Annotated in this window: 56 protein-coding genes, 1 pseudogene and 1 riboswitch; of the genes and pseudogenes, 7 read left to right on the top strand and 50 right to left on the bottom strand. The window is 43.7% G+C overall.

Translation table 11 applies throughout. The annotated features are described in order from the left end of the window. Positions 1 to 7 precede the first annotated feature (7 nt). From D4N35_RS08475 to D4N35_RS08445, 8 genes are all read right to left on the bottom strand, one after another. Positions 8 to 193, bottom strand: coding sequence for an H-type small acid-soluble spore protein (locus tag D4N35_RS08475; protein ID WP_120072454.1), 186 nt, complete (start codon positions 191 to 193; stop codon positions 8 to 10). Beyond that, entirely contained in the window at positions 184 to 327 is a 144-nt protein-coding gene (locus D4N35_RS18080; RefSeq protein WP_164876319.1) for a hypothetical protein, read from the bottom strand. The genes D4N35_RS08475 and D4N35_RS18080 overlap by 10 nt, the downstream gene beginning before the upstream one ends. 17 nt (positions 328 to 344) lie before the next feature. Further along, positions 345 to 1,301: a siderophore ABC transporter substrate-binding protein gene (locus D4N35_RS08470; protein WP_120072451.1), complete on the bottom strand. Its 957-nt coding sequence runs from the start codon at positions 1,299 to 1,301 to the stop codon at positions 345 to 347. A 29-nt stretch (positions 1,302 to 1,330) separates the two neighbouring features. Next, complete coding sequence (locus D4N35_RS08465; protein WP_120072449.1) at positions 1,331 to 2,092, bottom strand: iron ABC transporter ATP-binding protein; 762 nt, start codon at positions 2,090 to 2,092, stop codon at positions 1,331 to 1,333. Continuing rightward, positions 2,089 to 3,039: an iron chelate uptake ABC transporter family permease subunit gene (locus tag D4N35_RS08460; protein WP_120072447.1), complete on the bottom strand. Its 951-nt coding sequence runs from the start codon at positions 3,037 to 3,039 to the stop codon at positions 2,089 to 2,091. The genes D4N35_RS08465 and D4N35_RS08460 overlap by 4 nt, the downstream gene beginning before the upstream one ends. Then, the gene (locus tag D4N35_RS08455) at positions 3,032 to 3,982 is read right to left on the bottom strand and encodes an ABC transporter permease (RefSeq protein WP_120072445.1); all 951 of its coding nucleotides are present in this window, start codon (positions 3,980 to 3,982) and stop codon (positions 3,032 to 3,034) included. Before D4N35_RS08455 ends, D4N35_RS08460 begins: the two co-directional genes overlap by 8 nt. Before the next feature lie 179 nt (positions 3,983 to 4,161). Next, a complete protein-coding gene (locus D4N35_RS08450) occupies positions 4,162 to 4,881 on the bottom strand; it encodes an EcsC family protein (protein WP_120072443.1) in 720 nt (239 codons plus the stop codon). Between the two features lie 117 nt (positions 4,882 to 4,998). Beyond that, on the bottom strand, positions 4,999 to 6,918 hold the full coding sequence (locus tag D4N35_RS08445; RefSeq protein WP_120072441.1) for a heavy metal translocating P-type ATPase: 1,920 nt from the start codon (positions 6,916 to 6,918) through the stop codon (positions 4,999 to 5,001). Positions 6,919 to 7,310: 392 nt separating this feature from the next. Between D4N35_RS08445 and D4N35_RS08440 the strand changes: the two genes are divergently transcribed. Then, positions 7,311 to 9,128: a heavy metal translocating P-type ATPase gene (locus D4N35_RS08440; protein WP_235870338.1), complete on the top strand. Its 1,818-nt coding sequence runs from the start codon at positions 7,311 to 7,313 to the stop codon at positions 9,126 to 9,128. Positions 9,129 to 9,446: 318 nt separating this feature from the next. On the opposite strand, the gene D4N35_RS08435 is transcribed toward D4N35_RS08440, so the two are convergent. The 8 genes from D4N35_RS08435 to D4N35_RS08400 form a co-directional block, all read right to left on the bottom strand. Next, positions 9,447 to 10,169, bottom strand: coding sequence for a type II toxin-antitoxin system prevent-host-death family antitoxin (locus D4N35_RS08435; protein ID WP_120072437.1), 723 nt, complete (start codon positions 10,167 to 10,169; stop codon positions 9,447 to 9,449). Positions 10,170 to 10,361: 192 nt separating this feature from the next. Beyond that, positions 10,362 to 10,949 (bottom strand): undecaprenyl-diphosphatase, encoded by a 588-nt coding sequence (locus tag D4N35_RS08430; protein ID WP_120072435.1) that lies wholly within the window; start codon positions 10,947 to 10,949, stop codon positions 10,362 to 10,364. A gap of 303 nt (positions 10,950 to 11,252) precedes the next feature. After that, positions 11,253 to 11,438 carry a hypothetical protein gene (locus D4N35_RS08425; protein WP_120072433.1) on the bottom strand — a complete coding sequence of 62 codons (186 nt, stop codon included), beginning with the start codon at positions 11,436 to 11,438 and terminating at the stop codon, positions 11,253 to 11,255. 18 nt (positions 11,439 to 11,456) lie between these two features. Then, entirely contained in the window at positions 11,457 to 14,591 is a 3,135-nt protein-coding gene (locus tag D4N35_RS08420; protein WP_120072431.1) for an SbcC/MukB-like Walker B domain-containing protein, read from the bottom strand. Next, complete coding sequence (locus tag D4N35_RS08415; protein WP_164876320.1) at positions 14,588 to 15,733, bottom strand: exonuclease SbcCD subunit D; 1,146 nt, start codon at positions 15,731 to 15,733, stop codon at positions 14,588 to 14,590. Before D4N35_RS08415 ends, D4N35_RS08420 begins: the two co-directional genes overlap by 4 nt. Positions 15,734 to 15,863: 130 nt before the next feature. After that, positions 15,864 to 16,001, bottom strand: a complete 138-nt coding sequence (locus D4N35_RS08410; RefSeq protein WP_120072427.1) for a YvrJ family protein — start codon at positions 15,999 to 16,001, stop codon at positions 15,864 to 15,866. A 60-nt stretch (positions 16,002 to 16,061) separates the two neighbouring features. Beyond that, complete coding sequence (locus tag D4N35_RS08405) at positions 16,062 to 16,280, bottom strand: DUF2922 domain-containing protein (protein ID WP_120072425.1); 219 nt, start codon at positions 16,278 to 16,280, stop codon at positions 16,062 to 16,064. A gap of 30 nt (positions 16,281 to 16,310) precedes the next feature. Next, the gene (locus D4N35_RS08400; RefSeq protein ID WP_235870337.1) at positions 16,311 to 16,538 is read right to left on the bottom strand and encodes a DUF1659 domain-containing protein; all 228 of its coding nucleotides are present in this window, start codon (positions 16,536 to 16,538) and stop codon (positions 16,311 to 16,313) included. A gap of 159 nt (positions 16,539 to 16,697) precedes the next feature. Here D4N35_RS08400 and D4N35_RS08395 point away from each other — a divergent pair, with 159 nt between their 5' ends. Genes D4N35_RS08395 through D4N35_RS08385 form a run of 3 tightly spaced genes read left to right on the top strand, consistent with a single transcriptional unit; the run spans position 16,698 to position 17,895 of the window. After that, positions 16,698 to 17,123, top strand: a complete 426-nt coding sequence (locus D4N35_RS08395) for a DUF2621 domain-containing protein (RefSeq protein WP_120072421.1) — start codon at positions 16,698 to 16,700, stop codon at positions 17,121 to 17,123. Positions 17,124 to 17,167: 44 nt separating this feature from the next. Continuing rightward, the gene (gene crcB / locus D4N35_RS08390; RefSeq protein WP_120072419.1) at positions 17,168 to 17,563 is read left to right on the top strand and encodes a fluoride efflux transporter CrcB; all 396 of its coding nucleotides are present in this window, start codon (positions 17,168 to 17,170) and stop codon (positions 17,561 to 17,563) included. Further along, positions 17,560 to 17,895: a fluoride efflux transporter FluC gene (locus D4N35_RS08385; RefSeq protein ID WP_120072417.1), complete on the top strand. Its 336-nt coding sequence runs from the start codon at positions 17,560 to 17,562 to the stop codon at positions 17,893 to 17,895. Before crcB ends, D4N35_RS08385 begins: the two co-directional genes overlap by 4 nt. Here D4N35_RS08385 and D4N35_RS08380 read toward each other — a convergent pair. Together D4N35_RS08380 and D4N35_RS08375 are read right to left on the bottom strand one after the other, a co-directional pair. Then, positions 17,878 to 18,390: a GNAT family N-acetyltransferase gene (locus D4N35_RS08380; protein ID WP_120072415.1), complete on the bottom strand. Its 513-nt coding sequence runs from the start codon at positions 18,388 to 18,390 to the stop codon at positions 17,878 to 17,880. The two genes, D4N35_RS08385 and D4N35_RS08380, sit on opposite strands and share 18 nt — an antisense overlap. Before the next feature lie 59 nt (positions 18,391 to 18,449). Beyond that, positions 18,450 to 18,932 (bottom strand): CcdC family protein, encoded by a 483-nt coding sequence (locus D4N35_RS08375; RefSeq protein ID WP_120072413.1) that lies wholly within the window; start codon positions 18,930 to 18,932, stop codon positions 18,450 to 18,452. Between the two features lie 238 nt (positions 18,933 to 19,170). On the opposite strand from D4N35_RS08375, the gene D4N35_RS08370 reads away from it, so the two are divergent. Continuing rightward, positions 19,171 to 19,350, top strand: coding sequence for an aspartyl-phosphate phosphatase Spo0E family protein (locus D4N35_RS08370; protein WP_120072411.1), 180 nt, complete (start codon positions 19,171 to 19,173; stop codon positions 19,348 to 19,350). Between the two features lie 38 nt (positions 19,351 to 19,388). On the opposite strand, the gene D4N35_RS08365 is transcribed toward D4N35_RS08370, so the two are convergent. From D4N35_RS08365 to D4N35_RS08340, 6 genes are all read right to left on the bottom strand, one after another. Beyond that, positions 19,389 to 19,610: a YneF family protein gene (locus D4N35_RS08365; protein WP_120072409.1), complete on the bottom strand. Its 222-nt coding sequence runs from the start codon at positions 19,608 to 19,610 to the stop codon at positions 19,389 to 19,391. A gap of 77 nt (positions 19,611 to 19,687) precedes the next feature. After that, complete coding sequence (sirA, locus tag D4N35_RS08360; protein ID WP_120072407.1) at positions 19,688 to 20,125, bottom strand: sporulation inhibitor of replication protein SirA; 438 nt, start codon at positions 20,123 to 20,125, stop codon at positions 19,688 to 19,690. Between the two features lie 527 nt (positions 20,126 to 20,652). After that, the gene (tkt, locus tag D4N35_RS08355) at positions 20,653 to 22,671 is read right to left on the bottom strand and encodes a transketolase (RefSeq protein WP_120072405.1); all 2,019 of its coding nucleotides are present in this window, start codon (positions 22,669 to 22,671) and stop codon (positions 20,653 to 20,655) included. A gap of 319 nt (positions 22,672 to 22,990) precedes the next feature. Further along, entirely contained in the window at positions 22,991 to 23,224 is a 234-nt protein-coding gene (locus D4N35_RS08350; protein WP_120072403.1) for a DUF896 domain-containing protein, read from the bottom strand. A gap of 88 nt (positions 23,225 to 23,312) precedes the next feature. Beyond that, a complete protein-coding gene (locus D4N35_RS08345) occupies positions 23,313 to 23,966 on the bottom strand; it encodes a YneB family resolvase-like protein (RefSeq protein WP_120072400.1) in 654 nt (217 codons plus the stop codon). A 21-nt stretch (positions 23,967 to 23,987) separates the two neighbouring features. Beyond that, positions 23,988 to 24,182 (bottom strand): hypothetical protein, encoded by a 195-nt coding sequence (locus D4N35_RS08340; protein ID WP_120072398.1) that lies wholly within the window; start codon positions 24,180 to 24,182, stop codon positions 23,988 to 23,990. 159 nt (positions 24,183 to 24,341) lie between these two features. Here D4N35_RS08340 and lexA point away from each other — a divergent pair, with 159 nt between their 5' ends. Then, a complete protein-coding gene (lexA, locus tag D4N35_RS08335; RefSeq protein WP_120072396.1) occupies positions 24,342 to 24,965 on the top strand; it encodes a transcriptional repressor LexA in 624 nt (207 codons plus the stop codon). A 188-nt stretch (positions 24,966 to 25,153) separates the two neighbouring features. On the opposite strand, the gene spoIIP is transcribed toward lexA, so the two are convergent. The 3 genes from spoIIP to D4N35_RS08320 all read right to left on the bottom strand — a co-directional run bounded on the left by spoIIP (position 25,154) and on the right by D4N35_RS08320 (position 29,031). Next, positions 25,154 to 26,242, bottom strand: coding sequence for a stage II sporulation protein P (gene spoIIP, locus D4N35_RS08330; RefSeq protein WP_164876318.1), 1,089 nt, complete (start codon positions 26,240 to 26,242; stop codon positions 25,154 to 25,156). A gap of 119 nt (positions 26,243 to 26,361) precedes the next feature. Further along, on the bottom strand, positions 26,362 to 26,724 hold the full coding sequence (locus D4N35_RS08325) for a DUF488 domain-containing protein (protein WP_120072392.1): 363 nt from the start codon (positions 26,722 to 26,724) through the stop codon (positions 26,362 to 26,364). 258 nt (positions 26,725 to 26,982) lie between these two features. Then, on the bottom strand, positions 26,983 to 29,031 hold the full coding sequence (locus D4N35_RS08320; RefSeq protein ID WP_120072390.1) for a catalase: 2,049 nt from the start codon (positions 29,029 to 29,031) through the stop codon (positions 26,983 to 26,985). Between the two features lie 177 nt (positions 29,032 to 29,208). On the opposite strand from D4N35_RS08320, the gene D4N35_RS08315 reads away from it, so the two are divergent. Next, positions 29,209 to 29,421: a KGG domain-containing protein gene (locus D4N35_RS08315; protein ID WP_120072388.1), complete on the top strand. Its 213-nt coding sequence runs from the start codon at positions 29,209 to 29,211 to the stop codon at positions 29,419 to 29,421. A gap of 127 nt (positions 29,422 to 29,548) precedes the next feature. Here D4N35_RS08315 and D4N35_RS08310 read toward each other — a convergent pair whose 3' ends face one another. From D4N35_RS08310 to miaB, 23 genes and pseudogenes are all read right to left on the bottom strand, one after another. Next, positions 29,549 to 29,869 carry an XdhC family protein gene (locus D4N35_RS08310; RefSeq protein WP_120072386.1) on the bottom strand — a complete coding sequence of 107 codons (321 nt, stop codon included), beginning with the start codon at positions 29,867 to 29,869 and terminating at the stop codon, positions 29,549 to 29,551. Beyond that, the gene (locus D4N35_RS08305) at positions 29,866 to 30,699 is read right to left on the bottom strand and encodes an XdhC family protein (protein WP_120072384.1); all 834 of its coding nucleotides are present in this window, start codon (positions 30,697 to 30,699) and stop codon (positions 29,866 to 29,868) included. Before D4N35_RS08305 ends, D4N35_RS08310 begins: the two co-directional genes overlap by 4 nt. A gap of 9 nt (positions 30,700 to 30,708) precedes the next feature. Next, positions 30,709 to 33,045 (bottom strand): xanthine dehydrogenase family protein molybdopterin-binding subunit, encoded by a 2,337-nt coding sequence (locus D4N35_RS08300; RefSeq protein ID WP_120072382.1) that lies wholly within the window; start codon positions 33,043 to 33,045, stop codon positions 30,709 to 30,711. Then, positions 33,042 to 34,517, bottom strand: coding sequence for an FAD binding domain-containing protein (locus D4N35_RS08295; RefSeq protein ID WP_120072380.1), 1,476 nt, complete (start codon positions 34,515 to 34,517; stop codon positions 33,042 to 33,044). Before D4N35_RS08295 ends, D4N35_RS08300 begins: the two co-directional genes overlap by 4 nt. Then, the gene (locus D4N35_RS08290; RefSeq protein WP_120072378.1) at positions 34,514 to 34,999 is read right to left on the bottom strand and encodes a (2Fe-2S)-binding protein; all 486 of its coding nucleotides are present in this window, start codon (positions 34,997 to 34,999) and stop codon (positions 34,514 to 34,516) included. Before D4N35_RS08290 ends, D4N35_RS08295 begins: the two co-directional genes overlap by 4 nt. 140 nt (positions 35,000 to 35,139) lie before the next feature. Then, positions 35,140 to 35,237: riboswitch (purine riboswitch) on the bottom strand. 156 nt (positions 35,238 to 35,393) lie between these two features. Then, a pseudogene (locus D4N35_RS08285) lies at positions 35,394 to 35,839 on the bottom strand (universal stress protein). 354 nt (positions 35,840 to 36,193) lie between these two features. Further along, positions 36,194 to 37,321 carry a Ger(x)C family spore germination protein gene (locus D4N35_RS08280; protein ID WP_120072376.1) on the bottom strand — a complete coding sequence of 376 codons (1,128 nt, stop codon included), beginning with the start codon at positions 37,319 to 37,321 and terminating at the stop codon, positions 36,194 to 36,196. Further along, on the bottom strand, positions 37,318 to 38,415 hold the full coding sequence (locus D4N35_RS08275; RefSeq protein ID WP_164876317.1) for a GerAB/ArcD/ProY family transporter: 1,098 nt from the start codon (positions 38,413 to 38,415) through the stop codon (positions 37,318 to 37,320). The genes D4N35_RS08280 and D4N35_RS08275 overlap by 4 nt, the downstream gene beginning before the upstream one ends. Further along, positions 38,405 to 39,934, bottom strand: a complete 1,530-nt coding sequence (locus tag D4N35_RS08270; RefSeq protein ID WP_120072372.1) for a spore germination protein — start codon at positions 39,932 to 39,934, stop codon at positions 38,405 to 38,407. Before D4N35_RS08270 ends, D4N35_RS08275 begins: the two co-directional genes overlap by 11 nt. A gap of 324 nt (positions 39,935 to 40,258) precedes the next feature. Then, a complete protein-coding gene (locus tag D4N35_RS08265; protein WP_120072370.1) occupies positions 40,259 to 40,486 on the bottom strand; it encodes a hypothetical protein in 228 nt (75 codons plus the stop codon). 421 nt (positions 40,487 to 40,907) lie between these two features. Further along, complete coding sequence (gene glnA / locus D4N35_RS08260) at positions 40,908 to 42,242, bottom strand: type I glutamate--ammonia ligase (protein ID WP_120072368.1); 1,335 nt, start codon at positions 42,240 to 42,242, stop codon at positions 40,908 to 40,910. Between the two features lie 156 nt (positions 42,243 to 42,398). Further along, entirely contained in the window at positions 42,399 to 43,670 is a 1,272-nt protein-coding gene (locus D4N35_RS08255; RefSeq protein WP_120072365.1) for a methionine gamma-lyase family protein, read from the bottom strand. A gap of 18 nt (positions 43,671 to 43,688) precedes the next feature. Further along, on the bottom strand, positions 43,689 to 44,939 hold the full coding sequence (hflX, locus tag D4N35_RS08250; RefSeq protein WP_120072363.1) for a GTPase HflX: 1,251 nt from the start codon (positions 44,937 to 44,939) through the stop codon (positions 43,689 to 43,691). 88 nt (positions 44,940 to 45,027) lie between these two features. Then, entirely contained in the window at positions 45,028 to 45,972 is a 945-nt protein-coding gene (gene spoVK / locus D4N35_RS08245) for a stage V sporulation protein K (protein WP_120072361.1), read from the bottom strand. Between the two features lie 149 nt (positions 45,973 to 46,121). Then, on the bottom strand, positions 46,122 to 46,352 hold the full coding sequence (gene hfq / locus D4N35_RS08240; RefSeq protein ID WP_018705022.1) for an RNA chaperone Hfq: 231 nt from the start codon (positions 46,350 to 46,352) through the stop codon (positions 46,122 to 46,124). 29 nt (positions 46,353 to 46,381) lie between these two features. Next, a complete protein-coding gene (miaA, locus tag D4N35_RS08235; RefSeq protein ID WP_120072359.1) occupies positions 46,382 to 47,335 on the bottom strand; it encodes a tRNA (adenosine(37)-N6)-dimethylallyltransferase MiaA in 954 nt (317 codons plus the stop codon). 176 nt (positions 47,336 to 47,511) lie between these two features. Next, positions 47,512 to 49,008: a glycerol kinase GlpK gene (gene glpK / locus D4N35_RS08230; RefSeq protein ID WP_120072357.1), complete on the bottom strand. Its 1,497-nt coding sequence runs from the start codon at positions 49,006 to 49,008 to the stop codon at positions 47,512 to 47,514. 90 nt (positions 49,009 to 49,098) lie between these two features. Next, a complete protein-coding gene (locus D4N35_RS08225; protein ID WP_120072355.1) occupies positions 49,099 to 49,359 on the bottom strand; it encodes a hypothetical protein in 261 nt (86 codons plus the stop codon). A gap of 106 nt (positions 49,360 to 49,465) precedes the next feature. Continuing rightward, entirely contained in the window at positions 49,466 to 51,340 is a 1,875-nt protein-coding gene (gene mutL / locus D4N35_RS08220; protein WP_120072353.1) for a DNA mismatch repair endonuclease MutL, read from the bottom strand. 19 nt (positions 51,341 to 51,359) lie between these two features. Then, positions 51,360 to 53,939, bottom strand: a complete 2,580-nt coding sequence (gene mutS / locus D4N35_RS08215; protein ID WP_438944413.1) for a DNA mismatch repair protein MutS — start codon at positions 53,937 to 53,939, stop codon at positions 51,360 to 51,362. Between the two features lie 601 nt (positions 53,940 to 54,540). Continuing rightward, positions 54,541 to 55,095: an outer spore coat protein CotE gene (cotE, locus tag D4N35_RS08210; protein ID WP_120072349.1), complete on the bottom strand. Its 555-nt coding sequence runs from the start codon at positions 55,093 to 55,095 to the stop codon at positions 54,541 to 54,543. Positions 55,096 to 55,367: 272 nt separating this feature from the next. Further along, the gene (locus tag D4N35_RS08205) at positions 55,368 to 55,796 is read right to left on the bottom strand and encodes a YlbF/YmcA family competence regulator (RefSeq protein ID WP_120072347.1); all 429 of its coding nucleotides are present in this window, start codon (positions 55,794 to 55,796) and stop codon (positions 55,368 to 55,370) included. 1 nt (position 55,797) lies between these two features. Continuing rightward, positions 55,798 to 57,339 (bottom strand): tRNA (N6-isopentenyl adenosine(37)-C2)-methylthiotransferase MiaB, encoded by a 1,542-nt coding sequence (gene miaB / locus D4N35_RS08200; RefSeq protein WP_120072344.1) that lies wholly within the window; start codon positions 57,337 to 57,339, stop codon positions 55,798 to 55,800. Positions 57,340 to 57,671: the final 332 nt, after the last annotated feature.

Below are 57,671 nucleotides of genomic sequence, written 5' to 3'. Positions count from 1 at the left end.
TAAGAGGCTACTCCTCCAGCAATTGGGATATTTCAGCATGGGACCTTTCTTCAAATTTGTTCGGCCCCCGTAAATGGACGGTTGCTGTTTTTCCATCTTCATTAATTTTATCAATCCATACAGATACACCATTGTATTTCACTTCAATATCGGCTGATGACGATAAAATTTGCTTAATGCGGTTCAAGTCCACTTTAAATCACTCCCTGACATTTTTCTTATATCATGTAACAGAAAGTGAAAATTATTCTTTATGGAGAGAGCGGTTCTCGGCATAACCTGCCGTACTTTTCCTTCTTCAATACGTGTAAAAGCCGCTGCATCCATTGCAGCGGCCCCCTTTATCAGTAAGCTTGTTCTACACTCTTGATCATTGCCTTCATAGACTGCAGACCTCCGCCGGAAAGGTACCAGTAATCTGCATCAAGGTAAATGATTTTTCCATCTTTATAAGCGGTTGTCTTCTTCACCAAGTCATTTTCAATTGAATCTTTTGCAGGGGCAGCATTTTCTTCAATCGCTGCATTCCTGTCAATCACAAATAAAATATCCGGGTTTGTTTCTAAAATATATTCAAAAGAAATACCTTGGCCATGTGTTGAAACCTCGATGTTTTCATCGGCTGCTTTAAAACCGAATACATCATGGATTATGCCGAATCTTGATTTGGGGCCATAGGCACTTACTTTTCCTTCATTTGCCAATACGACCAACGCTTTTTTATCAAGAGATTCTGTTTTTTCTTTCACAGCAGCAATTTGGCTGTCGATATCTTCAAGCTCTGTTTTGACTTGTTCTTCCTTATCAAAAATTTTGCCGAGCGTATTCATATTGTCTTTAAAAGACTCTGTATAATTGTTAAAGTCAATCCCCATATATACGGTAGGGGCAATTTCGGCAAATTGATCATATAATTCAGCCTGGCGGGAGGAAATAAAGATGACATCCGGATTCAACTTATGGATGGCTTCAAAATCAGGTTCCTTCAAGCTTCCTACATTCGTATAGTCATTGCCGGCATATTTTTCAAGATAAGCAGGGATTCCCATCTGCGGTACACCCGTTACTTCAACGCCTAATTCATCAAGAGTATCAAGTACACCAAAATCAAAGACAACGACTTTTTTCGGGTTTTTCTTGATGGCTGCTTCCCCGTATTCATGTTTGATTGTCATTTTTTCAGCTTGTTTTTCCTTATCTGAGTCATTTCCGCTGCTGGATTGGCCTTCTTCTTTCGATCCGCAAGCCGCAAAAACAACTACAGCTATCAATAGCATGATCAATGATGTCCACTTTTTCATTTTTAATGAATCTCCTTTGATCTACTGATCTACGAATTAAAATACACACAAATCCTGCAATTGTTTAAGTTTTTAATCGGTATATCCATGTCATATATTTCTTTCAACGCTTCAGATTGAATAATTTCTTCCGTCGGGCCGTCTTTAACCACTCTCCCGTTTTTCATCGCAACGATCCTATCCGAATAAACAGAGGCAAAGTTGATATCATGCAGTACAATGACGACGGTTTTGCCCAGGTCATCTACAAGCCTGCGCAAAATTTTCATGATTTGGACTGAATGTTTCATATCAAGGTTGTTAAGCGGCTCATCAAGCAGAATATAATCTGTATCCTGGGCAATGACCATGGCAATGAAAGCCCGCTGGCGCTGGCCGCCTGACAATTCATCAAGATAGGAGTCCTGAATATCCGTGAGTTCCATATATTCAATCGCCTGATCAACCATCAGTTGATCATCTTTAGTCAGCCGGCCTTTTGAATATGGATACCTCCCGAAAGAAACGAGCTCCCTGATCGTCAGTTTAACATTCACAAAGTTGGACTGCTTTAAAATCGAAACCCTTTTTGAAAGATCATTGGATCTCATTTTTTTCATATTGGTCTGGTCCAGCAGGACATCGCCTGTATCTGCATCAAGCAGTCTGCTGACCATTGAAAGCAAGGTTGATTTTCCCGCGCCATTTGGACCAATAAAAGACGTAATTTGACCGCTGTGAATGTTAACAGATACATCTTCGACCACTTTATTTTTTCCGTAAAATTTGGATAACCTCAAGACTTCAATCATGATGATCGACTCTCCTTCAGCAATAAGTAAAGAAAATAAGCGCCACCGACGAAATTAATGATCACGCTCAACGTCGTGGAAAAAGTGAAGATCCGCTCCACGGCCCATTGTCCTCCTACAAGGGCGATAATGCTCAAAAGGATGGCTCCGCTAATGAGAATGCGGTGCTTATAGGTATGGAAAAATTGATAAGCCAGATTGGCAACAATCAATCCAAAAAAAGTAATCGGGCCGACGAGCGCCGTTGAAACTGAAATGAGAATTGCAGTCAGCACAAGCATCTGTCTTGCTGTTTTATCATAGGAAATTCCCAAATTTATGGCGGTGTCACGGCCGAGTGACATAACATCCAAGCTGCTGACAGACCGCCAGCCAACAGCAAATACGCATATGATGGAAAGAAGCGCCAGCCATACAAGATCACCGTTTACATTGTTGAAACTGGCAAACATCCGGTCCTGAACAATTAAAAATTCATTCGGATCGATCAACACCTGTAAAAAAGTGCTGATGCTTTGAAAAAAAGTACCGACGATAATTCCTATTAAAAGAAGGAAATAGATGGATTGCTGCCCTTTTTTAAATAAAAACCGATATAGCAGCAATGCAAAAATGATCATCGCACCAACTGATAAGAGAAAATTCACCTGTTTATTCACAACGGTTATATGCTCAGAACCTAAAAAGAATATAAAAAAAGTTTGAATGAGCAAATATAAAGAATCCAATCCCATAATGCTTGGGGTCAATATACGATTATGTGTAATTGTTTGAAAAATAACCGTCGCATAGGCAATGGCGGCGCCTGTAATAACCATCGCAAGCACTTTAATCGCCCGCCGGGGCAGTGCATAATCAAAGCTTCCGTTTAAATCATGGAATAAATAAAGCAGGCAAAGACCCGAGGCGACAAGGAAGAGTAGGGCCATCTTAACAGAATTACGCATAGGCCTTCCTCCTGAAAAGCAAATATAAGAATATGCCGCTGCCGATAATTCCCACCATCAAACTGATGGATATCTCGTAAGGATAAATGAGAACGCGTCCCAAAATGTCACAAATGAGGAGAAAAATCGCTCCGAGCAAAGCTGTATGCGGCAATGTTTTTTGCAGATGGTCGCCTTTGAAAATTGACACGATATTCGGAATGATCAAACCAAGAAACGGGATCATTCCAACTGTCAAAACAACTGTTGTTGTAATCAAGGCCACTAAAATCAGTCCGATATTGACAATTCGCTTATAGGACAGCCCCAGATTTTTCGAAAAATCCTCTCCCATTCCGGCCAGAGTAAACCGATTGGCATATAAGTATGCCAGTAAAAGGACAGGTATACTGATATACAGCAGCTCGTAGCGTCCTTTCATGATCATGGAGAAATCCCCTTGCAGCCAGGCAGAGATATTTTGTATGGCATTAGCCCGATATGCGAAAAACGTTGTGACCGATGATAAAATATTGCCGAACATGAGCCCGACCAGCGGAATAAAGATTGCATCCTTGAATTTGATTCGGTCAAGAATCTGCATGAACAACAGGGATCCCGCAAGGGCAAAGGCGAACGAAACCGCCATTTTTTCCAGCATCGTCGCATTGGCAAACAATAGCATGGAAACGAGGATTCCCAGTCTTGTTGCATCGAGCGTACCTGCTGTGGTCGGTGAAACAAATTTATTACGGCTCAACTGCTGCATGATGAGGCCTGCAATGCTCATGCCCGCTCCCGCTAATATAATCGAAAGCAATCTCGGCAGGCGGCTGATAAGGAATACCTGCGTCTCCTCTGATTGAAGATCCAGCAGGTCGAGAGGAGATATGTTGCTTACCCCCAGAAATAAAGATAGAATGCATAATACCAATAGGATTGGCAATAAATATTTAAGTTTCACAGATCACCCACCAACATTTTCTATGTAGTATTGAGGCGAATGATAATCATTATCACTTAAGCTCATGTTAATTATATCACCTGTTTTAAAAGAGTCAATGAATTAATTGAGAATTTCTCTCAATTCATTTTTTAAAAGAAAAAAAGGCGCCCCCTGGAACGCCTTCGATTGTAATTGATTCATATGAAATTTTCTTTTAAAATCCGCAGCCGATAAGCATTCATGGCAGTTTCGCCTAAATGATCGAGCAAGTTATAATTGGCATATGCACCAACAATGGCACCAAAACCCGGGATCAGCTGTAACATTTTCACTAAGTCAATGTAGTCTCTGTACTCTTGTTGAAATTCGCGCCAGTCCATATAAGCAAGCCGGTCCTTTTCCTCTTCCCAATTTTCTATGATGTGGAACGTTTTTTTACGGGTATCATCACTTGAAAAAGCAAGCAGGAAAACATGAAGAATAAACAGTCTCTCTCTGTAATCCTTTGTATCAAATCCATAAATGGCAGCCGCCTCAAATAAAAACTTCATTTCGATCGATAAGAGCAATGGGAAATCCGCCAATCCGAGCAATATCCCGCCCGCTCCAGTCCCGGCCCCTTCTATGACTGCGGTTTTCCGGTAAGTATCCAATTTTCTTTTAACCAGTTCATCCCGCTCAAATAAACTCATTTCTGATGCCTGATTTTTTTTAGTAAGAAAGTCAGATCCGACAAGTGTTGCTTTTACCATATTTTTTATACTTTCTGTCATGATTTCATGGAACTTTTCCGGAATCAGCCCATTCACTTTTGTTTGTGCTTTTTTTGAGATCCTGTTCAAAAGACTTGAACGCTTGTTGACTTTTCTCATCCATTTTTGAACTTCTTCCGCTACAGCTTTCTCATATTCGTTCATATAACTCATCCTTAATTATGATTAATCATGTATACGAATACTTCCCGGGATGGTTTCATATTTGTGATTTGTTCATATGAATGCTTTCCAGGCAGGCCTTCCTTTAGCTGAGGCGGCTTACTTCAAAAGTCTCAAGCTGTTTAAAATAACAAGGATCGTGCTTCCTTCATGTCCGATAACCCCCAAAGGCAAATCAATGACTTGGGAAAAGTTTGATAAGATTAACAAGGCGATCACAATGATCGAAAAGAAAATGTTTTGCTTTATAATCCGGTCCATTCTTTTTGATAATTTTATCGCTTCCGGTATACGCAGCAAGTCATTTTTCATCAGGATCATATCAGCCGTTTCAAGGGCAACATCTGTACCGTCTCCTACTGAAATACCTACATTTGACGCGGCCAGTGCCGGTGCATCGTTGATTCCGTCTCCCACCATCGCGACAGTCCCGTATTTTTCCTGCAATTTTTTAAGCTGCGCAACTTTATTTTCCGGCAGACAATTCGCTATAAAATCCTGTACATGGCTTTCAGAGGCGATCACCTTCGCGGTTTTTTCATTATCCCCAGTAAGCATCACTGTGAACAGACCTTGTTTTTTCAACTGATCGATGGCCTTCAGCGATTCTTGTCTGGCCATATCTTTTAATGCAATGACCGCGGCCAACTTATCGTCTTTTTGGACATAGACAATGGTTTTCCCTTCATTTGCTAACTCTTTTGCACTTTCTGCCAAAAATTGGTCATACTCGCTTATTTCAACAAAATCTTCTTTTCCAATTTTCCAACTTTCATCGTTAATGACTGCCTTTATCCCCCGACCTGCAACATCTTCTACCGTTTCCAGATCTATCAATGGTTCAGTTATTTTATTTTGAGTATAATTTACGATCGCATTTGCCAGGGGATGGTTGGAGTGCTTTTCAATTGAAGCTACCATAAGCAGCACTTGATCGCTGTCTTGCCCTTCACGGATAATAAAATTTGCAACCTCAGGCTGTCCTTTTGTCAGTGTTCCGGTTTTATCAAATGCGATGGCTTTGATATGGCCCAATTGCTCCAAATGGTTTCCACCCTTAAAAAGTATCCCTTTTTTTGCTCCGTTTGATATGGCGGACAGCGTCGCAGGCATGATAGACGCAACCAACGCACAGGGAGATGCGACTACCAGCAGGATCATCGCCCTGTAAAACGTTTCGTTCCAGCTCCATCCAAAAGTATAGTGCGGCATGAACATCATGAGAGAAACGACAATTAAAACTGCCTTGACATACTTTCCTTCAAAGCGTTCTATAAAGAGCTGCGAAGGGGATTTCTCACTTTGAGCCGACTGGACAAGCTGGATGATTTTTTGAAATAAAGTTTCATCATTATGTTTTGTAACCCGGACGGTAATGGAACCATTTATATTTAACGTTCCGGCATATATTTCATCTTGAATCCCCTTTGATACTGGCAAAGATTCACCTGTAATAGCTGCTTCATCCAGTGTGGTGTTTCCCCTGACAATTTTGCCGTCGGAGGGAACTCTTTCACCCGGTTTGATCAAAATCAAGTCCCCTACATCCAGTTCTGAAACATGGACCCGTTTTATTTCTCCATCCATCCAAAGCCACGCTTCTTCCGGCTGAATATCCATCAAAGAAGAAATCTCCTTACGGCTTTTATTCATCGTATATGTTTCCAAAGCCCCGCTCAGTGCAAAAATAAAAATCAAGATGGCTCCCTCTGTCCAATAGCCGATAATGGCTGAACCGACAGCTGCAAGGATCATCAAAAGCTCCACGTTCAGCTTTTTATGTTTTATGGTCTCTTCCAAGCCCTCTTTGGCTTTAGCGAAGCCGCCAATAACAAAGGCAAGCAGGAAAAGAACGACCGATGCACTTTCCATGCCGTTTTTTTCGAGCAGCCATCCAAATAATATAAATACTCCGCTGACTATTGCGGCAATAAGCTCTCCATTGACTTTTAGTTTTTCTAAGGGATTTACCTTTCGAAAATCATGTTGACTTTCAATTGTTTGAGCATCAAGATTCATATATTTGCACCTTCCTGATTATTGGTCATTCACATTTCATACTTTATAATTATTATTATATAGATATCATATTAAAAAAGTTACACTAAGTCAACTTTTAAATGAGAATATTTTATTCTAATTGATAATGATTATTGGTATTAACCTTGGAACGGTACAATTACCCTTTATTTGCTAATGATAATTATTATCAATTAATGTTTACTGAGTTTTTATTAAACCAACCAAATAATTTTCGGTGAAAGGCGCTCATGGTCTTTTCGTGTTGTTTCTCTTTAGATAAGTTATAATCAATATAAATAAGCAGGAGCTTTTTTTGGAAAGGAGCTGAATGAAAGCTGGATCATACAAAAGCAGAAAACATCACAGCTTTTTTTGAAAAGCATGGCGAATTGACTGCGGCTGTAATTAGCGGCATCCTTATCGGAGCCGGTTTTTTACTGCCATCTTTATCGGCCTTCTTTTTTATCCCGGCTTTTTTGATAGGCGGATTTTATAAAGCCAAAGAAGGGTTGACGGATCTTGTTCAAAACAAAAAACTGAATGTGGAAATTTTAATGATTATGGCAGCAATCGGATCTGCCATCATCGGATTTTGGGCTGAAGGTGCCATTTTAATTTTCATATTCGCATTGAGCGGTGCATTGGAGACATATTCCATGAACAAGAGCCAGAAGGAATTGTCCTCACTTGTTAAAATGCAGCCGGATGTGGCCGTATTAGTTACAGATGACGGTGAGAAAACTGTACCTGTGGCAGATTTGAAGATTAACGATTTAATATCGGTGAAGCCAGGTGAGAGAATTCCTGTTGATGGAGTTATCGAAGAAGGGCATTCATCCATTGATGAAGCGGCCATTTCAGGCGAGTCGGTTCCCATCGGAAAACAAAGGGGAGATACGGTTTTTGCGGGAACGGTAAACATGAACGGAGCTTTGACCGTTGCAGTGGTAAAGGAACAAAAAGATACGCTCTTCCAAAGGATCATCGAACTGGTTGAAGCGGCGAAAAGCGAAAAGTCACCTACCCAGCAATTTATTGAAAAATTTGAGGGAACTTACGTAAGAATCGTTTTGATTGTTTTTGTCCTTATGCTGTTTCTTCCTCATTATCTATTTGGCTGGGATTGGAAAGAGACCCTATATCGCGCCATGGTCCTGCTCGTCGTAGCTTCCCCTTGTGCATTGGTTGCTTCCATTATGCCGGCCACCCTGTCTTCCATTGCCTCCTCGGCGAGAAAAGGCATATTGGTCAAGGGCGGAAGTCACCTTGAGTCGCTTGCAGCATTAAAAGCCATTGCTTTTGATAAAACCGGAACGCTGACAAAGGGACAGCATGAAGTCACTGATGTCGTGGTTCGCGAAAGTATGGACAAGACAAGCTTTTTACAGGCAGCTGCCTCCATCGAACGGCTGTCTACCCATCCGCTTGCGTCCGCCATCGTCCATTACGCCGAAAATAAAAAAATAACAATGCTTCCCGTTGATAACCTTGATGATTTTCCCGGAAAAGGAGTATCTGCTTGGATTGGTGGAGTGAAATGGAAAATTGGCAAAGCTTCATTCGTTTCGGAAAACCGTGATTCTTTTTTTGAAGAAAAGGCTGCTGAGTTTGAAAAGGAAGGAAAATCAATTATTTTTGCAGGATACGACGATCAGATTGCCGGAATCATCACTTTCAAAGATGTCATTAGGGATGAAGCAAAAGAAGCTGTCCAAAAAATAAAGGAGCTTGGCCTTCATACCATCATGATCACAGGGGACGGCGAAGGCGCCGCGGGTACTATCGCCAAAGAGGCCGGTCTGGATCATTTCCTGGCTAATACACTGCCTGAAGAAAAGCTGGTTGAAATCAAAAAACTAAGAGATACCTATGGTCCTGTCGCAATGACCGGCGATGGCATCAATGACGCTCCGGCTCTTGCAACGGCAGATATCGGCATAGCTATGGGCGGCGGAACAGACATAGCACTGGAGACAGCTGATGTTGTATTGATGAAAAATGATTTGAAACGGATTCCAGAGGCGATTGCGCGCTCAAAAAAGATGAGCCGCATCATTAAGCAGAATATCGCATTTTCGGTTTCTGTGATATTGGTGCTGATCGCTTCAAACTTCCTGCAAATTGTCAATCTGCCGCTCGGTGTAATAGGACATGAGGGAAGTACATTGCTTGTCATTTTGAACGGGCTGCGTATGCTTAAAAACTGAAGTCCTGTCAATATCACAAATTATCGAGAAGTAAATGTTCTTTTGTATAGTAGCGGAGTGGATAATTGCCACTGAAGAACAAAATCATTGTCCTATTATTGTCCAAATCAACATCCACCTTCATCACCTCCCATAAAACGGAAAAGGGGGCTGTCCAGAAAGTCATTTTTTGACTTTTGGACACCCCTTTTCTTGTTCTAAAAAACCTTGATATATCAGTATTTTTAATTATTGAGTATCAGGGGATTTCCACTTTTCAGACAGCCCCTTTTAAACACACACAAATAGAACATGCAACCGGTTTGACGGAGTCTTTTCTCATCCAAATACATCCTGCAGCCGTGCGCTGAGCCCACCGAAGGTAAACGACTGGGCGAACTCGTCGGCACCGCTGGCGAAGGTCCTGTTTTCCACAATGTCCTGCCCGTCCAGCGTGTACACCGTCACGGTCCGGTTTCTCGGATCGACAATCCAGTACTCCTTCACGCCGCATACCAGGTACAGTTCCAGCTTGGTGATCAAGTCCTTTCGCTTTGTGGACGGGGATAACACTTCAACGACCAATGTCGGGACGCCCTGGTATTTGCCATTTTCGTCGATCTTTTCCTTATCGCAGATCACCACGATGTCGGGTTGAACGACGCAAATGTTGTCTTCCGATTTCACAAGTTTGATGTCGAAGGGAGAAGTAAGGGGCGTGCAGTTCTTGCCTTTGAACCAAGTGTAGAAAATACCGTGCAATTCATGAACCGCATGCTGGTGGGCGTAAGTTGGCGATGCCAGGTTGAACAGCGATCCATCGATCAGCTCATACCGCTGTTCCGACTCTTCCACCAGATCCAGGTATTCTTCATAGGTCACCCATTCCCTGCCCGTACGGTATTCCGGCGCGTCTTCTCCTACCAGGGAGGATTCCGTTTCAATCCGGATAATTTTTGCAGCGTCCCGTCCGTTCTTCGTCACGATGATTTCCTCACCGGCTTCCGCAAACTTCAAGTATTTTCCAAAGTTGTTCTGGACTTCAGTCGAAGGCACTTTCATGACAGTCACCTCAAAATAGCTAATCTGATTCGATTATATCCAATGTTTAGCTATTAAACAACCGAAAAATATGAATATTAGCTAAAATAGCGTGTCCATTCCGCCGAAACAACGAATTCATTTTGCAGTACGTTAACAAAAATAGAGACATGCAGCATGCACGTCCCTTTTCGTTAAGTTTTTTTAATAGCATCATAAATTTCTTTTGATTGTTGTATCGTTCGATTTTCCGAATGCCAGAATAATATTTTGATAAATGGGGTCCAGAAAACGTCTTTGTGACATGATCACAATTGTTACAATCAATGCGATGAGCGCGCCGGCGGTAACATCCGAAGGATAATGGACACCGATATAGATTCTTGACAACGCCATAAAAAACGCCATGATCAACAAGGCACTTCCAATCCGCCTTCGGTACCAAAACAGTGCGCAGGTAATTGCAAAGGCCCCGGCAGAATGGTTGCTCGGAAAAGAAGGGTCTGAATTCGCTTTGTCACTTAGTAGATTGACCGCATATGTAACAAATGGCCGTGGGCGGAAATACATCAATTCAATCGCCTTGTTGATCCCAAGGGCTATGACAGTTATTGTTAATGCATACAAGACAATTTTTCTGTTGTCAACAGGATTCCCGGACTTTGAAAACCACAACCATACAAAAACAAGTCCAAATAAAATGGGCCCAAACTTTGAAAATAGCATGACTGTCTGGTCAAGCGTATGGCTTTGGCCTGCAAATTGATTGATCAATTCAAATAACCGATAATCCAAGTTCATCTTAAATCTTCCTTTATTAAAAATTGGTATTTCATTATAACACATTGCAGGATGGGAATTCTTCAAATTTTAATGAAAAAGCCATCCACCGGAATTAAGCTTGGTGGATGGCTTTTGTTATGATTATTCTTCAACGTATCTTCTTGCGCCGGCATATTCTTCTCCGTAGCCTGATGTGTCAATGTATTTTTATATAAATACAAACGATTTCATTTTGTAATTATTTATTTTCCATCTTTTTTAAGAAGGATTCCCGTCCGTTCTGACGGCCTTCGCCCGCCAGAACGGGGATCTATTTTTCAATCATAACGTTTCCTTCCACTTTCTCCTGAATAAAAAATTGACCACACATGAAGCAAGAAATATAAGGATCAAAAGGGTTCCAATGAAAGGATATTTCAGCTTAAATGCAAATATGGCAAAGACTGCCAAGCTGATGGATATGAACCAGCCAAACGCCTGTGTCGCGATATAAAAAGTCTTCTCCAAGAGGACTGCACCTCCTATTCATGATAGAAACACAAATTCAGTACTGCTTCCGCTCTGGCCAGCCAGCACTTCCAAACGGGCATCAATCCGCTCTTTCAATTCCGGAACGTGAGAAATGATGCCGACAAGCCTTCCGCTGCTCTGGATTTCCATTAATGCCTCAATGGCCTGGTCCAGGGATTCCGGGTCCAATGTGCCGAACCCTTCATCGATGAACATCGTCTCCAGCGAGACTCCTCCTGCATGCTCCTGCACAACATCAGCCAGCCCAAGTGCAAGGGTAAGCGCTGCTTTAAAACTTTCACCGCCTGATAATGTTTTAACATGGCGCTCCTGCCCGGTATATTGGTCAAATACAAGCAGTTCCAACCCGCTTTGAACATTCCCTTTTGAACGTTCTTTCTTTCTCAAAAGCTGGTATCGCCCGCTCGTCATTTTCAACAGCCTTCCATTGGCAGCTGCCAGAATATCATCCAAAAACGAGGCCAACACGAACCGCTCAAAAGTGAGCCTGTATGTATTCTGCCCTCTCGTTATATCGGATAAATGCCCGACGATTTCATATTGTTTCTCCAATTCTTTGATCTGTTCATTCAACCGCTGAACATCCAACCGGATACCCTCGTTTTTCTGTATGTTCATCAACAAAGTTGAAAGCTGGTTGTTCATGGACAGCAGCATTTTTTCCTGTTCTCTGAATTCCACATTCAATTTTTCGATATCCGGCCGATCGATTCCTTTTAAGCGCTCGTCAAAGTCCTTAAGCCGATCTGTAACAGAGCGATATTCTTCGCCATAAGACTTGATTTCCTCTTCAGCATTTTGAATCCAGGCTGAATCTTTTTTGGATTCGGCATATTCGGCGTAATTAGTAAATCCCTCTTGATGGAGCTGGTTTAAAAACTTTTCCCGCTCATTGTTCAATGTGCTTTGCTGCTTTGCAATATCTTCCTCTATATTTGTAAGCGCCATTTTTTGCGCTGCCAGCTGTTCATTCAGTTTGGAACAGTCTTCCTGCGCTTGTTTTAATGCATCATCCAATTTTTTTATCTCTTTTTGCAACACCGACAGCCTGTTTTCGTATTGCTCCTTTGTTTCCAGCCCTTCCGGAAGATTAAAAGCGAGGCTCTGAAGGGCCACTTTTGTTTCCATAAATTGATTGGCGGCTTCCCGTTCTTTTTCCGCCATTTTATCCAAAGTGCTGTTCAAATCCTTCAATTCTCCGGCAAGCTGCGTAATTCTGGCTTCCTTTTCGGGAATTTTATCTGTCTTCACTGTATTGCTCTCCAGCTGATTGGATAATTCTTGTTTTTTACCCTCCAGCTTTTGCAAATGGAGCGGAGTTTCCTCAAGCTTTAAATCAGGCAAGAAAATTTTTGCCTCATCCACTCTTTCTAAAACAGTTTTCGCACATAAATCCGCATCCGCTTTTGCCTTCATCCACTCTTGCCGAATTTCAGCCAGCTGCTCTTCTATTACGTGTGCATCTTTTTTTGCCGCTTCAAAATCTTCTTCACTGACATAATCGCCTGATGTGTTAGCAGGCGCCGGGTGTTCCGAAGATCCGCAGACAGGGCATGGACACCCGCTTTCAAGCGTGCCGGCCAGGATTGCCGCATGTCCCGAATACCATTTCTCTTCAATATGTTTCAATGTTTCCGATGCGTCTTCAGCTTTTGACTTTGCCAGCTTAAGCTCTTTTTCACGCTGAACGAGCAATGTATTTGCGGCTTGTTCCTTTTCCATTGAAACCGCCAGTTTATGAAGATGGCCAATAATTTGTTCAATGCGAAGCTTTTCCTCTTTTAATACAATATTTTTATCCTGGAGCTGTCTTAGCTTGTTCAGTTCGTCCTGCTGTTTCTCAACCGCCTGTCCCCATTCAGCTGCTTTCCTCTTGGTCTCATCAAGCGTTTTGCGACACTGCTTTGCCTTTTGTTCCAGACGCTTGAGATCCGCTTTTCGCTTGGAAAATGAAAGAACATCCTCCCGCAGGCTTTCCAACCGGGTCAATTCCGCATGAAGCTTCTCCCTTTTGTCCCTGTTTTTCTCTTCCCGTTTTAATTTTTCATCTGCAGCGTTTTTGGCTTTTATTGTAAAAGCCAATTCCTCTTTCATCTTGCCTTTTTTTGCTGTCCTGTCATCGATCTCTTTTTTCAACCGTTGGCATATATTCTCTTGATGCGCCAAATTGCCCGCGCGCCGGGCAAGATCCACCGCTATTTTCTTTTCATCGATGAGTGTTTTTCTTTCAACGAGCAAAGCTTTCTGCTTCTTCAAAGCATCACGGCTGTTCATTTCATTCAATATATTTTCCGCTTCATCTACTTTTCTTTTTGCCTCATCGCGATGTTTTTGCCTAATTTCTATTTTCTTTTCAAGTTCGGCCGATGCTTGTTTCATTTCCCCTGTGATTGTTTCCAGCAGAGGGAGGATGACCGTATCACTTGGAGCGGGTTCGGCAAGGGCCGCTTCCAATTCATCATTTCCATTCGTAAAAATCTCCCTCAGCTTTTGGCTCCTTTGGCCGATGCCGCCTTCCACCTCATTTTTAAGTAAACTTGCCTTCTCTTTGAGCTTCTCTTCTATTTTCTTAAATTGCCCAGTATGGAAAAGACGCTGTAAGATAATTTCTTTCTCTTTGCTGTCCGATGTCAGAAGCTTCCTGAAATCGCCTTGGGGAATCATTAAAATCTGCCGGAACTGGTTCGCGTCGAGCTGAATGATTTCTTTGATTTTTTCATCCGTATCCCTTACATTTGCCGCCAGCAGTTTTTTTGAGCCCGACTCATCAACGAGGTACAGCTCCGCTTTTGCATTAACTGTTGTATAACCGTCTCCTCGCGCCTTTTTTCTTTCCTGCTGTGGAGAGCGGCAAATATAATAAATCTTGTCTCTCAATTGAAATTCCAGTGACACTTCCGTAGGAAGCTCGTCCTTGGCAAAATGGGAGCGCAAATCCGCCCCATTCCTGTCTTCCCCGCTTGCCTTGCCATATATGGCAAAACTGATCCCGTCGAAAATAGACGTTTTGCCGGCACCGGTTTTCCCCGATATGACGAACATCGTCCTGTTCTCCAATTGGGTAAAGTCGATGATCTCTAACCCTGCATATGGGCCGAAAGCCTGCATTTTCAATTTAAGCGGCCTCATACAAGGAGCACCTCCTTACGGACGCTGTCGATTACTTCTTTCATCAACTCCTGTTTTTGCTCGGTAAATTCACTCGTTGTCATTTCATGATAAAACTCTGAAAAAAGATCCAGCTCCGTTTTTCTTTCGCTTTGGACAGAACGGAGCGCCTGCCTTTTCTTCAAATCAACTGATTCTATCTTTCTTTCCAAGTGCAGAATGTTCGGGTAAACCGCCCGCAGCTTATTGATCGGATCGAGCAATGCCCCTTCATCCAAAAGGGTCACTTTCAAAAAGTCATCCAGTTTTTGACTTTCGTAAAATGCCGGGTCCAGCAACTCATCTATGTATCCTGAAATCTCTCTCATATCCTTTTGAGGTATGAGGGATTTCTCATTTATTGTCAAATGTCCACTTGCATCAATTTCAATGATTGAAATGCTTTTTCTCTGTCTGGCTTCTGAAAAAGAATATTTTAAAAGCGAACCGGAATAGCGGATCGTCTCATGCCTGATTGCATCCGGGCTGTGCAGGTGGCCAAGAGCAGTATATGTAAAAGGGCTGAAGCAATCTATATCAACACTACCGGAGCCTCCGACGGATAATATCCGCTCCGAATCGGTCGTTTTTCCTCCTGTCACAAAGGCATGTCCTACAAGAATATTAACAGCTTCACGATCCATCGTTTTTTCTATTTCCCACGTCACCCTGCCCATCGCATCATGGTGTGAATGAATGCTGGAATCCTGAAACACTTCCCGGACGACACCAGGTTCTGCATAAGGGACAAGATAAAAATGAACATCATTGATCCGAATGGGGTCAAAACAATCGGACAGCTTTCCATTCAGGTAAAAGCCGCTGTGGCGGTACCAGGAAGATCCGAACGCCAGGCGTTCTGCGCTGTCATGATTGCCGGAAATAGCAAGAACCGGGGTTTTCAGCTCCACATTGATTCTAAACAGTACTTTTTCAAGAAGTTGGACAGCTTCAACCGGAGGCACAGAACGGTCATACAGGTCGCCTGAAATGATGACAGCATCCGGTCGTTCCTCAGCGACGAGTTCAATAAATTGCTCCAGAACCGCCTCTTGCTGTTCTGTCATATAGACGCCGTGTACCAGCTTCCCCAAATGCCAATCGGCAGTATGAATGATTTTCACCATCATCACCCTTTTTCCTCTAAATATCTACTATTATAGCAAAATGGACCCGTTAATCTCTTGAAAACAGGAAAAAAGCCGATCAGAAGATATCCGACCGGCTTTACATCTGCCCTCTTGAAAAAACTGTTCATCTTTCCATCCTTTCCGGAAGGCTCTGGATCGATTGAACTACGTCTTCCAGTTTCGTTTCAATCCGGTACAATAAATAAAAAGTGACAAGTGCCGGAAATCCAACTTCGCTGAGGAAGGGCAAAATTTGCTCCACAATATTGCCTCCTTTCATTTAAAAATATTAAAGGCTTGGACTGAGCCAAGCCTGATCAACCTAATTCAGCGAATATTCGGTGACCGTACGTTCAACAAGCCGCGCCGCCTTTATTTCTTCATACGTGTTTCCTTCGCTGTCAATGAATACCCCTGCGTCGATAATCGACTGCATGGCTTCTTTCACCTCTTCGGGGTTTACCGGCTCCTGCGGTTGCTCCACCGTGAGCCTGGCGGTCTTGCCGGCGCTCGTAACAAAATGTAATTCCAATGTTTTCAAATTTTCACCTCCTTTCTCCGCTGCCCGTCATTATGCGTCGATGTCAAAACTGTCGTTTCGTTCAATTGCCCAGATCGGGTGTTCCGAGAGAGCACCGATTGCCTGAGCAGCCTGGTATAATTGGTCGGCATTCGCGTCACGATGGATGTTGCTGAAAATTTTGTTTTTATAAACAGGCTTGTCCATCCCCTCAGTGAAGACTTCGAATACCAGCTTTAGCCGTGTTGACTTCAAAAAAGCGCTTGCCAAGTGCTTCACCTCCTTTCACATTCCTTATACAGGAATACCTGCAGAAAGGACACCCCGAAAAATAATTTGTTTAAAATGCTGGTTTAAAGGGCAACAGCTTGTCACCCGCTTTTTCAATTGGCTATAATGGTTATATGGCGAAAGCCCGTATTATCAGGGGGGAAAGAAATGCTCGATGGTTGGTTTTTAATTTTTATTCTTTGTTGGGTGGTCGTGTTAATTACCTTGTTCGGAATCGGCGGCTTTTTCATGTTCCGAAAGTTTTTGAAACGCCTTCCAAAAGAAGATGGAAAATCAGATATGGATTGGGAAGAGTATTATGTCCAGAAAACAAAGGATCTTTGGACTGATGAACAGAAAAAACTGCTCGATGAACTGGTGAGCCCGGTGCCTGAGCTGTTCAGGGATGTGGCAAGGCATAAAATTGCCGGTAAAATCGGGGAAGTGGCACTGGAGAAGAAAGTAAAACGCCTCGATCTTGATACGATAATAAAAGGATATATACTGGCCACACCGAAGCGTGACCATAAATTCCTTCGCAAAAAAATGGATGAATTGAATATCGATATTTCTCCTTACGAACACTTATTTTGAGGCTTCCAATCCATGGAAGTTTTCGCCATTGAAAGGTGACCTTGATGAATTATTTAGCAGTGGGCATTGGCGGGATGGCGGGCAGCATTATCCGCTATTTAATCAGCCTTTATTCAATTAATCTTTGGTCCGGTTCCTTCCCATACGGCACCTTTACAGCAAACATGTGCGGCTGTTTTATATTGGGGCTGTTAACGGGATTGAATGAAAAAAAGGAAATGATCCCTAAAACGATCATGCTTGGGCTTGGAACCGGCATGATCGGATCGTTGACGACGTTTTCGGCCTTCAGTGTGGAAACTGTTCAATTATATGAGTCCTCTTCCATTTATATCGCAGGTCTGTATGTACTGTTGAGTGCAGTTTTCGGCTTGCTGCTCGCATGGAGCGGTTTTTATATCGGGCAGAAGGGTTCAGAGAAAGTGGTGGTGAATAAATGAATATCCTGCTGATCGCCGTCGGCGGCTTTTTTGGTGCAATTGCCAGGTATTTTATTGCAAAAAAACTTCCTTCAATATCCACCTTTTTTGTCAACATGACCGGATCTTTTTTGCTGGGATTTTTAATGGGGGTCATGCCCCCATCAAAATGGAGCCTATTATTGGGTGTAGGATTTTTAGGTTCATATACAACTTTTTCTACATTTAAAGTTGAAATTATTCATCAATTCCGGGAAAAGAAATGGAAGCCGGCATTGGCCTACATGTTTCTCAGTTATTTCGGAGGCATCCTGCTCGCATTTTTTGGCTATATGTCAGGACTCAGACTCTAGCAATTTAGACATCATCAATTCATCTTGAGGCGTCCCATTGATCATGAGCGAAGCTCTTTTCGTCCCCTCAACCCGAAAGCCCATTTTTTCATATAGGGCGATTGCTGCCTGATTCTGACAGACAACCGTCAACTCCAAACGGATGGTCCCTTGTTTTACTGCCCACTTTTCCAGCTCCTGAAAAAGCCTCGTTCCAATCCCTTGCCCATGATACTCTTTCACAATGCCTATGACAAGATAGGCTGAATGTCTGGTCCTTCTGGCATTACCGCTGAATGCTGCCAGATAGCCCACTAGTTCTTTTTCCATATTTTCTGCAACGAGAATTGTCGAATGACCGTCTTGCTCCATTTGTTCCAGCTTCCTGCGCTGCTGCCCCAAGGAGATGTTCCTTTCTCCTGCTTCCATTAGCATATAATCGGATTCCGCATCCACCCGCCGTGCCAATTCAAGGAAGCTCCCGGCATCTTCAGGTATAATCTCTCTAATTCTCATAGCCATCTCCACCCTCTGAAAGTAGTAAAAAAATCCCCTTCAGGGGATTACATAGTGAATCAAATGGAAACTGATCGATCTTTATTCAATTTTAAACTCAACTTTTTATATTGCAAATACATGGCCAAACGCCAAGGGACGATCATGCCAAATGCCAATATCCAAAACATTCCGCTCAATTCCCCTACATCAATCGATTGACTGAGAAAGGACTTGAAAAGCAAGCGAATGAGCAGAAGGACGATAAGTATGAACCCAAACGCTTTTGATCGCTTTAGGTAAATGGCCTCTTCGCGCAGTTCAAACTTGGACGTTTTTATAAGCAGAATGGAAAACAGCATGCCGACAGTCACAGCCTCCAAAATTTCCACCGCTGTCACTCGGAAATAAGGGTGAAGGAACATTAACGCTCCTGTACTCATAAAAACTGGCGGCAGAAGGATTTTCTTCGCAGATACCGGTTTCCGGGACGCTTTCATGCGTACAAAAATGGCTAGTATCCCCATGCACAGGGCGGCCACAGTCGAAAAAATGATTGTCATGCCAGTCATCCCTTAATGTAATAGATTTTTTCACTTACCTATTATATACCAAAAGTAAGACCCATCCAAAGATTTTTTTGTCATTATTCATATAACAAATTCAGAATAAGTCGAAAAAAGAATGATATATTTATGTAAAAATGGTAGAAAAGTTGGATATATATTTGCTATAATAAAAATGGCAAAAAAATAATTAAAAATATATAGATGCAAGTTTTTAGGAAGGGACGTATTTCAGGTGAAAGATTATTTACGTGAGGAAATTGAAAAGAAGCGGAAAGAATTGTTTGAAATTACAAAAAGCGTGAGCCTCACATCAAGACTTGCACTTCAATACAGCGAAGAACTGGACTTACTATTAAATCAATACGACAGCATCGTTTCACATGATATGCAGCAAATAGAAAAAACCGGCTGACCCTAGGGTTCACCGGTTTTTTCTCTATTAGATGAGCATTACTTGTTGTCCATCTGCTTTTTCATCATGCCCATCATCTGGTTGATTTTCTTTTGTGAGGGTTTCATCCCCATTTGCATCATCATCATACGCAGCATCTGTTCATTGATTGGCGGGTTTTTCTTTAGGTAATCCATCATATATTTACGGGCGATGAAAAATCCAAGCGCCACTCCAGCCAAAAGAGCGATCGCACCCGTTAAAATCAATTGCCAAACCATCCAAAAATTCCTCCTTCGTGTTGTCTCACTTCAGTTTACTGAATTCCCGAATATTATACAATACTTGCCCCGCGATTTCATATGTATTTTCTTTCTTTAACCGGTTTTACCCAGCCATATCTTTCATTTTCTATATCAACAGCAAAAAAATGGCCATCAAATTTTCTCAGTACTTCGAAGAAGATCGTCTCGGACTCAAAACCGCCCCATGCGTTCAGCTGGAGCCAATCTTCCTCAATGGCCAACTCCGCTCCGTCTTTATCTTTTGCCTGCCCCATGCAATATACCTTTCCCTTTATGTATATTTGCTGGTTTTGCACAAATTGGGAGAACAACTTATGTAAATCCAAGTATGGCAAAGGCTCGGTAATATAATCTATTTGCTTATGTATGATTTCCTTGAGATTTCCATCGGCAGAGTGACTGCCGGCAAACAATTGGAAAAATCGGCTTTCCCGCCCATAAAAGTAGTCGGCGAATTCATCTTTTATCATATAAATAAAATATGTTCTCATAGGAACCTTCACTCCATTGCCAGTTTTCTCCTATTATAGTGAAAGAAAAGTGAAAAGTTTGTCAATTGCTGTAATGAACAGCTTTTTTTCTGGTCTTTTCAGGAAGCTGCAACGATTGAATAGTTCCATTATGAATTTTTTTATATCATTAGGCAAACAAAAAGATAAAAGAGGGGAAATCCTCCCCTCTTTCTCGCAGTTAAAGAAAGCATAAAATTTTACTGAACTTTCTCTTCAAACAGAGGTTACGTAATGTCCAGCTCCAGCGCCTATCGACTAGCAGACTTCACGCTTCTTCCTACGATAAGTCAACATCGCTTCGCTCCGCTGCGCGTGTTGTCCGGCTGCGAGTGCCATCGGCGCAAGGATTAAGCCAATCGCTGCTGAAGGCAAACTACGCCTTCTTCAGCGCTCGTCTTATGCTTGTCGCCGATAAGCAGGCACTCTCCGCACTTCCTTATCCTTTATCTCGTCAGAAGCGCTCCAGTCTGTACGTCGATAAACAGGCGCTTCCGCCTTTGTTCCCATCATTTTTTTAGGAGCGCCTTTACTTTTTCCACCACATTTGCCGGTGTAAATCCATACTCCTCTATCACCTTCCCGCCGGGTGCCGAAGCTCCAAAACGGTCAATCGCCAATATATCTCCTTCATCTCCTGTATATCTTTCCCAGCCGAGGGAAGCTCCCATTTCAATGGCCAAACGCTTTTTCACCGTAGAAGGAAGAATAGATTGCTTATATTCTTTTGATTGTTTTTCAAACCGGTCCCACGACGGCATGCTGATCACTGCAGCGTCAATGTCCTGTTCAATTAAAGCTTTTTGTGCTTCAATGGCAAGGCTCACCTCGGACCCGGTTGCAAGCAGCAGCACATCGGCCTGCTCTTTGTTCGCCGGGGAAATGACATAGGCTCCCTTTTCCACTCCGGATTTCGCCAAATCCGCGGATCTTGAAAGTGTCGGTACATTCTGCCTTGTCAAAATCAGAGCCGTCGGCTGTTTGTCCGATTCAATCGCCAGCCTCCAGGCTGCGGCAGCTTCGTTCGCGTCGGCCGGCCGGATCACTGAAAGGCCCGGCATCGCCCGCAAAGAAGCCAATTGTTCGATGGGCTCATGTGTCGGTCCGTCTTCGCCAACGGCTATGCTGTCATGCGTAAATACATATGTGACGGGCACTTCCATCAATGCGGCGAGACGGATGGCCGGACGGAGATAGTCGGAGAAAACAAAGAATGTTCCTCCAAATACCTTCAATCCCCCATGAAGAGCCATTCCATTCAAAGCGGCACCCATTCCAAATTCACGGACACCAAACCAAATATTTTTTCCTGCATAATTTTCCGCACTGAAGTCCTGTTCGCCTTTAATCATTGTTTTGTTTGAGCTGGCAAGGTCTGCCGCGCCTCCGAATAGAGAAGGCAGGTTCTTGGCAATGCTGTTCATGATTTCGCTTGCTGAAGCCCTGGTAGCCAAGCTTTTTCCTTCTTCATAAACCGGGATATCTTTATCCCATCCTTCCGGCAGCTTGCCTTCTGCTGCATTCTCAAGCTGCCCGGCCAACTCCGGATGGGACGCTTTATATTCTTTAAATAATTGGTTCCATTCGGACTCTTTATTTCCTCCGCGCTTGATTGTTGTTTCCTCAAAATGTTCATAAACTTCTTCGGGCACATAAAAATCTTCTTCGTATGTCCACTTGTAATATTCTTTTGCCAGTTTCATTTCGGCTTCTCCAAGCGGGTTTCCGTGTACGTCGGATTTTCCGGATTTATTTGGCGCACCGTATCCGATGACTGTTTTCACTTCAATCAAGGTTGGACGTGACTTGTCCGCTTTCGCCTGCTCAATGGCCTTCCCGATTTCTTCTACGTCATTTCCATCTTCTACGCGGGTATATTGCCAGCCGTAAGCTTCAAAGCGTTCGCCCACATTTTCGGAAAATGATTGGGAAAGATCGCCATCTAGTGTAATATCATTGGAATCGTATAACATGATCAGTTTTCCAAGTTTTAAGTGGCCGGCCAGGGAGGCAGCTTCGGAGGCAATCCCTTCCATCAAATCGCCGTCACCGCATAACGCGTATGTATAATGGTCTACTATGTTAAAACCGTCTTTATTGTATGTCGCAGCCAAATGGCGTTCCGCCATGGCCATCCCTACTGCCATGCCGACCCCCTGTCCAAGCGGCCCTGTTGTGGCTTCGACTCCGGGAGTATAACCGTATTCAGGGTGGCCCGGTGTTCTGCTGCCCCACTGGCGGAAATTTTTAATGTCTTCCATCGTTACATCATAGCCCGACAAATGAAGCAGGCTGTATAAAAGCATGGATCCATGGCCGGCCGATAAAATAAAGCGATCGCGGTTAAACCACTCCGGATTTTTTGGGTTGTGGTCCATATGCTTTGTCCATAAAGTATAGGCCATGGCAGCTGCACCCATCGGCAATCCGGGATGTCCCGAATTTGCCTTTTCAATAGCATCGATCGACAGTGTCCTGACCGTATTGATCGAGAGCACATCGAGCTCTTTTACATTATGATCTCCCATCTTGATTCTTCCTTTCCCATATGTTCATCATACTTATCATAAAGATATTGATAAAATTAAACAACTCTTTCCATAAAGAAAAGCATAAGCGCCTTGCCCATCGACGTACAGACTGGAGTGCCTCCGACGAGATAAAGGAAACACGGCGAGGAACGAGCCGATGTTGACTTATCGTAGGAGGAGGTGCGAAGTCTGCTAGTCGATAGGCGCTGGAGCTAGACATACCATGTCATCATTCGAATATAAGCTTTATCCAATTTTATTTTTTCTTTTGAAAAAAGAAGCGGGAAAACTTGAATGGCTCCCGCTTCTTATGACATTAATGGAACTTCTTGTCCTGTTGGATTTTTCTCACCTTCAAAGGTGTCACTTCGTCTCCGTTTGGGTCAAATACTCTTACATTCTCAATCGTCTGTCTCATAGAGGCACGAAAAGACTGCAAATATTCCCCTCTAAGCTTTGACTGCTCTTTTGCCTCTGCTTTTGTCAGGCCTGTACTCTTTGCTTTTCTTGCGAGTTGATTGATCCTATCGAGTTTTTCTTTTGAAAGCATAAAAAAACTCCTTCGTTTTCATTTTGCCGCAAGTCAATACTACTAGAAAAACCGGTTGAAAACAATAAAGGAGTATTGAATAATCGCCTTAATTTCGGCTGTCATTCCGATCCATATATTCCTGGTATCTTCTATGGACGGTAGCTTTTGAAACATCATATCCGAAACCTCTAATGACCGAGGCAATCTCTTCAAAGGTCAGGCTGTTTTGCCTGAGCCGGACAATCTCTTCCACCGGGATCTCTTTCCGCTCTCTTCCGTTTATATTGCCGCGTTTCTTTAAGTTTTGTTCAGGCCGATAGCCTTTTGCCACCGCTCTTTTCATACCGCGCCTGATTTTGATATTATGCAGCTTCCGCTGATATTCTTCTACCATTCCTATTATATGAAGGAGCATAGAATCTGTTTCAGATACTTGAAGTTCACCGTCATGGGCAAGTGAATACAGCTTGACATCTTCCTTAAATAAAAAATGTATAAGTGCGATTTTGGCATTTCCACGGCCAAGCCTGGTTTCATCCTGGATCAGAACTGCATCGATGTTCCCGGAAGAAATTTTATCCAGCATTTCCATTAACCCGGGCCTGTCCAGGTCATATCCGCTCGACTGATCATGAATGACGGAGTCAACCTGAAAGCCCCATTTTCCGGCGGCAGCCGACAATTCCTCTTCCTGCCTGGCCAATGAGGTTTCCTGCTCTTGTTTTTCAGTGCTTACCCTGCAATAAATGATCACTTTCATATCAAACACTCCATTGGACACTTATTCTAGCTCTTGTTCCTTTATTATCAATCCTTGGCTGTTCTGTGCTTGCTCGGCATAAACATTCTGTTGGTTTCCCATCATACTGGGAGCCTGCTCTTCTTCCGCCAGGTTAAAAATGAATAAAAGCCCCATTATAATTGAAACAATACAAAAGATGACGATAAAAGAATGATTCCTTATGATTGACAACATCCATATCCTCTCCCCGAATATTTGTTCGCATTTATTTAAAATCATTATAACCAGAACGTAGGTTTGTGTCAAACAAAAATTCGAACTTACGTTTGTATTAAAAGAACCCGCGTGCTATAATATGGATAGCTCATAATAGATATAAAAGGGTGTGAAACAATGTCCAAGCTTTCAAAAAGGCAGGAAGCTATTTTAACTTTCATTAAGGAAGAAGTGAGAAAAAAGGGGTACCCTCCTTCTGTGCGTGAAATTGGGAAAGCCGTAGGCCTGGCATCAAGTTCAACTGTACATGGACACCTGGCAAGATTGGAAAGCAAAGGTTTGATCAGAAGAGATCCGACCAAACCGAGAGCCATAGAAGTCCTTGATCAGGAGAATGCAGCTGTCCCTGCCAAAAACGCAGTCAATCTTCCCCTTGTCGGTAAGGTTACTGCCGGAGTGCCTATTTCAGCTGTAGAGAATATCGAGGATTACTTCCCCTTTCCCGAACAGCTGATCCCCTCCGATGATCAAACATTCATCCTTGAAATTATTGGTGAAAGCATGATCGAAGCCGGAATTCTTGACGGAGACTATGTAATTGTCAGACAACAGCAAACCGCGGACAACGGCGACATCGTCGTAGCGATGACAGAAGAGAATGAAGCGACTGTCAAAAGATTTTATAAAGAGAACGGATACTTTAGACTCCAGCCCGAAAACTCAAATATGGAGCCGATTATCGTACAGAACGTATCCATACTTGGAAAAGTGGTGGGATTATACAGACGTAACATTCATTAGATTTTAGCGTAGATACCCGTGACTTCAGTAATTGGAGGAAGCGCTTTTTACGTAAATAATTGCAAATGCGAACAAACATCTTCAGCCCGTAAACATCTAAAGCAAATTGGTTAAGAGAAAATTGTTATGTGCGTGATGTCAATCATCAAGGGCCTGAAAAAAGGCTCTTTTTTTATTTCAATAATACGCTATTTATTCACCTCCATTGATTCTCCCCAATAGTATTCGCTGATAACATCTGCAAGTACATCAACTGTCCGGTCCAATTCCTCCTGAGTATTATCCACACCGCCTATCTCGATTAATAAGGAATTCTCGGACAAGTCCTGATTATATATTCCGTTATTTCCGCCAGCCTTTGTTTTACCAAAAACCCCGCGTGAAAGAGTTGGGTATTTCTTTTGAATGGAGTGGTGCAGGCTGGTGGCAAATTCAAGATTTTTTTCATAATTCGGGTGTGCTTCACCAATGACAAACAGGCATTTGGCGTATTTTTCCCCATTGATCGTTGCAGTGGTCACCGCCCTTCCTAGAGAGTCGCGATGGATGTCAATGTAATACCGGACCTGTTTATTTTGATTCATCGCATCAACTACTACCTCTCTTGAAGCTTCATATGATTGTTCGTATCTCATGCCTCTTTTTTTTAGCATCCCTTGTATGTCTTTATTATTTACCAATGTTTTGATTCCTTTTTCCTCAAGTTTCTTTCCTAGCCGCTTCCCGAGCAAAGAGACATTTTTCTCTTTATGCCAGGCGCGATTTGGATCCGTCACTCCCGGAAGCATTGGCAAAAAGGATTCCGTATTATGTGTCGAATAGATAAAGACGGCATGATCCTTTGTTTGTGAATCCTCAACCGGTTTTTCCTCTGTATATTCCTCCCCACCCTCATAAATATCAAAATCGGCAGGCGGCGGGGATTCAATAGGGAGGTTAGTAAAATCGGTTCCTTTGCCCGCCACGATGATTTTGGGAGTGGCAGCATTCAGCCCGGGTATTTCGCTGATCAAAAAAGATTTCATGTTTCTGAGATTGATATTCGTGAACAGTTCCAATGCATCTTTCCCAAACGATCTCTCGTACCCTTCCGGCAGAATCCTTTTTAAAGCCTGGTTTTCCAATGACATAACATACAGAAAAGACTCTGTTCTTGTAGGGTCATTGGCGATAAATGACAGCAAACTGATTTTTACACTTGAAAAAGCAATTGCGGAAACTAGACAAAATAGTGCGGTGACGGTTACAAAGAATTTGGCTGCAAGTTTTAGCATCATTTTCATCCTTTATGTTTTAACGTGTTTATTCATTTATATGAAAATGATGAGAGACTATGAATACAAAAAACCATGAGCTGTCTTAGGGGCTCATGGATTCTTCTGCTGTATTAATGCTATTATTCGCACTTTAAAAGAACTTCTTTCAGAACGGCTGCCTGATTATGTTTTTCATCCTTTGCACCATATAGCAAGGTTACATCCTCATTTTTCATCCGCTCTTTCAATTCTTCCAAATTCTTTTGACACGTTTCATTCTCTTCCAAATAAGAGAGATATTTTTCCCTGAACGCCGGAAATTTTTCAGGGTCATGCTGAAACCATTTCCTCAGCTCGGTGCTTGGAGCAAGCTCTTTCATCCATTTATCAATTTGCGCCTTTTCCTTTGAGATTCCCCGCGGCCAAATCCGATCTACCAAAACACGGTATCCATCACCCGATGAAGGTTCATCATAGATTCTTTTAATCTTAACGCTTCCCATAGAGACTCCTTTCTCGCAAATTATTTTCATTCTTGCCACTTTGGGATTTATACTATCAAAAGAACAGTGCTTTTTTAAGGAGTTGTTTAGGCATGCGAGAATTGGCAGGGCATTGCAGAACGTGCGGCAAGGAAATTTATTGCGAAAATGGCTTTTTTAATGGGGTAATTCTCAAAGACGGAAAGATCATCTGCTTTAATTGCGAGGAGAAAAAGCCGGAAAAATAAACGGGACAGGCAATCAATCCCTGCCCCGTACTCAGAGGGTTTTTCTGTTCCAAAAACGGTGCTCAGCAACGGCTTTTGTAAACTCTTCTAAAAATCCGCCCGACGCATCACCCGTTATAACTCCGGCATTGCTCGGCAGGTTAAGTTCCTCGAGCAGCTGCTTCCCTTGATAGGATGCTCCAATCGGCTTATAGTGGGCAAACGCTTCTTTTATGAAATAGGCAGCCGACTCAAAAAATTGATGGCTGGTCTTTTCACCGCCGACAATATAGGCTGAATCAAACAAAACGGAGTCTCCCGTGGCAAACGTCTGTTCAACCTCCAATTCAGCACCATTTTGACCTTTGATAAAACCTTGCTTTTCACCAACAGTAACAGGCTGGGCCCCCACTTTCTTTAAGGCTTTCAAGATTACAGGCACATTTTCGTTAAAGCCCTCTCCGACTAAAACCGCGATTTTGCGAGTGTCCGGCTTTTTCACCGTTTTCTCCTGGCTTAGCGCCGGTGAAGATTTGTTAACTTTAGGAGCCAGGCTTTCAGCAGGTGGCCGGACCCCTACATTTTTCGCTGTTGTTTGGGCCAGATCCAGGTCCACATTTGAAAGCATATCCACTACCTGCTGCCGGACATTTTTCTCTTTACACATACCCAATTCAAAGCTGAAAGCGTTGATGATATGCTCTTTTTCAGGTTCGCTCATCGAATTCCAGAACAAAACAGCCTGTGAAAAATGGTCTTTGAAACTGTCGCTTCTCGCCTGTATTTTTCGTCCGTCAATTTTCTCCTGATAATGCTTATATCCTCCCTCGTCCTCAGAGGCTGCGGCAGGAGTATTACCCGCCAGCGAATTGTTATGATAGCTGACCTGTCCCACATTGATTGTTTGCCGGGCGTAGCCATCCCGCTGGTTATTATGGAAAGGGCAGACAGGGCGGTTAATTGGCAGTTCATGAAAATTCGGCCCTCCCAACCGGATCAGCTGCGTATCGGTATAGGAAAACAGCCGTCCCTGAAGAAGAGGATCATTTGTAAAATCTATGCCGGGAACAACATTTCCCGGATGGAAAGCAACCTGTTCCGTTTCTGCAAAGACATTATCGACATTACGATTCAATGTCATTTTTCCAATGATTTTTACCGGAACATCTTCTTCAGGCCAAATTTTGGTAGGATCGAGAATATCAAAATCAAACATAAACTCATCTTCTTCTCCAATAATTTGTACGCCCAGCTCAAATTCCGGATAATCACCGCGGTCAATTGATTCATAAAGATCCTGCCGATGGAAGTCCGGATTTTTACCATTCAACTTTTGCGCTTCATCCCAAACGACAGAATGAACTCCAAGCACAGGCTTCCAATGGAATTTTACGAAAAATGCCTCCCCATTTTCATTTATAAATCGGAAAGTATTAACACCAAATCCTTCCATCATCCGAAAACTTCTGGGGATTGCCCGATCAGACATAGCCCACATGATCATATGTGCCGACTCCTGATTGTTCGCAACAAAATCCCAAAATGTATCATGGGCGGTCGCTGCCTGAGGTATTTCATTATGGGGCTCCGGTTTGACCGCATGGATCAGATCAGGAAACTTGATGGCGTCCTGGATGAAAAAGACGGGCATATTGTTTCCAACCAAGTCATAGTTGCCTTCCTCAGTATAAAATTTCGTGGCAAAACCGCGGACATCCCTTGCCAATTCACCGGAGCCGCGGGATCCTACAACAGTAGAAAATCTGACAAAGACTGGCGTTTTTTCCCCAGGTTCCTGCAAAAATTTTGCTTTAGTATATTTCTTCATAGATTCATAGACTTCAAATTCTCCGTGAGCTGCGTATCCCCTGGCATGGACAACCCTTTCCGGAATCCGTTCATGGTCGAAGTGGGTCATTTTTTCCCGGAAATGAAAATCCTCCATAAGTGTCGGTCCGCGTTCTCCGGCTTTCAGTGAAAACTCATCTTCCGAAACTTTGAGCCCCTGATTCGTTGTCATCTTTTGACCCTTGTCATGCGAACGATAAGTATCCAGCTGTTTGTTCTTGCTCTCGGCATTTGCATTACGCTCGTCTTTCATTTTTTTATAATTCCTCCCCAACAATAATCTATATACAGCAACTACCCTCTGTTTCCTTTGTAAAACTTCAAAAGATTTTTCATTATCACCCTGCAAAAAAATTAAAAATGTTTTAAATAACAAAGACCGGGAATTTAATAGAGTAGTCACACATTACATGAAAGGAGGAGTTTCGAAATGGCAGACAAAAAGAATAACCATAAAATGACAGTGGAAGAAGCAGGACGAAAAGGCGGAGAAGCAACTGCGCGCAACCATGATAAAGAATTCTACAAGGAAATCGGGCGCAAAGGCGGCGAGGCCACTTCAAAAAATCACGACAAAGACTTTTACGAAGAGATCGGCCATAAGGGCGGAAAAGCCCGCGCCGAGCAGCATGACGATAAGTAATGGCCAAAAGTTAAGCACAGACCCTTAATGATCTGTGCTTTTATCGTACAAAGGGGACTTTTTTTCGAAAGAAACAATTCCGCTGATTAAGAGAAGACAAGGATCCCTCTGCAGGATCCTTGTCTTTCTATTGATTCACCGGCTCTATAAACACATCCATAATCCCGCCGCAAATACCGCCATCCTCATACATCAAGCCTTCCGTCAAATCGACCTGATGCTGGAGGGGAATCCCCTTTTCCATGACGGCAAAGGCTTTTTCAATCACTTCACCCTCACCGCAGCCGCCTCCGATCGTTCCAAATATTTTGCCGTCCGGATAAATGAGCATCTTTGCGCCAGTCTCCCTCGGCGTCGACCCCTTTGTGCGAATAATTGTTGCGACAGCTGCCCGGATCCCATTTTCCCGAATGGACATGACTTTTTCGAAAAATTCAAGAGTGCTCATTTCTTTACTCTCTCCCTAAACTTCAATTGCGAGTAGCTTGGAATTTTCTCCTTCAATGAATTTCCGCTTTTTCCGTTTTTCACTTTTAAAATTTCAGCCATGATGCTGACAGCAATTTCTGCAGGCGTCTGTCCGCCAATGTCCAGGCCCACCGGAGAATAAATATTGGTAAAATTGTGATCGGAAAATTCATCTTTCAATTGTTCGAAAACCCCGGATATCCGGCGCCTGCTCCCAATCATTCCGATATATGCCGTCCGCTGTTCCTGTTCAATAGCCTCTTCCCTCCTTAAAAGTTCCTGCAGACTGACAACATCGAACTTATGCCCCCTCGTAAGCAACACAATAAAGGTATTAGGATTGACAGGGAGGTTTTGGAAAAATTCGACATATGAAGTGCAGACAACTTCATCTGCTGTGGGGAATCGCCCCCTGTTTGCAAACTCGGGGCGGTCATCTATGACCGTAACATGAAAGCCCGCCATTTTCCCGATCTCTGCCACAGGCTCAGATACATGGCCGGCACCCGCCACGATCAGACGCGGGGGGACCGGAAACACCTCCATATAACATTCAATCTGACAATCCCCATATTCAAATTGAATAGCCTTTGTGACCCCTTTTTTAAAAAACGGCAAAACTTGATCAAAAACCACTGTTTGAAGCCCTTTAGACAGGACTGCGTCGCCAGAAAGGATGCCGTCTTCCTGCATGAGAATCTTTGAGCCAATCAGCGATTCGTCGGAATGCTTCGTTATTGTAACAAGGGCGGCATCATCCCGGCGTTCCTTGATAGCCTTCAAAAGCTGCTCATACATTTGTTTGCTCATCAATATGCATCACCCCGAAACAAGTTCATGTGACTTTGACTCCTGAATCGCCTGAAAAATTTGTTCCGGTTTGGCCGGCAGCTTTTTGATTCTGACGCCTACTGCATCATGAATGGCATTCAAAATCGCGGGAATGATCGGAATCATGACAACCTCTGCAATACCCTTGGCTCCAAATGGGCCGGATGACTCCATTGATTCCACCGGAATCGTTTCAATCACAGGGGTTTCCCGGATGGTCGGGATGATATAATCTGTCAGGTTTCTCGTTTGGTGATAACCATCCTTCATGATGACGTCTTCATACAAAGTGTAGCCAATCCCCATAATGGCTCCGCCTTCCGCCTGCCCTTCCAAACCTTGGGGATTCAACACCTTTCCCACATCAGGAATGGCGACGACTTTCAAAACGTCCGTTTCACCCGTCAAAGTATCCACTTCAACCATCACGACATGGGTCATATAACCGTATAAATGATGCGGCGCCCCTCCGGAATTTTTCAATTCCTTCTTTTCACGCGGAAAATAGAAGTGCCCTTCGACCCGTGTCGATTGATTTTTTTCCCTCAGCGCATCATAAATCTCCCTATAGGAAACGGACCGGCTTTCATTTCCTGCTGCAATCAGTTTATTCTCCACGACTTCGATTTGATCTGAACCTACTCCCAATATTTCTGCTGCCGTTTCGGACATCAGGCTGACCATATTCGGTGCGGCTGTTGCAATGGCGCGGCCTCCGGTATAGGTTGACCGCGATGCCGAAATGGTTCCGCTGTCCAACGTTTCCTTCGTATCGCCTTGGATGACCACGATATTGCCGATATCACATTTTAAGCACTCGGCTGCCACTTGGGCATATACCGTTCCATTGCCGGTCCCGATTTCTTCAATGGCCAAGCCGACTTTGAATCTCCCATCTTCCAACAACTCAATCGAGGCTGCCCCGTAATCCGGAGTCCGAAGTCCCATTCCGACTGCGTGAAAGGAAGTCGCAAGAGCCACCCCGCGTTTTTTCCACGGTTCGCTTGCCTGTGATTTATAAAGGTCCCGATTAGCCCAAAGATCACACTCTTTTGCCTTCTCCAAGGTTTCTATGGTGCCGACACTTGATTTGACGACATGACCCAGACTGGATACTTCCCCCTGGCGATAGGCATTTTTCTTTCTGATTTCAATCGGATCAAGCCCCGTTTTTTCCGCCAGCATGTCAATATGCGTCTCGATTCCGACGCAGACCTGATTGACCCCGAATCCACGAAAGGCACCCGCTATGCCGTTATTCGTATAAACGCAAAAACCTTCCATATCGACATTCGGGATTTTATATGGTCCCGCGGCATGCTCTATGGCCAATGCTATAACGGCTCCGCCAAGTGAAGCGTACGCCCCTGTATCACCTACCGCACGAACTTTATGGGCCACGATAGTTCCGTCTTTTTTCGCCCCGGTTTTCACCGTGACTTTAAATGGATGGCGCTTAATGCCGGCCACAACCGATTCTTCACGCGACAAATGAAGTTTCACCGGCCTTCCGTCCGTATTTAAAGCCAGCAATGCCAAATAAATTTGGACGGTGATTTCGTCTTTTCCGCCGAAGCCCCCGCCATTCGGGCTGGAATGGATGTGAATGCGCTCAGGGTTGAGAGCAAGGGCCCGGGCGATTTGAAGCTTATCGCGATGGCCATATTGGCCGGGGCATTGAATCGTCAGGGAGCCGTCCTCTTCAACTTTCCCCCATCCGCCTTCCGTTTCAAGGAATGCATGCATTTGCCGCGGTGAATAAAATGTATTTTCAAAGATGAAGTCTGCCTCTTCAAACCCTTTGTCGACATCACCGTTTTTGATCACCACATGGCTGTGGATGTTTCCGTCGGGATGAAGCTGCGGAGCTCCCTGGACCATGGCGCTTTCAGGATCGGTCACGGCTTCCAAAGGTTCATAATCGACTTCAATCAGGCCAATCGCTTCTTCCGCGGCTTCAAGTGTTTCCGCTGCGACAAGGGCAACGGCATCCCCTGTACATCTGACGATATCTTCACATAGCACGGGCTGATCAGGCGTGACGATTCCGAATCCGTTAAAGCCGGGTACATCTTCATGTGTTAAAACACAGATTACCTCAGGATGTCCCTCAGCTTTCGATATATCGATGGACTTTATTTTTGCAAACGGATATCTGGAACGGAGGACTTTACCCCAAACCATATTGGGGTAATGGTAATCTGTCATATATTTTTGTTCTCCGGTCACTTTTTCAGGGCCGTCAATTCTTTTGACCGGTTTGCCGACCCATTTCAGTTTTTTATCTGTGCCGGATTTTTTAATTTCCTCCATTTGTCGGCTCATTTCTCATCCCACCTTTTCATCAACCGATATAATCCTCTTGCCAATAAAGCGCTCGCCATGCTTCTTCTGTATTTCGCCGTTGCCCTTCCATCCGTGATCGGCATGACTTCCTTCCAGGCAATATCCGCTATATCCCTGATTGTGTTGTCATAGAGAGGGCCCAGGCTGAGCATCCTTTCACATTTGGCTGCCCGGATGATTGTAGGCCCTGCCGAACCAAAGGCGATTTTTCCCTCAAGGCACTCGCGCGGCCCTTCGCCCATTTTCAAAGAGATGGCCACATTGACGATCGAAATGGACTGCGCTTTTCTAGGGCCCAGCTTTTCAAATATGCCAATTTCATTTTCCGCCTGAGGGCGGATGATGATGTTCGTAATCATTTCTCCCGGCTGCAGAACAGTATTTCCGGGTCCATTAAAAAACTCTGTAATTGGGACAATCCTCTTACTATGAAGGGAGCTAAGCTCAATTTGGGCATCAAGCACAAACAGGGGAGGAATCGTATCGCCTGCTGGCGATGCTGTTCCCAGGTTGCCTCCAATTGTCCCCATATTCTGAATCTGGATCCCGCCCACTTCGTTTGAAGCGGATGCCAGTACATCGGCTTTTTCCCATAGAAGCGCTGAACGGATGATATCTGTATGTGTCGTCAGCGGCCCGATATGGATCCCGTCGCTCTCTTCGCGAATGTACCGAAGGGAGTCCATTCCCTTTATATTGATCCAGGTTTCGGGCCTCCCAATGCCGTCTTTCATCCGCACAACGGCATCCGTTCCGCCGGCTAAGAGGCGGACCCTTTTCTCCTTATCACTTAAAAAATACAGGCATTCTTTCACTGATTTTGGTGTGACCACATCAATCTCGGATACTTTCATTTGAAGCCTCCTGTCGCTTGTAAAATATTCTTCCGGTTTATTGAAATTGAAAAGAACGGATGGGTCATTCACATCCAGGTAAGCAGTTTGCTGTTGAAACTTGCTGATTACACCTCTGAGTCCCAGTGTCTCTTCATTAATAAGCAGCAGATCATTCTTAATGGATTCATGAAACAAAATAGGGTGCCCCCGCTTATTTTTGTATATCGGAATGACAGCTGCTGCCCCGGTTTCTTTCAGATGCTTTATCATTTTATTCAAAACGCCTGCAGGGACAGGCTGATCTACGGCAGAAATAAAAATCCCCTCCGCCTCTTCTTGAAGGCTGGAAATTCCCTTTCTGATGGATGAACTTTTTCCCTGCTCATATTTTTCGTTTATGACTGTTTTTACATGAAAAGCTGATATGATGTTTTGGAGCCTTTCCGCCTGGTAACCAAGGATCACGATTATTTCATCAGTACCCGCTTTTTTCATCTGCTCAATCTGGTATTGGATCAGGGTTCTCCCTTCCCATGGAAGCAGTGCTTTTAACTGTCCCATGCGGCTGGACATGCCGGCTGCAAGCAGGATGCCCGCAGTTTTGAATTCATTCAATTGGGAATTTCCTTCAATGACTGTTTCTTTGCAGCGGTCTGTACGGCTTTTATGATCTTCGTATATCCGGTGCACCGGCAAAGGTTTCCGCTTAATGCCTTCATGACTTCATCTACTGCCGGAACATGATCGATGCTGTCCAAAAACGACCTGGCCATGACAATGAATCCCGGTGTGCAGTACCCGCATTGCGTGGCTCCTTCGTCGCAGAAAGCCTGTTGGATCGGATCCATGCTTGTTGTTTGCCCAATTCCCTCAACGGTGACAACGCTTTCATTTTCTACTTGACCCGCCAGTATAAGACATGAGCAGACGGCTTCACCATTTACAAGGACAGTACATGAACCGCACTCTCCCTTTCCGCAGCATTCCTTGCTGCCGGTCAATTGCAGTTCATCACGCAATACGTCAAGCAGCGGCAGGCTGGGCGGGCAGGTGACAGACGTTTCCTGTCCGTTGACCTCAAATTTGATTGTTTTCAAGAGATCGACCTCCATACGTTTTTTGTATAGGGCCATTTTGCATCGCAAGAAGTCCTGTTGCGGGGATTTACATGAAGGAACCTGAAGTGAAGTTTACTGGAAGCAGAAAATAAAAAAAGCTACAAAAAGGAGCCTTCCAAAATAAGAAAGCGCCTTTTCGTAGCTAAGGTTTACGGTTCCCTGTAGAAACCCCCGCACCGAACAGCGGGGTTATACGAAAATGGCCTATGTAAAAAGTATGCCTGAACTTGATGATTTCGCCTTAATTATATATGCACCGCAATTGCATGTCAATACGTAATTTTCTAAATAAAATAATTTCCAATAAAAATGTGACCGCCCCAGTCTGTTTGGGTAGTCTCATATATCTTGCTTTCTCCCATGGAATTTCTGTTTATTTCTTTTCGGTTCTTACTACAAGCACATCGCACTTGGCATGGCGTGTAATATGTTCGGATATACTTCCAAGAAACATTCTTTCTACCGCATTGATCCCTGTCGCTCCACAGATGATCAAGTCTGCATTGACCTTTTTTGCAGCTTGTTTTGTAATGACTGTTTTTGGTGATCCTTCCTCAACAATTGTCTCCACTTTTTCAAGACCTTGTTCCTTCGCCTGCTGAGCGTAGCGATCCAGAAGCTCCTGGGCCTGACTTATGGCCTTCTTTTTAAAATTCATATCGTACATTTCAATTCCGCGGTAATGGCTCGTGTCCACCACATGAACAAGGTTCAACGCGGCGTTGTTCCACTCGCCGCCTCAATCCCTTTCCTGAAAGCCCATTCCGCAGGCTCAGAGCCGTCGACTGCAACAAGGATGTGTTGATAAGATAAGTCCATATGTATACCCCCTCTTTTATTTGTTATATCTCTATTAAACTATTTTATTGGAGCGAAATCCAGGAAATCCAGAAATATATGGAAAAAGAGGTATTGGGAGAATGGGGCTGTCCGAAAAGTGGAAATCCCCTAATACTCAATAATTTAAAATTGATATATCAAGGTTTTTAGAACATGAAAAGGGTGTCCAAAAGTTAAAAAATGACTTTCAGGACAGCCCCATTCAGCCGGCAGGTTTTTTTAATTCAATTCAGTTTCTTCCGTAAAATTTCTCTTTTATTTACAATTTTAATAAGCATGAGTCTTTTCGTTTAAAAAAAGAAATACGAATTTAATATTACCAACAACTGGCGATCAATTAATAATCCCGTGCCGAACGATTTCCACATTAAATCTGGCTTCAATCGGAATTTCAGGGTAAACTTCCTTCCAATCGGTTTTTTCCCACGTGGAATGGTGATACGCTTTCACTCTCTCGCCCAGACCCAATGAATCATTATTGGCCTCTTGTATTTTCGCCAAAGTTTTTTTCGCCAATTTATTTAACCGGTTTTCTATACGTTTGGCCAGGGCTTTCACTTCTTTTTCCTTATTTAAATGATCTATTGGATATTCATCAACCTCCACCTCGAGATGCACGTTTACCTTGGCGTCTATATGGCCTTTATTTGCATTTACCTTTACTTTTCTTTTGTTGTGCCGTACGGCGATATTCACAAAGTTCTTATCGTGCTTTTTTTGATCGTTTCTTACCTTTAAGTTTAATATTATGCCCTTTGTGTTTTGATCCGATAGAATCAGAAACATGCTCGTCTCCTTAATATTCAATTTTCCTGTCACTCGATCACCATTGAATAATGCCAAACCTTCCACTTTCGGTACGTTTTTTTCCCGCTGTAAACTAATATAAGGCAACACAAGATCTTTACCTTTTGATAAAATAATTGGACAAGCGGTTTGCACATTTTCATTTTTGGTAATTCCCTGTTCTTCTGCACTGTCAAGAAGCTCTGAATAAACATCACTGACAAGCATGGAATCATCCGTCTTGACAGATAATGCATCCTTTGCTTTTCCGTCAAAGACAGCCATTTTGGCAATTAATGGACCTCTCAAGTCCCGATAGATGGAATCCAAAGTTGAAAAAATGCCTTGGGAAGCCATTCTTTCCCCCAAAAGAATGACCTTTGTTTTAGACCTGTCAAATTTTTCGGAAATGCTCTGGTCCATTTTATTTTCAGCATCTTTGACTGTATCCCCGGTCGTCGATAACACTTTACTTTCATTCGAAGTTGTATTTTGCTGAGACACACCACTATTGTTTTTTGGTAAGGTAACTGTCTTGATTAACTTTTCGTCATTGCCCTTGTCATATCCAATGGCCAATACCAGACTGTGGTCCTTTAATAAGCGCTGATCCCAGCATCCGGCAAGAATGATCGCCAATATGGCTGCCCAAATAAAGGTTAATCGATGAATCATCCGCTGTTCCCCCGCTCCTTCTTGTTGAAAATAATGGATATAAGTAAAAATAAAATCGGCAAGCCCAAAGCGAAAGGAAAAACAATAAATTTATTATAAATCCTGGATATGGATACTACCTCATAATTCCCGTTAAAAATCACCGCCAACAAAAAGCATAGGCATGCAGTAATGATGACGTAATTTTTGATTTTATTTGAATTCATGACATTTGATAGGCCCAAGGATGAGGCATATATCGTATTCATAAATGCAGAGGCCACCAGGACAATCCACATGGACGTAAAGAGCAAATCCGGCCTTTCAATGATTCTGAAAGAGAATGCCTTGACTAAATATAAAACCGGTTCAGGTACTAGCTTAAATTCTTCCGGACTAAAGAAGAGCAAACACGTCAAGACCAAAAACGAATAAAAAAGTGTGATAAAGATATTGGCAATCGTTGCTGCTTTTATCACGCCCTTTTTACCCGATTGAACAAAAGGATGGATGACCAGCAATAACTCGAATCCCTGAAATGCATATAGACCCTCTCCCGTTCCTTGTATCACCGGCAGGACGCCATTGGTTCCGACAGGCAAAATAAATGTAAGGTTTGCATCTTTTAAGGCGTAAGCGGCCAATCCGATAAATCCGATTAAAACAACGGAGGAAAGAACAAAGAAACGAGCCATGAGTTGCAGATCATCTTTTACAATGTAAACTGCTGTAAGCGCCATAAGGACAAGTATTAACCATGCGGGTGTCTGTGGCATCATCCAAGCTTTGAGGATATAAACAAATTTTGCTAGGATATGGCCTCCAATGGCAATAAAATACATACTATATAAGATGACGATCATTTTTCCGATCCATTTTCCAAAGAGAGATTGGACAATCCCATACAAATGGCTTGATGGAAAACGCATCATTAATGCGCCGAATAAAAAGATCGCCATTTGAATGATGACTCCCGTTAGCAAGACAGACATCCAACTGTCTCCCTTTGCTGTCATAAAAACATCGAAAGGTAAAGTAATAACACCTACTCCTACCTGGCTGTGAATTAATAAAAAGATCAACTGAAACTGAGTTATTTCCTTTTTAGCGATCATTCTTTCCCCATTCCCTTGATGCCTTCTGTCTAACCGGCTTTTGGGCTTGTGCATCTTTTGGACGGCGGTTCAGCGTCCAGATTGGAAAACGGACAATGGCATCCTTTAACTCTTTTACATGAAGGGGGGCCAAAGGCGCAATATATGGCGACCCAAAGGAGTCCAATTTACACATATGGATGATGATGATCATGAGAGCAAATACAATACCCACAAACCCGAGAGTCGCTGCTCCAATCATGACTGGCAGCGATAAGACCCGGACTGTGTTTCCCATTTCATAAGATGGTAAACAAAATGACATGATTGCTGTCAAGGCAATGACAATGACCATCATGTTTGACACCAGGCCCGCATTGACGACTGCATCACCGATAATAAGGCCACCGACAATGCCGATCGTCTCGCCGATTGGCGAAGGGAGCCTGATTCCTGCTTCCCGTATTAATTCAATGGTGATCGCCATGACGAGCGCTTCAAAAAATGGCGGAAATGGAATATTTTCGATCGAACTTTTAACAAGCGTCACCAGATCATATGGAATGATTTCAAAATGAAAGCCGACAACAGCGATGTATGTGGGCGGAAGCAGGAGGGACCCCCAAAAGCTTAATAATCTCAGTAAACGAAAAACGGATCCGGTGTATAATCTGATATTGTAATCATCAGGCGTTTGAAAGAAGGAAAAAAACGTGACGGGCACAACCGATAAATCGGACGATCCTTCGCTCATAATCGCCACCCTTCCCTCCATTAAATGAGCCTCCGCCCGATCTGGTCTTTCAGTAAAGAGAATTTGCTGGAACGGGGAAAACGGATGATCTTCTATGCATTCCTCAATATATCCCGGACTGAAAATCATATCGGTTGAAATCGATTCTATCCGCTTTTGAACTTCCTCAACGACCGACGGATTTGCAAGCCCGCTCATATAAATAATCGCTACGTTTGTATTTGTTTCCCTGCCCAATTTAATGTATTTGATCGTCAGCCGGGGGTTTTTCACACGTTCCCTGAGCAGATTGATATTGACGTCCAGTTTTTCCACAAATCCTTCGTGGGATCCGCGAACCACTTTTTCATTATCGGGTTCCTCCGGTGTCCGGACATTTACTTGGACTGTATTGAATAAAAAAACATCGGGTGCACCCTCGAAAAAAAGTGCACAGTTTCCTGTTAACAACGCAGATACCACTTCGTTTAACCTGGTTGATATATTGGACTCTGTACTGGTGATCAAATCCTTGATACTCTTTCCTTTTTCCGCTTCTGCCAACGGAACCAGAAAACTTCGCTGGATTTCCTTCTCATCAGCCATTGTCTCCAGATAAATGAGCTTTCCGTGCTGTTCGTGAAAAGTGACATCCCGCATTTTCAAATCATCCGTATTGTAGAAAGCATCACAAATATATTTAATATTATCCTCAATAGATGGAAAAAGCTTTTGAGGATCCTCTTCCTTATTATGGTTATGAGACGTTATTAACGGCTTTCCTTTCCTTTTCTTAAAAAAAGACATAGAACCTGCTCAACTCGTCTCCTGTAATTTTTCTATAAGTATTTACAGTTGTTGCCTGTTCTATTCAATTCTGCGCAGTGGACCATTATAAAAAAGCAAAAGCTCCCGGCGGGATTTTCCGTTTTCCGCCGAGAGCTCAAAATAAGAAAAGCGAAAGCGCCTTGATTAGCGTGGGCAAACAAGACGATTCCCGAGGAGGCAGTTCGTAAGCGAACAGGGAAGCGGCTTGATCCTTACGGGGCTATGCGCTGGAGCCGGACAGTCATTCTTGAAAGCTTCTTATCTTTTAAAAAAAGCCCATGTGACTCTTTTACAGTTAATATGTTAATCATCTTCTTTGTTTGGCGGCACTTCAATAGCACCCTCACCAATCTCCGGTTCTGCCGGACTGTCGTTCCACGCGGGATGGTCTCCTATGTTTTGATCTGATTCAATTACTTTTTCCTGATTGTCGGCTGGATGCTCAATTAAAGCAGTTTCCTGAGCAGGGCTGCACGCTGCAAGCAGCAGAATTGAAAAAGCAGTTAGTCCCCGCTTCCATGATGAATTCAATGTTAATACCTCCTGGAGCTCTGGTTTCTTTCCGAACCCATTATAGCAACCGGGAGTATAGCAAAATTCATTTTCATCTGATCTTAATAAGGATGTACCTTTACATTAAAAAAAGAAATACGAATTTAATGTTTCAAACAACTGGGGACTTGGAAGTAAACTCCATACGCTTGAAATAAGAAAAGCGCAAGCGCCTTGCCCATCGACGTACAGACTGGAGTGCCTCCGACGAGATAAAGGAAACACGGCGAGGAACGAGCCGATGTTGACTTATCGTAGGAGGAGGTGCGAAGTCTGCTAGTCGATAGGCGCTGGAGCTAGACAACAAATGGCTTTGTTCAAAATTTTAAAGCTAAAAAATCTTATACTTTACTCAATAAAAAAGGACGGAGAAACAAGTGTTTCTCTCCGTCCGTTCTGTTTAATAAAGCGTCATATACTGTTCCCGCTCCCAAGGGTGTACCTGTGTTCTGAACATCTCCCATTCAATATCCTTCGTTTCGATAAAGTTTTCAAAGATATGGTGTCCTAAAGCTTCTTTGATTACTTCGTCGGCTTTCAATTCCACGAGCGCTTCTTCAAGGTTATGCGGCAAATCAACTACGCCTTCTTCCTCACGTTCGTGTTTGTTCATAATATAAATGTTGCGGTCAACCGCATGCGGCGGTGTCAGTTGGTCTTTGATCCCGCTCAAACCAGCTTTTAAGAGCGCAGCCATTGCCAAATAGGGGTTTGCTGTCGGATCCACACTTCGAAGCTCGATCCGCGTACTTTGGCCCCTTGATGAAGGCACCCTGACAAGCGGGCTGCGGTTTTGGGCAGACCATGCAATATAACAAGGGGCTTCATATCCCGGAACAAGCCGTTTATACGAGTTGATTGTCGGGTTAGTGACCGCAGTGAATCCCGGGGCATGCTTAATAATACCGGCCATAAACTGGAAGGCTGTCTCGCTCAATTCCAGCTCCCCGTTTGTATCATAAAAGGCATTTTTGCCATTTTTGAACAATGACATATTAAAATGCATACCGGAACCGGCCACACCGAACAGCGGCTTAGGCATAAATGTGGCATGCAGCCCATGCTTCCGTGCAATGGTTTTGACAACAAGCTTAAATGTCTGAATGTTGTCGCACGCTGTTACAGCGTCCGCATATTTAAAGTCGATTTCATGCTGGCCCGGCGCTTCCTCATGGTGGGAGGCCTCGATTTCAAATCCCATTTCTTCCAACTCGAGCACAATATCTCTGCGGCAGTTTTCTCCAAGGTCTGTAGGGGCCAGGTCAAAATAACCGCCATTGTCATTCAGCTCAAGAGTCGGAGCACCTTTTTCATCCAACTTGAATAAAAAGAACTCTGGTTCAGGGCCCAGATTGAATTCTGTGAAGCCGTATTGCTCCATTTCCTTTAAAACCCGTTTCAAATTGCTTCTTGGGTCACCCAAGAACGGCTCTCCAGATTTATGGTAGACATCGCAAATCATTCTGGCCACTTTCCCTTTTCCGGCAGTCCATGGGAAAATGACCCACGTATCCAGATCCGGGACCAAATACATATCAGACTCTTCAATCCGTACAAACCCCTCGATTGAAGATCCGTCGAACATCATCTTGTTATCGAGTGCCTTTTCCAATTGACTGATCGGGATTTCCACATTTTTGACCGTTCCTACGATATCCGTGAATTGCAGTCTTACAAACTTCACGTTTTGCTCTTCAGCAAGCTGTGTAATACTTTCTTTCGTAAATATTCCCATCGAACTAAAATTCCTCCCGTGTGAAGCAGAATGACTCTGCAGCAAACAATCTCTGCGAGAAAAATATTACTTTAGTAATATAATTCCTGCGTTTTTTCCTGTCAAGATTTATTTTAAAAAGACAGCAGTAAAATGCTGTCATTCTTATGTATACACTTAATTGACATGAATCAAACCTTTTTCCATTAAACGATCTACTGCAGATACAATGGCAATTTTTACATGGGCGTATGTCAGTCCGCCCTGTACATAGGCGGAATATGGGGGCCTGATGGGACCGTCAGCAGACAATTCAATGCTTGAACCCTGAATAAAAGCTCCTGCAGCCATGATGACTTGGTCGTTATACCCCGGCATTTCGCTAGGAAAAGGCATAACGTATGAATCAACTGGTGAGGCTGCCTGGATTGCCTGGCAGAACTCTATCATCATGTCAGCATTTGTAAATTGAACCGCTTGAATCAGGTCAGTCCGGAAATCATCCCATTTTGGCGTAGTTTGAAGTCCGAGCAATTCCAAAAAGGCTGAAGTGAATACAGCGCCTTTTACTGCCTGGCCTGTCACATGCGGCGCCAAAAAGAATCCTTGGTACATTTCCAAAAGGGTATATAAAGAAGCTCCTGATTCGGCTCCCAGTCCCGGAGAAGTCATCCTGTATGAGCAGGCTTCAACCAGTTTTTCTTTTCCGACAATATAACCGCCGCTTTTCACCAAGCCTCCGCCCGGGTTTTTGATAAGGGAGCCCGCCATTAAGTCAGCGCCAACATTACATGGTTCAAGCGTTTCAACGAATTCACCGTAGCAATTGTCAACGAAAACGATCACCTGTGGATCAATTTCTTTTACAAAGCGGATCATTTCTTCGATTTCTTTGATTGTGAACGAAGGACGGTCATCGTATCCTTTGGACCGCTGAATGCCGATGACTTTCGTATTAGGTTCCATCGCTTGCGATACGGCTTCAAAGTCCACTTTGCCGTTCTCCATGAGCGGTACAGCGTTGTAACTGATTCCGAACTCCTTCAGCGACCCGCTCCCATTTCCACGGATGCCAACCACTTCTTCCAGCGTATCGTATGGTTTTCCCGTAATATATAATAGCTCATCACCAGGGCGCAGTACGCCAAACAGGGATATGGCGATTGCATGGGTTCCTGAAACGATTTGCTGCCGGACAAGGGCGGCTTCTCCGCCAAACACATCTGCATAAATTTTTTCCAGCGTTTCCCGGCCCAAATCATTGTACCCATAACCGGTTGACGGCGTAAAATGGATTTCACCCACTTGATGCTCCTGAAAGCTCCGTAACACTTTATACTGATTTTCTTCAATTACACGATCTATCTTCCGGTGGATTAGGCTTATTTTCTCTTCGGCTTTTTCAATCAAAGGCCGTAATGTCTTTTCATGCTGTAAATACTTATACATCTTGTTTTAGATACCCCTTCATATTTCAAATAATTTTAAAGACCCGGTAACCGGGTGGTTTGGAAGAACATACCCTTTGCATCTATAGGCCTGCTTTTCTTCAAGAAAAATGAGTTCCCTCAAAATGGTTTCACTCTTTAAAACCGAAAGCAGCCGGCCTTCATCAGAAGGTACAATGACATGATAATACTGCATGGATGCAACAGCCATGTCTTCGATTTTCTTCTTTAATTGGTTTCTGTCCGTTTCATTGAACGCACTGATCAACATCGTTTCTCCGGAACTCGGAACGAAATCCGAACGCACCTCGTCCGCTTTATTATATACGATCAGCTGCGGAAGATGTTCCATATCCAGCTCCTTTAACAATTCGTTCACTGTCCGCTCGTGGTTGAAATAGTCCGGATTTGAACTGTCAATAACATGAAGCAGAAGATTCGCTTCATTTACCTCCTCCAAAGTTGAACGGAAAGCGGCAATCAGCGTCGTAGGCAAATCCTGTATGAAGCCGACAGTATCCGTTATCAGCGCAGAATAGCCGCTTGGAAGCACGACTCTTCTCGTCATAGGATCAAGTGTGGCAAAAAGTTTATCTTCCTCAAATGATTCTGCCATCGATAACCGGTTGAACAATGTGGATTTTCCGGCATTTGTGTATCCGACAATCGCAATTTGGAACGTGTTGTTCTTTTTCCGCCTCTTGCGGTACCTTTCGCGGTGTTTGACAATCGTCTGCAGCTGGCTTTTGATATCATCGATCCGCCTTCTGATATGGCGGCGGTCTGTTTCAAGCTGGGTTTCTCCCGGCCCTCTTGTCCCGATTCCGCCTCCAAGCCTTGAAAGAGCTGTCCCCTGGCCCGATAACCTTGGCAATAAATATTGAAGCTGGGCCAGTTCAACCTGCAGAATCCCTTCCTTTGATTTTGCACGCTGGGCAAAAATGTCAAGGATTAAATGAGTGCGGTCCAGGACTCTGCTTGACAGCACGTTCTGCAAATTTCGCAATTGCGTCGGGGTCAGTTCGTCATTAAAAATGACCAAATCCGGTTCCAGTTCTTCTTCAAGCCGATGAAGCTCTTCCAGCTTGCCCTTGCCGATATAAGTGGCAGGGTGCAGGCGTTCCCGCTTTTGTTGAAGCTTTGCTATAACCTCTCCACGGGCAGTGGCAGTCAACGAAGCGAGCTCATCCATGGAATAGCGGAACTTTCGGTCGTTTTCATCCAGCTGGCAGCCGACGAGAATCACTTTTTCTTTCTCTGCTGATTGCACAACATCCCCTGCTTTCTTTGCATTCTTCTCCCATCATAGCAAAAATGGCTAAATTAAAAAAAGAAAAGCCGCCTTAAGGCGGGTAACACTAAGTATTTTCAGTCAGCTTAAAATCATTGCTATGAAGCATCATTAAATCATTCCGGTTGATATGGGGCTCTGTCAAAAGTCTCATCGCCTGCGACCTCACTGCTTTTTCGATTATGTTCCGAATGTATCTCCCGTTGGAAAAGGAAGGCTTGTTTCTCGCCTTCACATATATCAAATGATCCTTTAGTTTTGATCCGGCTTCCCGGCTCAGTTCATATTGCTTTTCTTTTAACATACGGCCGGCTATTTCCATCAGTTCATTCACTGAGTAGTCAGGAAACTCGAACACAAGCGGAAAACGGGACTGGAGTCCGGGATTCAAGCTCAAAAAATAGTCCATTTCCTTTGAATATCCCGCCAATATTAATATGAATGTATGCTGTTTGTCTTCCATATGTTTTACAAGAGTGTCGATCGCCTCTTTTCCAAAATCTTTTTCACCGCCGCGTCCAAGCGAATATGCCTCATCTATGAATAAAATTCCCCCTGCCGCCTTTTTAACCAGATCACGGGTTTTTTGAGCTGTGTGACCGATGTACTCTCCAACAAGATCGGCTCTTTCCGCTTCAATTAAATGCCCCTTCGGCAAAACGCCCATCTTTTGAAAAAGCTTTCCTATCAGGCGGGCAACCGTCGTTTTCCCTGTTCCCGGATTTCCTTTGAACATCATATGAAGCGCCTGTGGGCTCGTCTTCAGACCGGCAGCCTCCCGTTTCTTATTTATATATATCCAGGCGTAAACTTCTTTTAACGTCTTTTTCACATCCTGCATGCCTACAAGTGCATTCATTTCCTCTTCAATTTCTCTTAATATGGCATGCTGGCTCGGCAAAGATTTTGCAGCAGCCGGCCTGCCCTCAATCTTTCTGGTTTTTTCGCGTTTCTGCACATTGAGCATTATACTGATCTGGCCGTTATTCTTCATCTTGATTGGTTCATCCACAGCTTCTCACCTCTCATTCAGACACAGTATACGCCCAATTATGTATTTGTGTTCCTGCCGCCTGATACAATTATATTAATATCAGGGTAAACTGATTCCTTAAGAAAAAAACACGTACACCATAACGGTGCACGCAGTTGGGTGGTTTCCTATTGTTCCTCGTAATTTATCTGAACGTTTCTCTGTGGAGAAAATGTAGAAATCGCATGTTTAAATACTAGCTGCTGCTTGCCTTCTGTTTCGAATAATACGGTAAAATTGTCAAACCCCTTCACCTGCCCGCGGAGTTGAAAACCGTTCAAGAGGAAAACAGTGACAGGGATTCCTTCTTTGCGCAATTGATTTAAAAATTGATCTTGAATATTGACTGGTTGTTTCAATCTGATAGCCTCCTCTTTTTCTCTATTAGTTATGTATTCGATTTTAATTCTAGCTTTCCTGCTATAAAATCAATAATTTGCTCTATTTTGTTCAAGTGTTCCCCTTCATTGGTCATGTCAAACCATGTCACATCCATTTTATTGCGGAACCAGGTAAATTGGCGCTTTGCGTAGCGCCGGGTGTTTTTCTTTAACAAATCGACCGCTTGCTCTAACGTCAAGTTGCCTGCAAAATACTCATATAATTCCTTATATCCGATCGCCTGGACAGATTGGGTATCGCGGATGCCTTTGTCATAAAAATACCTTGCCTCCTCCAATAGCCCTTCTTCCATCATCAAATCTACCCGTTTATTGATCCGTTTATACAATTTTTCACGATCCATGCTTAACCCGATTAATGCAATATCATACAAAAGTTCGTGGTTTTGGGCTTTTGGCTGATCACTCTTTCTTTTCCCGGTCAAATGGTGGATTTCCAAAGCGCGGATAACCCTTTTAACGTTATTTGGGTGAATGCCCTCGGCGCTGCTTGGGTCGACAGCCTGTAATTCCTTGTATAGCTCCGCACCTTCTCCAGCAGCAGCCCTTTTCTCCAATTCGGACCTGTATGCAGGGTCCCCTTCCGTTTCTGTAAATCGGTAATCATAAAGGACCGACTGTACATAAAGTCCCGTACCTCCTACGATGAGCGGGACAGAACCCCGGGCAGTGATCTCATCGATTTTCTGCCTGACAACGGATTGAAACTCGGCGACCGAAAAGGGCTCATCAGGCTCCCGTATATCCAGCAGATGATGCGGAATGCCTTCCATTTCTTCAGGCCGGATTTTAGCCGTGCCGATATCCATGCCTTTATATACCTGCATGGAATCTCCGCTGATGATTTCAGAACCGAATGCTTTTGCTATTTCAATGCTTGCTTTTGTTTTGCCGACTGCTGTAGGCCCTACGAGAACAATCAGCTTTTTTTTGCTATTCAATTGTCTCACTGCTTTCTAGATTGCTTATTCTCATATTAACAGAAGTCGACTTTTTATCAAAATATCTTAATACCCGGGAAAAACGGTTACCAAAGAATGTAAACTGATTAATGCCAAAACATAAAATTTCATTCGCCCGAACATGGACCAAAAGCGGGAACCGTTTTTAAGGCCAATTACGAAGGTTTAAATACAGTGGCGGCTTTAACAGCTGTCTTCCAGCCTTTGTACAATTTTATCGATTCCTCTTCAGGCATATTGGGAAGGAATTCTTGATCCAAAGACCATTTTACCCCGATTTCTTTTTTATCTTTCCAAAAACCGACAGCAAGCCCCGCCAAATAAGCGGCACCTAAAGCGGTTGTTTCATTGATTTGCGGCCTTTCCACTTCAACCCTCAGCAAATCGCTCTGAAATTGCATCAGAAAGTTATTTCTCACCGCACCGCCGTCAACACGAAGCTTCTTCAGGGAAATGCCGGAATCCGCTTCCATCGCCATCAGGACATCTTTTGTCTGATACGCAAGCGACTCAAGCGTCGCACGGATAAAATGCTCTTTGGAGGTTCCTCTTGTCAGCCCGAAAATCGCACCGCGCACATCACTGTCCCAATAAGGTGTCCCCAGCCCCACAAATGCCGGAACAACATACACGCCGTCTGAAGATTCCACCTTCATAGCGTATTCTTCGCTGGAAGGAGAGTCATCAATCATTCTCAGCCCGTCCCTTAACCATTGAATGGCGGATCCTGCGACAAAAATACTGCCTTCAAGTGCATATTCCACTCTTCCTTCCAGCCCCCAGGCTATCGTCGTCAGCAGCCCGTGATTCGACATGACAGGCTTTTCACCTGTGTTCATCAACATAAAACAGCCTGTTCCATAAGTGTTCTTTGCCATTCCCGTATCAAAGCAAGCATGCCCGAACAAGGCAGCCTGCTGATCTCCCGCAGCTCCGGCAATCGGCACTTCCTGCTGAAAGAAATGCTGCGGCACTGTCCGGCTGTATATTTCAGAGGAAGGCCTGACTTCCGGAAGCATCGGAGAGGGAACTTCCAGGATATCCAATAATTCTTCATCCCACTCCAACGTATGAATATTGAACATCAAAGTCCTCGACGCATTTGAATAATCGGTTACATGCGTCTTGCCGCCAGAAAGCTTCCAAATGATCCAGGAATCCATCGTGCCAAACAGCAATTGGCCGCTCCTTGCTTTTTCTTTTGCGCCATCGACATGATCAAGGATCCATTTCACTTTCGTTCCTGAAAAATACGGATCGATCAATAGTCCTGTCTTTTTTCTGAATTTTTCTTCGAAACCGAGTTCACGCAATTTCCTACAAATCGACTCGGTTTGCCTTGATTGCCATACGATTGCGTTATAGATCGGTTGTCCTGTGAATTTGTCCCAAATGACTGTTGTTTCCCTCTGGTTAGTAATGCCTATGCCTGCAACCTGTGAGGGGTTCACCCTCGCCTCGGTCAGGCAGGATACGATTACAGCCAATACCGAACCCCAAATTTCATTCGCATCATGCTCCACCCAGCCGGGATGCGGGAAATACTGCGTAAATTCCCTTTGAGATATATTGACCACTTCACCATTTTTATTAAAAAGAATGGCCCTTGTACTTGTTGTACCCTGGTCAATAGCCATTATGTAAGTTTCCATAGGTTTCTTCTCCCTTCCAATATTTATATATTATAGCGATACGAATGGCAGAACGTATAAAAAAATCAAGCATCCAAACTGATGCTTGATTTATTTGCCGTAATAGGCTATGCCGATGGAAACGATCAACACGACAAACATCAATGCCGCGTACATCCATGACAGCCTTTTAATATTATACTTTAATGAAGTTTTTTCATAATCATGGGATCGCGCCAATTCATTTTCAACGGTATCCCCTTCCTCTTCATATTGTTTCATTTGTCTCGAAACGTCTTTCCCCACCAGAAATGTTCCGACAAGAGCAGCTATACTCACGATAACCCCCGCAATGATCATATAAGCAGTCATATCTTTCACTCCTTGATATCCTTACCACCATTATACCGCTTTACCGAAATATTTCATTGATTATGAAAAAAATCTGTTACAAAATAAAGATTTTTTTCCTTGCAGGCTACATAATCCGCTTAAACATTTTCTCCATGTCTTTAATGGAAAAGTGCACAATGATCGGCCTGCCGTGCGGGCAGGTGAATGGATCTTCCGCCCTCCGCAATTCATCCAACAGAGCCTGGATTTCATCGTCGCGCAAATAGCGGTTCGCCTTGATGGCAGCCTTGCAGCTCATCATGATTGCCGCTTCTTCACGAAGCTTCTTGATATCAATCTTACTCATTGAAAGCAGCTGCTCGATCATTTCTTCGATGACTGTCTGTTCCTGCCCCTTTGGAAACCATGCCGGATGTGATCTGACTATAAAGCTGTTCATCCCGAAATCTTCCAAAAAGATGCCTACAGACTGAAGTTCTTCTAAATGCTCTTTGATTTTCAAGTATTCGTCGACCGAAAACTCCAAGGTGAGCGGAACGAGCAGCTGTTGCAGGTCGCTCGTGAATTTTCCGACCTTTTCGCGGAAATATTCGTATTTGATCCTTTCCTGAGCGGCATGCTGGTCGATCATATACAAGCCAAGTTCATTTTGTGCGAATATATAGGTGCCATGCATTTGGCCGATTGGATAAAGCGCGGGAAAGCGTTCTTTTTGACGGGCTGTTTCTTCAACCTCATCAATTGCTGTGCTTTCAGGTTCTTCACTCTTTTCAATCGTTTGAACGTTCAATTCATTTGTTTTCGAAATTTGGGCAGCGGGTTCATACTCAACAGGATCATACAGCTTCTTCATTTCCGCTGCAGGCGGCAGTTTCTCTTTGTTATAGGCAGGTGCTGCGGGCGGCCTCCATTCTGTCTTGGGCTGATTTTCTTCAGCAGGCTCCAGCTTGAATTCCGGCTGGAAACTCACATTCTTCTTTTTTGGTGTTGGCACAGCCCCGGAAGGGATGAGCTGCTCCTTTTTAAATGCCTGCTTGATTGTTTCAGTGACGAATTCTTTTAATTCCTGCTCTTTGCTTAATCTGACTTCCAATTTTGCAGGATGGACATTTACATCGACTAAAATCGGATCCATTTCGACTGATAGAAGAGCGATGGGAAACCGCCCTACGGGCAGCAGCGTATGATAGCCTTCCAGAATCGCTTTCACAAGTGAATAGTTTTTGATAAACCGGCCGTTGATCATCGTTGATAGGTAGTTCCGGGATGCCCGCGTAATTTCGGGGCGGGCAATAAACCCTGACACCGAAAAGTCCAATGATTTGGCACTTATTTGAATCATATCCCTGGCAACGTTTTTTCCATAGATGGCTGACAGGACCTGCCTTATGTCTCCGTTTCCATTTGTATGAAGCAAATTTCTTCCGTCATGGCTCAGGCGGATGGAAACTTCCGGATGGGCCAGCGCCAAGCGGTTGGCCACGTCAGTAATATGCCCGATTTCAGTATGAAGGGTCTTAACATACTTCAACCGGGCAGGCGTATTGAAAAACAAGTCGGAAACCGTGATGTCCGTCCCTTTTCGTGAAGGAGCTTTTTCATGGCTGATCAGTTTCCCGCCTTCCAGAACCGCTTTCGTACCGTCTTCCCCTTCCCTTGCTGTAACTATCGTCAAGCGCGAAACAGAGGCGATGCTCGGAAGGGCTTCTCCCCTGAAACCGAGAGTGCGGATGCGGAACAGATCATGCTCATCTTTGATTTTACTCGTCGCATGTCTTTTAAATGCCGAGACAATATCTTCTTCGCCTATGCCTTTGCCATTATCAATGACACGAATTTCGCCAAGGCCCGCTTCTTTTATATTAATTTCAACAATGGTGCTGCCCGCATCAACAGAATTTTCCACCAGCTCTTTTACAACAGAGGCAGGGCGCTCGACAACTTCACCGGCGGCTATTTTGTTGGACAGGGCGTCATCCAGCTCTATGATTTCACGCATCGTTTGCTCCTCCCCTGAGTTATTTCCTTAATTTTTTCTGCAGCGAAAACAGGACATTCAAAGCTTGCAGTGGGTTCATTTCAAGCAAGTTCAAACTCTCGATTTCTTTTAAAACCTTCTTCCCATGCTTATCAGCGCCCGTTTCCTTCGGTTCGGAGAAAAAGGCCAATTGCTCATTCGAAGCAGCCGCAGTTTCTTTAATTTCTTCCCTTGAAACAGAAGCGGTATTTTTCTTGCCATTGGTCTTTTCCAGCTGGCTTAAAATTTCTTCTGCACGCCGGATGAGCGTTCCGGGCAGCTCCGCCAGCTCAGCCACATGGATACCATAACTTTTGTCGGCGGCGCCATCCTTCACTTTATGCAGAAAGACGAGTTTGCCTTGGTGTTCCGCTGCGCTAACATGGACATTTTTTAAATGGGGTAACTGCTTATCCAATCCTGTCAGTTCATGGTAATGGGTTGAGAACAACGTTTTGGCACCGATCTGCTCATGGATATGTTCAATGATCGCCTGGGCGAGCGCCATCCCGTCATAAGTGGAAGTGCCGCGCCCGATTTCATCGAATAATATCAAACTGTTTTTAGTCGCATTTGTAATGGCATTTTTCGCTTCCAGCATTTCAACCATAAACGTGCTCTGCCCCGAAATCAGATCGTCTGCTGCACCGATTCTCGTAAAAATTTGGTCAAAGATTGGAAGCTTCGCTTTTGACGCAGGTACGAAACATCCGATTTGCGCCATAATTGCCGTTAGGGCCACCTGTCTCATATACGTACTTTTACCTGACATATTCGGTCCCGTAATGAGAAGCATTTCCCTTTTATCATCCATGATGCAGTCGTTTGGAACATATTCTTGCGAACCCATCACTTTTTCTACCACCGGGTGCCTTCCGTCTTCAAGGATCAGTTCACGGCTGAAATGGAGCTCTGGCTTCACATAATGCCTTGCTTCGCTGACAGTTGCAAAGCTTTGGTAAATATCAATCTCGCTGATGATTTTTGCTGTTTTTTGCAGCCTTGGGATAAATTGTTTTACTTGATCCCGCAGATCCAGAAATAAATCGTACTCCAGTTCAATGGATCTTTCATCCGCCTGAAGAATCAAAGCTTCTTTTTCCTTTAGTTCGGGTGTGATAAATCTTTCGGCATTCGTCAATGTCTGCTTTCGCTCATATCGGCCTTCTTCAAGGAACTTCACATTGGCTCTTGTCACTTCGATATAATAGCCAAATACCCGGTTATAGCCCACTTTCAATGATTTGATGCCGGTTTTTTCACGCTCGTCCTTTTCCAATGCGGCAATCCAGCTTTTGCCGTTTCGGCTCGCATCGCGGTATTTGTCCAATTTTTCATTATAGCCGTCTTTGATAATGCCGCCTTCTTTGACGGATATCGGCGGATTTTCCGCCACTGCCCGTTCGAGCAAATCAGTCAGTTCTTCACAAGGATCAAGCGACTGGGCGAGCCTGTCCGTTTCGTCGTTTCCCATATCTTCTATCAAGCTCCGAATCGCCGGGATCTGCATCAGTGATTTTTTTAATTGGATGAAATCACGTGCATTGGCGTTTCCGAAAGCCACTCTTCCGGCCAGCCGCTCCAAATCATAGACGCCTTTTAATAGCTCCTGCAAATCAAGGCGCTCGAAATAATGTTCGATGAATAACTCTACCAAGAGCAGGCGCTTTTCAATGATTGATTTGCTGATCAGCGGCCTGTCAAGCCATTGTCTGAGCAGGCGCCCTCCCATTGCAGTGGACGTTTCGTCCAGCAGCCAAAGCAGCGTTCCTTTTTTGTCTTTGCCGCGGATGGGCTCTGTAATCTCCAAGTTTCTTTTGGAATAAAAATCTATTTTCATAAATTGGTTGTTTTCATAGATTGTAAATGGCTGCAAATGATCGAGACCGCGCTTTTGTGTCTTTTTCAAATAATGAAGCAGCCGCCCGGCCGGCTCCCGCAGCTCTTTAGCATTCAGCTTTTGAAGAATGTGCTGAAACTCATCGTGAATATAGGAGTTCTCTTCATAAGAAATGACGGCCTGGCATCTTTCTTTTATTTTTCCAAGAAGGCTTTTATCTTCATCCGGACATGAAATAACTTCTTTTGCACCGATTGTTGCCAGTTCATCCAAGAGCAGATCAACCGAACCTTCCAGCAACGTTACCATGCTCTCCCCGGTTGAAAGGTCTGTATAGGCAATTCCGTATGACTGGTTATTGAAACTGGCGATTGCGGCGATGTAATTATTTTCCTTTGCTGCAATGCCTTTTCCATCCATCACTGTCCCAGGGGTGATCAGCTGGACAACTTCACGTTTGACCACGCCCTTGGCATGCTTGGGATCTTCCGTCTGTTCGCAAATAGCCACTTTATATCCTTTTTGAATTAATTTCTCAATATAGCCCACAGCAGAATGATGCGGAACACCACACATCGGTATTCTTTCTTCCGATCCGCCGTCTCTGCTTGTTAAGGTGATTTCCAGTTCCTGGGATGCCTTCAGTGCATCATCAAAAAACAGCTCGTAAAAGTCGCCGAGACGAAAAAATAAAAAGGCATCCTGGTACTCTGCCTTTATTTTTAAATATTGCTGTATCATTGGTGTATACTGCTGACCCATATGTACCCGTTTCCTTTCCATTCGAACACTTAGACTGATTATATCATACCATTAGTGGAGCAGCTGTTTCCAACAAGAAAAGCGCAAACGCTCGTTTAGCGACGTACAAACGGAAATGCGGAAGACGGCTGTTTAGGGGCGACAAGCGCTGGAGGGCAATCCAGTGAAGTCGTTCTTTGACTTCATTGGATTGACCGAAGCGACCTCGAGCCCCTGCCGTCTGAAGCTAGACACTGGAGCACTCCGCAATGAGATAAAGGATAAGGAAAGGCGGAGAGTGCCTGCTTATCGGCGCAAAGCTAGACGAGCGCTGAAGAAGGCGTAGTTTGCCTTCAGCAGCGATTGGCTTAATCCTTGCGCCGATGGCACTCGGAGCCGATGTTGACTTATCGTAGTGCTCTGAGCCCTCTTCCTCGAATAAACATCCACACAGAAAAAGCGAAGCTTTTTCGAGGAAAGGAGGCGCGAAGTTTGCTAGTCGCTGAGCGCTGGAGCTAGACAAAGAAAAGTTATCCACAGACATGAAATTTTTATAATTTCCTGGGCAAATAAAAAAACCGGGAGCCCTCCCGGTCTACACTTATTCCTCTTCATGTGCCACCAAAAAATCCGGGTCAATTTCCTCGAATTCTTTGTCATCCAACTCATCTTCCAATTCATCTTCCCAATCATCGTCATCAGAGGAGCATTTATCATGGATGGCGACACATACTTTCGTTTCACCGATGACTTCAACAAGGAATTCCCTTTCCACATTGACGAGTATTCTGTTCCCCTTCTTTGATATGACAGCTTCGACACAATTTGGCTGTTGGAGCACTTTGGCAGAGACGATCTTATCATCCAGACAATCAGGGTCACGGTATTTAAGTTTGATTACATCTTTATAATCAATTTTTTCGGTCACCACAGATGTCTTTGTGTTATCATGATGGGAATACCAAACATTAATATCAAAAGAGCCGGAGACTTCGACATTCTTGCCTACTTTCCGTGCTTCGTATTTATGGTTGATAATCCAACAGCCCAGTATGCTCGAAGGATGGTGTGGCGGGTTGATCGTATGATTGGACAATGTCATTTTACGCCCTTTCGCAACGACCGCTTTCGTTATAATTTCTCTATATTCTGCCATTCGAGCGAAACCTCCTCATTCATTTTCATTTCATCGTATGCATTCATCTGGACTCCTGTGCTTAATTTGCCTGTCGCCAGCCGCCTATATTTAGGCAATTATCCAGTGTCGGCTTTAGGTATTTGGCGGATTTTTCCTGTTTATCATATAGATACATTGAGAGCCTGATTTGCACATTATAAATTATGGCATCTGTCATGAATGGGTGTTTGTCCAACAAAAAGAGCCCCCGCCCAAATGGGCGAGAGCTCCCGGATTGTTTTATGGTTAAATCAAGAACAGCCGGAAGGGCTGTTTTTCAGTTTTGATCCCGTTTCCCCTGTCAGCAGATCACCGCCTGTGGAAACGAGAATTTCATCTGTGACTTTATTCGAAATGGCGCTTGCCACCATTTGAAGCAAATCGTTGACATCCGTTTGCGATTGCTTAAACTCTTGAACAATAGGAATTTCATCCAATTCCTTTTCAAGTTTTTCAAGTTTCTCTTCAACAAGCTTCAGTGCACGGTCTTTTTCGTAATGTTGAAAATTGACCGCCTGCTTTTGTAAGCTTTTGATACTTGCAATCATTTCCCTGACTTTTTGATTTTCGTTAATTTGAGCCTCTGCGCGTTTAAAGAAGTCCACTTCTTCCGTATTGGCGATCATTCTTGCCAATTCATGCGCACGCTCAACGATATCCTCTTTTGTATACTTTGCCATCTTAGTTCACCTCTGCAGCTTCTCGTTCTTCCACCATTACTCCATCCAGCGTCCAAGTTTTTGCCTCAACAATTTTTACATTGACCAATTTTCCGATTGCAGACTTCGGTCCTTTGAAATTGACAAGTTTATTTTTACGGGTATATCCTGCTAGAACGTCAGGATTATTTTTGCTTTCGCCTTCAACAAGCACTTCCACAACCTGGCCCTCATATTTTTTCATTGCTTCTGCGGAAAGTTCGTTTACTAATTGGTTTAGGCGCTGCAGTCTCTCTTTCTTTACTTCCATCGACACATTATCTTTCATTTTTGCCGCCGGAGTGCCGTCACGCGGTGAATAGATGAAAGTATAGGCTGTTTCGAATCCGACTTCCTTGTACAGCGTCAACGTTTCTTCAAATTGCTCATCCGTTTCATTAGGGAAACCGACGATAATGTCTGTTGACAAGGAAACATCCGGGATGGCAGCTTTTATCTTTCTCACAAGTTCGAGATATTGTTCACGGTTATAGACACGTCCCATAATTTTTAAAATATCACTGGAACCTGATTGAACCGGCAAATGGATATGCTCCATCATATTTCCTTTTTTCGCCAGGACCTCGATAAGACGATCGTCAAAGTCACGCGGATGGCTGGTTGTAAAACGGATGCGAGGGATATCGACCTTTCTTAACTCATCCATCAGGTCTCCAAGGCCGTACTCCATATCATCGAAATCTTTTCCGTACGCATTGACGTTTTGGCCAAGAAGAGTGATTTCTTTATACCCCTGGGCGGCCAAGTGGCGGACTTCCTGGATGATATCTTCCGGACGTCTGCTCCTTTCTTTGCCGCGGGTATATGGAACGATACAGTACGTGCAGAACTTGTCACATCCATACATAATGTTGACCCACGCCTTAATATTGCCCATACGGACTTTCGGGAGATTCTCGATGATGTCCCCTTCTTTAGACCATACTTCGATGACCATTTCCTTGGACATATATGCTTCATTTAAAATGTGCGGCAGTCGATGAATGTTGTGCGTTCCGAAAATCATGTCGACAAATTGGTGTTTTTCCAAAATTCGGTTGACAACTGATTCTTCCTGTGACATACATCCGCACACGCCGATCAAAAGACCGGGCTTTTCCAATTTCAGCGACTTCAAATGGCCGAGTTCGCCGAAGACTTTGTTTTCCGCATTTTCACGGATAGCGCAAGTATTCAAAAGAATGACATCTGCATCCTCGACAGTTTCAGTATGTTCGTAACCCAGCCCCATAAAAATGCCCGCCATAACCTCGGTGTCATGCTCATTCATTTGGCAGCCGTACGTACGGATATAAAACTTTCTACCTTCTCCCATACCAAGAAACTGTTCGGGAATCTCAAAGTCTTTATGATATTTGACCTCTTCCCGTCCCCTCTTTCTCGCATCTTTCAAGGAAGGAGGCATATAGACAGTTTGGAAATACTTGCTGTAATCCTTCTCTTTTGTTTCAGAGGAGGCGCTTTGCTGCACTTGCTTGCTTTCCAAACGCTGCTTCTCGTTCATAAAAATCCCCTTTCTAATTTATAAACACAAATTCGGCCTATTAAGAGCCAAAACGGATTTAGATGCAATGCAGGATTTTTCCATACATTCTATTAGTATAATGCCTTTTTTTTTGAATACAACAGGAGGGTACTTTTGTAGACAATTATTCGGAAATACATAATGGATAGGACCAAATTACCTTACATAAAAACTGTGAAAAGCACGAATCATTTTATGTATTTTGAGGATGACTGATAGGCATAAATGTCTGCCTTAAAAAAAGAGCTTTTTCAGCCCTATTTGGAATCCTTATGATTATTATACATTAACCTGAATTACGAAAGTAAAAT

This window comes from Siminovitchia fortis (assembly GCF_003605365.2).
GTDB lineage: Bacteria > Bacillota > Bacilli > Bacillales > Bacillaceae_C > Siminovitchia > Siminovitchia fortis.
Note: the sequence above shows the minus strand (reverse complement) of the source record. Positions and strands in the feature narration are given on the sequence as shown.

Excerpts from the sequence above, each read along its gene's own strand:
- D4N35_RS18080 (WP_164876319.1), bottom strand. The coding sequence starts at position 327 with ATGGATGCAGCGGCTTTTACACGTATTGAAGAAGGAAAAGTACGGCAG.
- D4N35_RS08470 (WP_120072451.1), bottom strand. The coding sequence starts at position 1,301 with ATGAAAAAGTGGACATCATTGATCATGCTATTGATAGCTGTAGTTGTT.
- D4N35_RS08465 (WP_120072449.1), bottom strand. The coding sequence starts at position 2,092 with ATGATTGAAGTCTTGAGGTTATCCAAATTTTACGGAAAAAATAAAGTG.
- D4N35_RS08460 (WP_120072447.1), bottom strand. The coding sequence starts at position 3,039 with ATGCGTAATTCTGTTAAGATGGCCCTACTCTTCCTTGTCGCCTCGGGT.
- D4N35_RS08450 (WP_120072443.1), bottom strand. The coding sequence starts at position 4,881 with ATGAACGAATATGAGAAAGCTGTAGCGGAAGAAGTTCAAAAATGGATG.
- D4N35_RS08445 (WP_120072441.1), bottom strand. The coding sequence starts at position 6,918 with ATGAATCTTGATGCTCAAACAATTGAAAGTCAACATGATTTTCGAAAG.
- D4N35_RS08435 (WP_120072437.1), bottom strand. The coding sequence starts at position 10,169 with ATGAAAGTGCCTTCGACTGAAGTCCAGAACAACTTTGGAAAATACTTG.
- D4N35_RS08430 (WP_120072435.1), bottom strand. The coding sequence starts at position 10,949 with ATGAACTTGGATTATCGGTTATTTGAATTGATCAATCAATTTGCAGGC.
- D4N35_RS08420 (WP_120072431.1), bottom strand. The coding sequence starts at position 14,591 with ATGAGGCCGCTTAAATTGAAAATGCAGGCTTTCGGCCCATATGCAGGG.
- D4N35_RS08395 (WP_120072421.1), top strand. The coding sequence starts at position 16,698 with ATGCTCGATGGTTGGTTTTTAATTTTTATTCTTTGTTGGGTGGTCGTG.
- crcB (WP_120072419.1), top strand. The coding sequence starts at position 17,168 with ATGAATTATTTAGCAGTGGGCATTGGCGGGATGGCGGGCAGCATTATC.
- D4N35_RS08385 (WP_120072417.1), top strand. The coding sequence starts at position 17,560 with ATGAATATCCTGCTGATCGCCGTCGGCGGCTTTTTTGGTGCAATTGCC.
- D4N35_RS08380 (WP_120072415.1), bottom strand. The coding sequence starts at position 18,390 with ATGAGAATTAGAGAGATTATACCTGAAGATGCCGGGAGCTTCCTTGAA.
- D4N35_RS08375 (WP_120072413.1), bottom strand. The coding sequence starts at position 18,932 with ATGACAATCATTTTTTCGACTGTGGCCGCCCTGTGCATGGGGATACTA.
- D4N35_RS08365 (WP_120072409.1), bottom strand. The coding sequence starts at position 19,610 with ATGGTTTGGCAATTGATTTTAACGGGTGCGATCGCTCTTTTGGCTGGA.
- sirA (WP_120072407.1), bottom strand. The coding sequence starts at position 20,125 with ATGAGAACATATTTTATTTATATGATAAAAGATGAATTCGCCGACTAC.
- tkt (WP_120072405.1), bottom strand. The coding sequence starts at position 22,671 with ATGGGAGATCATAATGTAAAAGAGCTCGATGTGCTCTCGATCAATACG.
- D4N35_RS08350 (WP_120072403.1), bottom strand. The coding sequence starts at position 23,224 with ATGCTTTCAAAAGAAAAACTCGATAGGATCAATCAACTCGCAAGAAAA.
- D4N35_RS08345 (WP_120072400.1), bottom strand. The coding sequence starts at position 23,966 with ATGAAAGTGATCATTTATTGCAGGGTAAGCACTGAAAAACAAGAGCAG.
- D4N35_RS08340 (WP_120072398.1), bottom strand. The coding sequence starts at position 24,182 with ATGTTGTCAATCATAAGGAATCATTCTTTTATCGTCATCTTTTGTATT.
- lexA (WP_120072396.1), top strand. The coding sequence starts at position 24,342 with ATGTCCAAGCTTTCAAAAAGGCAGGAAGCTATTTTAACTTTCATTAAG.
- spoIIP (WP_164876318.1), bottom strand. The coding sequence starts at position 26,242 with ATGATGCTAAAACTTGCAGCCAAATTCTTTGTAACCGTCACCGCACTA.
- D4N35_RS08325 (WP_120072392.1), bottom strand. The coding sequence starts at position 26,724 with ATGGGAAGCGTTAAGATTAAAAGAATCTATGATGAACCTTCATCGGGT.
- D4N35_RS08320 (WP_120072390.1), bottom strand. The coding sequence starts at position 29,031 with ATGAAAGACGAGCGTAATGCAAATGCCGAGAGCAAGAACAAACAGCTG.
- D4N35_RS08315 (WP_120072388.1), top strand. The coding sequence starts at position 29,209 with ATGGCAGACAAAAAGAATAACCATAAAATGACAGTGGAAGAAGCAGGA.
- D4N35_RS08310 (WP_120072386.1), bottom strand. The coding sequence starts at position 29,869 with ATGAGCACTCTTGAATTTTTCGAAAAAGTCATGTCCATTCGGGAAAAT.
- D4N35_RS08305 (WP_120072384.1), bottom strand. The coding sequence starts at position 30,699 with ATGAGCAAACAAATGTATGAGCAGCTTTTGAAGGCTATCAAGGAACGC.
- D4N35_RS08300 (WP_120072382.1), bottom strand. The coding sequence starts at position 33,045 with ATGAGCCGACAAATGGAGGAAATTAAAAAATCCGGCACAGATAAAAAA.
- D4N35_RS08280 (WP_120072376.1), bottom strand. The coding sequence starts at position 37,321 with ATGATTCATCGATTAACCTTTATTTGGGCAGCCATATTGGCGATCATT.
- D4N35_RS08275 (WP_164876317.1), bottom strand. The coding sequence starts at position 38,415 with ATGATCGCTAAAAAGGAAATAACTCAGTTTCAGTTGATCTTTTTATTA.
- D4N35_RS08270 (WP_120072372.1), bottom strand. The coding sequence starts at position 39,934 with ATGTCTTTTTTTAAGAAAAGGAAAGGAAAGCCGTTAATAACGTCTCAT.
- glnA (WP_120072368.1), bottom strand. The coding sequence starts at position 42,242 with ATGGGAATATTTACGAAAGAAAGTATTACACAGCTTGCTGAAGAGCAA.
- D4N35_RS08255 (WP_120072365.1), bottom strand. The coding sequence starts at position 43,670 with ATGTATAAGTATTTACAGCATGAAAAGACATTACGGCCTTTGATTGAA.
- glpK (WP_120072357.1), bottom strand. The coding sequence starts at position 49,008 with ATGGAAACTTACATAATGGCTATTGACCAGGGTACAACAAGTACAAGG.
- D4N35_RS08225 (WP_120072355.1), bottom strand. The coding sequence starts at position 49,359 with ATGACTGCTTATATGATCATTGCGGGGGTTATCGTGAGTATAGCTGCT.
- mutL (WP_120072353.1), bottom strand. The coding sequence starts at position 51,340 with ATGCGTGAAATCATAGAGCTGGATGACGCCCTGTCCAACAAAATAGCC.
- mutS (WP_438944413.1), bottom strand. The coding sequence starts at position 53,939 with ATGATACAGCAATATTTAAAAATAAAGGCAGAGTACCAGGATGCCTTT.
- cotE (WP_120072349.1), bottom strand. The coding sequence starts at position 55,095 with ATGGCAGAATATAGAGAAATTATAACGAAAGCGGTCGTTGCGAAAGGG.
- D4N35_RS08205 (WP_120072347.1), bottom strand. The coding sequence starts at position 55,796 with ATGGCAAAGTATACAAAAGAGGATATCGTTGAGCGTGCGCATGAATTG.
- miaB (WP_120072344.1), bottom strand. The coding sequence starts at position 57,339 with ATGAACGAGAAGCAGCGTTTGGAAAGCAAGCAAGTGCAGCAAAGCGCC.